A 57,671-nucleotide genomic window follows, 5' to 3' on the forward strand; every position below is an offset into this window, starting at 1 on the left:
ATCATCCAGTGTGATGTACTGACTATCGCCAGAAGTATCCACCGCAACCTGGAAGTCACCACCATGCACATCACCGTCGTTATCCTTAACGTCCACTGCAAAGTCGAGTATCACGTCCTGTGTGCTGAACTGGATTACATCCGTATCCATGGAAACAACCTTGTAGTCTGATCCAGAAATTACAATCCGGTTGAACACCTCGCCATCATCAGGGATATCAAGCGTATACTCACCATCTTCACCAGTCTCCGTTGCGGCTATCCCAACTGGCCCTGCATCAACTGCCAAGTCGCCATTAAAGCGCTGATAGTAGAAGACATCATCTTCACCACTGATTGAGAAATTACCCACCGTAAATGACATGTTCTCGAAGAACTCGCCGTCAGCAACACGATAAGAAATCGCTTCTCCGTCATTGACCAGGTTATTATCGATCCCATAGCCATCACCGGAGGGATTGGTGAGGAAAAGGTCACCACCTACCGGCATCAGGTAGATAGTTACGCCATTGGAGACAACCGGTATCTCACCTTCAATTGGCGATCCGGCATCCAGCAAAGCTGCTCGATCTATTTGCACACCGGTCGTCACCGACGGCCCCTGTAGAACCTGATCCAGCGACAGGGTATAACCACTGCCATCATCATCCGCCTCCAACAGGAAGACTTGAGCGTCATCGGAGTCCACAGCCTGCAGACTGCCGTCACCCAGCTGGTTAAAGGATACATCCTTGCCATCAGTCGTTTTCAGAGATGGCATATCCCCACCAACCGAGAAGATGAGGCTTTCCATACCATCGACACCTTCATCGACTTCCAAATCCCCTGTCACAGCCGCGTTAGCGGAGTTGGCCAGGTATGCATTACCCAAACCAGTGATTTTGATGATATCGTCCTGAAGCATCAAACTAGCTGTACCGGTTACATCGCTTGTCACACCGTCACTTGCCAGCACATCAATGGTCCCCAGGTCCAGCTGTTCTGCACCGGCAATACTTCCCGGGTGGAGCAGGTTAACCCCCGATGCCAGCTCGGCTTCGATGGAGACATTACCGGTTTCACCTGCGGCTATCGCGCTGGCGGTGAGCGTCAGGGTAACAACCAGCGTACTTCCAACCGAGCCACGGATTTCCGTATCGCTTACCCGGTTCCACTCCAGTCCAGCCTCAGACTTCAATGAATCCAGCTCCTCACTGAAGGCAAAGCTGTCAAGCGGCAAACTGCCAGCAGTGAATGAAAGCGTATCCAGATCGCTGTCTTCGTTTACTGCCTCATCGACCAGCAAGGGCACAGAGTCGCCACCAATAGGGATAATGAGATCATTAATCGTTGTGACAACAGCGTCTTCACTGTAATCAACCGTTTCAAATTGAGGCTCAACACTGGCTGGATTGGCGGCATCTTCACTATATGTCCCGGCTACCAGTGCAACATCGAAGGTTTCGCCGCTGTCCTCAAACTGATCTTGAACTGCTGTTGATGAAAAGACCTGACCAACGGTAACACTCGCGCTGGCTGGTGATGTGGTGTAGTCAGCATTTGATGTGGGGTCATTGTTGATAAAAGCGACATCAACCTCACCACCGGGATTCAACACCTGCCCCTCAGCATCCACAGCCAAGACGACATAGTAGGCGCTGGTTGGGCCGTCTTCACTGATGTTATTGGCCATGACATAGTCACCGCCCTCATCTGTAAGAGGCGTACCATTTTCATCTGCGGCAACAACCATCAGAGTGAATGCGCTGTCGTTATCTTCAGTACTGGTGTCATCCTCTGGATCATCATTGTCGGTTTCATCCAGAATCGTTGTCGTGACGTCATCCTCAGCATAATTCACGATATCTGCGTCGACCGGGTTGGACCAATCATCCCCGAGTGACAACGTAAAGAACTCATCATTATCAGCCAGGGCATCATCGACTGCATTAATAACAAACTCGACACCTACGGTCGCCGGTACGCTGCTAACCGGACTGTAATCTTCAACATCGGCCGTATCGCCTTCAGCACCAATATTGACCGTCACCGTTCCGCCCGGCTGCGACGGCAGGGGCAAACCGGCTTCATCAACGGCCAGTACGATATAGGTGCCTGAAGTCGGATATCCCGGCCCTTCCTCATTCTCACCATAGCCCGGTTCATGGATGGTATTCACCGGAACATTTTCACCATCAACTACCGCAAATAGCTGTAGGGTCACAACTACATCAGGTTCGGGCTCAGGCTCAGGCTCAGGTTCTGGTTCTGGTTCTGGTTCTGGTTCTGGTTCTGGTTCTGGTTCTGGTTCTGGTTCTGGCTCAGGCTCAGGCTCAGGCTCAGGCTCAGGCTCAGGCTCAGGCTCAGGCTCAGGCTCAGGCTCAGGCTCAGGCTCAGGCTCAGGCTCAGGCTCAGGTTCCGGCTCAGGTTCTGGCTCTGCAACTGGCGGTGCTGGAGGTGGTGGCTCTGGTGCAGGCTCATCTTCGACAAGCCCTTCTTCCGCGCCAACAGGAGGAGGTGTGTAAGACAACCCGGCTGTGTCGTACCCTGCCTCGGGCGTGGTTTCATCTGCCGTACGGTTGAGCTGAACAAAGTCAGCACCTTCATTTCCACCACCCGGTCCGGCACCACCGGCAGCCGGGGCACCCGCTGCGGTAGGCTCAAGTACTTCGGTCGGGTCCTGGCCCGCCAACAACGCAGCCTGAATCGCTTCAACATCGGCTATGGCATCATTGGCCGGGAATTGATCTGCAGGTGAGAATACATCCGTCGTTGCCAGCCAGCTTTGGCCGCCATTGAGCAAGATGGGTTCGGAGGCGTTATCCAACGAGATTTCAATTTGAGCATCCATGCCGGGACGAATTAGGTCTTGGTCCATGATGGCATCGCCAAGCGCCAGGGTGCGCTCAATGCCGTCTGCATCAATGGCCACAACCTGGCCAGTGATCGCAGTAACACTGCCTATTACGGTGCTCATGATTCTACCCTCAAACTTTTAAAGGGGGCCTATTTCAAGCTAGCTGGTCAAATATCATCCAACCATTGGCCTGTGGTACAGGTAGAGACAGGGCTACTGACAGACCTGATGGACGCACACGCCTCTGGCCATCATCACTGATTGCCTTATACTGATTTGAAGAGACGGAACCAGCCTCTCTCTGCGTTAAGGAACACACCATGACAATAACCGCACGCCGAATTGCAGTCCTGGCCTGCCTGTTGCCAACCCCATTATTGGCCGAAGAACCTTCCGATCTTCCTGCCTGGGCGGCGGAACCTCTGGACCGTGCAGAGACAGTAATGAGTGGCTGGGTGGATTCTTCAGCACGCCGGCTGGACAGCCTCTTTGGTACGTCGGAAAGTCTGGATATCGACAACGAGTCTTACCTGCGCATTAGCCAGGAGTCCTTGTGGCAGGAATCGGAAGGTTTCGATACCGATCTTAACCTGCGTTTTCGTCTGGACCTGCCCACCAGCAAGGATCGCCTGCGCATTTTGATCGAAAGTGATCCCGAGGAGTCCCTGGGCACACTGGATGAGCAAGGTACGGATGCCCGTCTCAGTCAGCGTGTGGAAAATGACAACTCTATTCTGGGGCTTGCCAAACTGGATCCGGCGGATAAGCGTGAGCGCTGGAGTTATCGCTACGGTGCTGGTATCAAACTGCGCTTGCCCATTGATCCTTACGTCCGTGTCAGCGGTGAGCGCCAATGGCAGTTTGCCGACAGCCCCTGGCAACTGAACAGCAACAACCGCGCATCCTGGTTCAATAGTGACGGTTACTCGGCACGCAGCAGCTGGTCACTGACACGCCCGCTGGATGAGCGGCGCACACTGCGTTCCTACACCAAGTTCCAGTGGCAGGAGGAAGAGGATACGCTGGAGTTTTCCCAGCGCTTCGATATCTCGCGCAAACTGGACGACCGTAGCAGCCTGCGCAACGGCTTGATCATGGTCGGGGAAAGCCTGTCGGACCCGCATTTCAACAATTACTACCTGCAGAGCTGGTACCGCCGTGATATCCACAGGGGCATTTTGTTCATGGACCTTATCCCGGAGCTGCACTTCCCACGCGATTCCGATTTTGACCCGCGCTGGGCGGTGACGCTGAGGTTTGAGCTATATCTGAGCAAATCCATCGACAGCTTCTAAAAGCTATCTACGTTGGCGGCACATCGTTAAAAACATGATCAAAATGCTCATTTAATCGACTAAACTGCGCTTTCTCTCATGTTTTTGCCTTGTTCCGCCTGCCTCGATAACGCTTTTAGCATCATTTTTCAGACACAAAAAAACCGGATGCCATCACAGCATCCGGTTTTTTGTTAGGCCTTTTTGTTAGCCCTTTGGCTGGCTGATATCAGACGTCCAGGAAGTCCAGGATGCCTTCAGCGGCCTTACGGCCTTCATCGATAGCAGTCACTACCAGGTCGGAACCGCGCACCATATCACCACCGGCAAAGACTTTGTCGTTGCTGGTCTGGAAGGCAAAACGATTCGCATCCTGCGGCTGTGCCTGAGTCTTGATACGACCATCTTCGTGCAGGTCGATACCGAAATCGGCAAACCAGGGCGCAGGGCTCGGACGGAAGCCGAAGGCCACCAGAACGGCATCAGCGTCCAGCACTTCTTCAGAACCCGGTACCACTTCGGCGCGGCGGCGGCCATTTTCGTCCGGCTCACCCATGCGGGTTGCCACAACCTTAACACCGGTTACCTTGCCGTTTTCGCCGACCACTTCAACCGGCTGACGGTTGAACAGGAACTGGACACCCTCTTCGCGCGCGTTTTCCACTTCGCGCTTGGAGCCCGGCATGTTCTCTTCGTCACGACGGTAAGCACAGGTCACTGACTCGGCGCCCTGACGGATAGAAGTACGGTTACAGTCCATGGCGGTGTCACCACCACCCAAGACGACAACCTTCTGACCTTTGACGCTAATGTACTCGGAGGCGTCTTTCTCGAAGCCCAGGCAGTGGTTCACGTTGGAGATCAGGAACGGCAGTGCATCGTAAACGCCGTCCAGATCTTCACCCGGGAAGCCACCTTTCATGTAGGTGTAGGTACCCATGCCCATAAAGACGGCGTCGTACTCGTCCATCAACTGCTGCATGGTCACATCGGTGCCCACGTCAGTGTTGAGGCGGAACTCGATACCCATCTCGGTGAACACTTCACGGCGACGGCTCATCACGCTCTTTTCGAGCTTGAATTCCGGGATACCGAAGGTCAGCAGGCCACCGATTTCAGGATTGCGGTCAAAGACCACCGGCTTGACGCCGTTGCGCACCAGAATATCGGCGCAACCCAGACCTGCCGGGCCGGAACCAATGATCGCGACCTTTTTGTCGGTCCACTGCACCTTGGACATATCCGGCTTCCAGCCCATGGCGAAAGCGGTGTCCGTAATGTATTTCTCGACAGAACCGATGGTGACAGCACCAAAGCCGTCATTCAGCGTACAGGCACCTTCACACAGACGGTCCTGCGGGCACACGCGGCCACACACTTCCGGCAGGGTGTTGGTCTGATGGCTCAGTTCCACCGCTTCCATGATGTTGCCTTCGGTGACAAGCTTCAGCCAGTTGGGGATGAAGTTGTGTACCGGGCACTTCCATTCGCAGTACGGGTTACCGCACTCCAGGCAACGGTGTGACTGGTTGGCAACGTCCTTTTCCTTGAACGGCTCGTAGATCTCGGCAAACTGCTGTTTGCGCACGCCCGCCGGGATTTTATCCGGTCCCTGACGGCCAACATCGATAAACTGAAAATCGTTATTCAGACGGTTAGTCATTTTACCACCTCGTCCGGCACCCGCCCGCAGGCAGGTGCAGCTGTTAGTCGTTCTCTGTGCTTACTCGGGACGTACACGCACAGTGTTCAGAAGTTCATTCAGGCTTGCTGCCTTGGGCTTAACCAGCCAGAACTTGCCGCAGAAGTCATAGAAGTTGTCGAGGATCTCCTGACCCCAGGCACTTCCGGTTTCTGCCGTGAACTCCTCGATCACCAGGCGCAGGTGGTGCTTGTACGCTTCCATCTGCTCGGTACCGATGCGGTGGATATCCACCAGCTCGTGGTTGTATTTGTCCACGAAGCTGTTGTCCATATCCAGCACATAGGCGAAGCCGCCCGTCATACCAGCACCGAAGTTGTAGCCGGTTTCACCCAGAACTGTGACAAGACCACCGGTCATGTATTCACAGCAGTGGTCGCCGGCGCCTTCAATCACGGCGTGACAGCCGGAGTTACGCACACCGAAACGCTCACCGGCACGGCCCGCTGCGAACAGCTTGCCGTTGGTTGCACCGTACAGACAGGTGTTACCGATGATGGCGGTTTCGTTGGACTTGAACGTTACGGCATCAAACGGACGCACAACGATTTTGCCGCCAGCCATGCCTTTGCCGACATAGTCGTTGGCATCGCCTTCCAGCAGCAGGTTCTGACCACCGGCGTTCCAGACACCGAAGGACTGACCGGCGTGACCCTGGAAGCGGAAAGTGATCGGCGCATCATTCATGCCCTGGTTGCTGTGCAGACGTGCAATTTCACCGGAGGTACGTGCACCGACAGAACGGTCGCAGTTGGTGATCTTCAGCGTCCACTCACCGCCCTGCTTGCCGGCAATGGCATCGCGTGCCAGCTCCAGCATTTCGGTGTTCAGCGTACCGGCATCATAAGGCTCATTGCGCGGCTGCTGGCAGGTGTGCGGATACTCTTGCGGTACACCGGCGTTACCGATGATCGGCTCCAGATCCAGGTTGGCATGCTTGGCAGTGGTGCCTTCCAGGATTTCCAGCAGATCAACACGGCCAATCAGCTCGTCAAAGCTGCGCACGCCCAGCTGAGCCATCAGCTGGCGGGTTTCTTCAGCGATGAAGCGGAAGAAGTTCTTCACCATTTCCACGGTACCGCGGAAGTGGTCGTTACGCAGGTCTTCACGCTGGGTTGCAACACCGGTCGCACAGTTGTTCAGGTGGCAAATACGCAGGTATTTACAGCCAAGTGCAACCATCGGCATGGTACCGAAACCAAAGCTCTCGGCGCCCAGGATCGCGGCCTTGACCACATCCAGACCAGTCTTCAGACCACCGTCTGTCTGCAGGCGGATCTTGCCACGCAACTGGTTGGCACGCAGTGCCTGCTGCGCATCGGCCAGACCCAGCTCCCAGGGAGAACCGGCATGGTGGATGGAGGTCAGCGGAGATGCAGCTGTACCGCCGTCGTAACCGGAAATGGTGATCAGGTCCGCATAGGCCTTGGCCACACCACAGGCGATGGTGCCAACACCCGGGCGCGATACCAGTTTCACGGATACCAGACCTTCAGGGTTGATCTGCTTGAGGTCAAAGATCAGCTGCGCCAGGTCCTCGATGGAATAGATATCGTGGTGCGGCGGCGGCGAAATCAGTGTCACGCCCGGTACGGAATAACGCAGACGCGCGATCAGGTCGTTGACCTTGCCGCCCGGCAGCTGGCCGCCTTCACCGGGCTTGGCACCCTGAGCGACCTTGATCTGCATGACATCGGCGCTCATCAGGTATTCCGGTGTCACACCGAAACGGCCAGACGCCACCTGCTTGATCTTGGAGCGCTTCATGGTGCCGTGACGGGCCGGGTCTTCACCGCCCTCACCGGAGTTGGAGCGACCGCCCAGCTCGTTCATGGCAACCGCCAGTGCTTCATGCGCTTCCGGAGACAGAGCCCCCAGAGACATGGCCGCACTGTCGAAACGCGGGAAGATGTTTTCAACCGGCTCGACTTCGTCCAGCGGTACCGGCTTCAGCCCCTTCTTCAGGCCCAGCAGATCACGCAGGGTAGCAACGCCACGGTTGTTCACCAGCTCGGCGTAGCGCTCGTAGGCACGCTGATCACCGGAAGTTACGGCTTCATGGATGGTGCGAACAACATCCGGGTTGTAGGCGTGGTATTCGCCATCGTGGACGTACTTCAGCAGGCCACCCTGCTGGATCGGCTTGCGCGCGCTCCAGGCCAGCTTGGCCAGCTCGGCCTGCTCGCCCTGGAAGTCGGCAAAACGCGCACCTTCGATGCGGCTGCAGACACCACGGAAGCAGAGGTCGACCACTTCACTGGACAGGCCCACTGCTTCGAACAGCTGTGCGGCACGGTAAGAGGCAATGGTGGAGATACCCATTTTGGACAGGATCTTCAGCAGGCCCTTGTTGATGCCCTTACGGTAGTTCTCGTGCGCCTGCATCGGCTCCAGACCCAGTTCGCCGGTACGGCAGAGGTCGTTGAGCACGCGGTAGGCCAGATACGGGTAAACAGCCGTGGCACCGAAGCCGAACAGAACCGCCATATGATGCGGGTCACGTGCAGTCGCGGTTTCAACGATCAGGTTGGTTTCACAACGCAGACCTTTTTCCACCAGGTGATGGTGCACAGCACCGGTCGCCATGGCCGCGTGGATCGGCAGTTTGCCGCGCGACAGGTAGGCATCGGTCAGGATCAGCAGTACCTTGCCGCTGCGAGCCGCTTCTTCGGCCTGGTCGCACAGATTACGGATTGCCTGTTCCAGACCGGTTTCCGGATCGTAGTGCAGGTCCAGTTTCTGTGACTCGAAGCCTTCATGCGGGCAGTCACACAGGTAGCGGAACTTGTTGGCAGACAGCACAGGCGTAGTCAGGATAATACGGCGGGCGTGCCCCGGCGTTTCCTCGAATACGTTCTGCTCGGCACCGATGCAGGTTTCCAGTGACATGACGATCGCTTCACGCAGCGGATCGATCGGCGGGTTGGTGACCTGCGCAAACTGCTGACGGAAGTAGTCGTACGGTGAACGTACCTTGTTGGACAGAACCGCCATCGGCTTGTCATCACCCATGGAGCCAACGGCTTCCATACCGGACTCGCCCAGCGGACGCAGTACCTGGTCACGCTCTTCGAACGTTACCTGGAACATCTTCATGTACTGCTTGGTCTCTTCCGGAGACATCTCACGGAAGGACTGGGACTCCATCTCGAAGTTCATGTGCTGTTCGAGACGAATGGCGTTGTCTTTCAGCCACTGCTTGTACGGATGACCGGACTTGAGCTTGTTGTCCACATCCGCAGTGTGCAGCACTTCACCGGTCTGGGTGTCGATAGACAGCATCTGGCCCGGACCCACACGGCCCTGAGACACGATATCTTCCGGCGCATAATCGAATACACCGATCTCGGAAGCAGTACAGATGTAGCCGTCACGGGTCATCACCCAGCGAGACGGGCGCAGACCGTTACGGTCCAGCATGCACACGGCGAAACGACCATCGGTCATGACCATGCCCGCGGGGCCATCCCAGGGCTCCATGTGCATGGAGTGGTAGTCATAGAAGGCACGCAGATCGGAGTCCATGGTCTCAACGTTCTGCCATGCCGGCGGTACGATCATGCGTACAGCCTTATAGATGTCCATGCCGCCTACCAGCAGGAACTCAAGCATGTTATCCATGCTGGAGGAGTCCGAGCCGGTGGTGTTCACGATCGGCTGCAGCTCGTCCAGGTTCGGCAGCTGTTCGGTAACGAACTTGGTGCGACGAGAACGTGCCCAGTTACGGTTACCTTCGATGGTGTTGATTTCACCGTTGTGCGCCAGGAAGCGGAACGGCTGGGCCAGCGGCCAGCGCGGTGCCGTGTTGGTCGAGAAACGCTGGTGATAGGTACAGATGGCCGTTTCCAGACGCGGATCGTTCAGGTCCTGATAGAACACCGGCAGATCTACCGGCATCATCAGGCCCTTGTAGGACAGAACCTTGTCAGACAGGCTGCAAATGTAAAAATCGGGATCTTGATTGAGAGCGTTTTCGGTGAGGCGGCGGGCGGTAAAGAGGCTAACGGCAAATTCACGATCGTCTTTGCCATTTGAATTGATGAATACCTGCTCGATTTGCGGCAGTGTATCCTTCGCGATCGGCCCCAGACATCCTTCATCGGTGGGAACCTCACGCCAACCGGCGACTTGAAGTCCCTGTGCCTCCACAGCGGCATTCAGCTCCTGGCGAGCAGCCTCCGCCAATGCAGGTTCACGGGACAGGAACACCATGCCCACGGCATAGTTTTCACCCAGTTCAACGCCTTGCTCGTCTTTCATGACTGCACGCAGGAAGCTGTCAGGTTTCTGCATCAGCAGACCACAGCCATCCCCCGTCTTGCCGTCCGCAGCGATACCCCCGCGGTGAGTCATGCAAGCAAGTGCTTCAATCGCCTTCTCCAACAAGTCATGACTGGCCTGGCCCTGCATGTGAGCCATCAGGCCGAAGCCACAGTTGTCTTTGAACTCTCCGAGGCGATAAAGACCTTTGTTCATAAGCCGACCTCACTAAAAACATCTTTTTAATCAAATAGTTATATGTATTCCTTTCTCCCGGGGTTCGCTTGACGGGCAAAAAGGGGATGCAATTTTACATGCGCCGACCCGAAAGAACAAATTTTATCCAACCGGTCAAGCGCTTGACAGGGCCAAAAAAAATGGCGCCTGCTGGCGCCATTTTTTATGTAACTTATTGATTTTTCTTCTTTATATCGGCTTTAACACCGGCAATAGAACGTGCCCAGGGACGCAATTTTTGCAACGCTGCCGGTAGCCCCGAAACGGCATTCAAGGCCGAATTTCGGTCTGCATACTGCCCATACACCACAACATGCCAGGGCTTGCCCTTGAAGATCGTACTGAAGTAATAGAAACGCTCGGGCTGTGCCTGCGCATCCAGAAACGCCTTCACGCTCTTCTCTTCGCGTGCTCCCAGCATCTGCAGGGTATAGCCTCGATCCGGCCAGTTCAGCAACTCGGGTTCACGCTGGTACGCCTGGGCCACACCTGAAGACGGCTGAGCCTGCGGTTCCGGTTTAGGTTCCGGTTTAGGTTCCGGTTTAGGTTCCGGTTTAGGTTCCGGTTTAGGCTCTGGTTTAGGCTCTGGCTTGGGCTCCGGTTTGGGCTCCGGTTTGGGCTCCGGTTTAGGCTCCGGTTTAGGCTCCGGTTTAGGCTCCGGTTTAGGCTCCGGTTTAGGCTCCGGTTTGGGCTCCGGTTTGGGCTCCGGTTTGGGCTCCGGTTTGGGCTCTGGCTTGGGCTCTACCGGCGTTGTTGGTGTCGCATCTTCGGCCGCATCAAGGTTGTCAGAGTCCTGCGATGGCTCCCCCTGATTTACAGTAGCGTTCTGCTCGGCATCCGCGTTCAACACCGGCTCAACAGGTGTCGCGACTTGCACTTCAGCCAACTCCAGTGTTTTAACCGGGGCTTCCGTATCTGCAGCTGACACCATCGGCAGCGGCAGGCTGACACGTTCAGTAACGACCGGTACTTCCTCATCTTCAGGCAGGTATTGCCAGATGGCAACAGAGAACACCAGCAGCAGAATCAGTGCCGAAGCCGTGATATGCAGGGGCGGCAAAACCATGGGCATTTTTGCCGAACGACCGCCATCCTTGCGCAGGTGCTCGGCTGCCAATGTACGCAGACGGCCCGGGCGGCCTTCAGCCTTTTCCACCAGGGTGCGTAACTGGCGCGCACCCAGCTCCACCCCATGCGGCAACAGAGATTCAAGATACTCCGAGGATTCCGCCGCAGTAAATGCTTCCAGACGCTCGATATGAAGGTGCCCATCCATTGACTGGGCCAGCCCCAGGTCCTGAAAACGCTCCTCAAATGCAGGTGAGCCGGTCATCAGCAGGCGCGGTGCAGCGCCTCGTTCTGCCGTCACAAAATTGATCAGCAGTTCCAGCGCGTTGTTGGTAAGGTAGTCTGCATCGTCGATCAGGAGAATCAGGGGCACGTCATCATCAGCCAATTGACGCGCCTTGGCGTGTAGTGCAGAGAGACGCAGACGATTATCATCCTGTACCTGCAGATCCAGCGCCGAGACCAACTGAGTGAGCACGGCTGTCACATCAGTGCTGTCATCCAGCTGCAAGTGCGCAACCACATCCGCACTCTGGTGAGGGTCCGGCGCCAGTTGCTGCAACAATGCTGACTTGCCACTTCCGGTTTCCCCTGTAATAAGCAGAAGGAAATCCGAGAAGCGCATCAGGTGCTTCAGCTTCTCCCGCTGCTGCAGGCGAGATTCCGGTTCAAAGTAGTCCAGCGCATCAGCCATGATGACCTGCTATTCCTGTTAAAGTTGACCCAGTTGTGCCCCGGCAGACAGTGTTTCGTCCAGTTTTTCCACGGGGAACTCTGCTGTGACAACACCCTGACCCAAAGATTTCAACAACACAAGGCGCAACTGACCATCCAACACCTTTTTATCCACAGCCATCAGCTCTTTGAAACGCTCAGGTGTCATCGCTTCAGGCGCGACAACCGGCAGCCCTGCCGACTGCAGCAGGGTTTTGACGCGGTCGAGATCCGCCTGAGACAACCAGCCAAGACGAGCCGACAGATCAGCCGACATCAAGGTGCCCGCCCCAACAGCTTCCCCATGCAGCCATTGACCATAGCCCTGGTCGGTTTCGATCGCATGACCAAAGGTATGCCCCAGGTTGAGCAACGCACGGATGCCTGACTCACGCTCGTCCTGAGCGACGATTTCTGCCTTGATTTCACATGAACGATAGATCGCATAGGCAAGCGCCTCGGGATCACGTGCACGCAGGCCAGCCATATTGGCTTCCAGCCAGCTCAGGAAGGCTTCATCGTAGATCAGACCATACTTGATCACTTCGGCCAGACCCGCCGACAGCTCCCGCTCAGGCAGAGAGTTCAACACATCAGTGTCGGCAAGCACCTGCTGCGGCTGATGAAAAGCCCCGATCATGTTTTTACCCAGAGGGTGGTTTACACCGGTTTTCCCCCCCACTGAGGAATCAACCTGAGACAACAAGGTTGTCGGCACCTGGATGAAATCCACACCACGCTGATAGCTGGCGGCGGCAAAACCGGTCATATCACCCACAACACCACCACCCAGCGCAATCAGGGTTGTAGTGCGGTTATGACGTTTTTCCAGCAGCGCATCGAAAATTCGGTTGACGTGCTCCAGATCCTTAAACTGTTCGCCATCGGGCAAAATCACCGTATCAACCTGATAGCCGTCCAGCTGCTGCAAGAGTGTTTGCAGATACAAGGGCGCCACGGTCTCGTTACTGACCACCATCACCTGACGTCCCTTGATATGAGCCGGTAGCAGCTGCTTGGACAACAGGCCCTGCCCGATCTGAATGGGATAACTGCGTGCGCCAAGATCAACGCTCAGTGTTTGCATCGTGGAGAGTCTCCGAGGAAGGATTTATTCAACTGATTTTAGCGGCTGCTGACGTCGAGAAAAGCGAACGATGTCATTCACCACCCCTCTGGGACGTCGTCGATCGGTTTTAATGATCAAATCACAGCAGGAACGGTATAGCGGATCACGCTCGGCAATCAGCTTTTCCAGAACAGCGCGGGGGTTCTCGGTCTGCAGCAAGGGCCGGTTACGATCCTTTGCCGTTCGTTCCAACTGCTGCTCGATCGAGGTATGCAGATAGACCACCAGGCCTCGGCTTTGCAGGTGCTTACGGTTAGCTTCGCGTAATACCGCTCCGCCACCCGTTGCCAGGATAATATTATCCCGCTGTGTCAGTTCATCGATGGCCTGCTCTTCACGCTGCCGAAAGCCTTTTTCGCCTTCAACATCGAAAATCCAGGGGATATTGGTACCAGCCCGGGCCTCAATCTCACGATCCGAATCGAAGAATTCAAGCCCAAGCTCTTGAGAAAGCAAACGCCCTATGGTGCTTTTACCAGCACCCATAGGGCCAATTAGAAACACATTCAAGTTGTTACTGCTCTTGTACTTATCGTCCGGGTTTATTTACCGTCTAAGTGACTCTCGGATCATCTGCGGAGTGATGAAGATCAGGAGTTCATTCTTGGTCTTCTCACTGGTCTTGTTACGGAAAGCAGCACCAACGACCGGAAGATCACCAAAGAACGGGACTTTACTCACACCGTCTCGACGAGACTCCTGGAACACGCCACCTAGTACAACAGTTTCGCCATCATTAACGACAACTGAAGTTGAAAGCTCAGTGGTATCAATAGCGATTTCACCGGTATCAAGGATTTCGCCGATACTATCTTCAGTTACAACCAATTCCATTGCAACTTTGCCACCCGGAATGATCTGAGGTGTCACTTCCAGCTGAAGAACAACATCTTTCCATTCAATTTCAACATCACCATCTTCAATCACTTGATAACCAACTTCCTGGCCTGATTTAATCATGGCGGGTTTACCATTGGTGGTGATGACCTTTGGCTGGGAAATGAGCTCACCCGATCCATCGCTTTCCAATGCAGCAAGTTCCGCGCTCAAGGCAAAGTCACTGCTCAGGAAACCCAAAGCGAATGAGCTGGTAGCATCTGGTATACCCAGGTCAACCTGAAGGGCCTTCGAAACAGTACCAGGCACAACCGCATTACTTCCCACCGTCCAATTGTCCTCGGAGCCGCTCATCCCCCAGCGAACACCGATGTTTTTGGCAAAATCGGAGCTAGCGGTTACCAAACGTGCCTGCACCAGAATTTGAGGGACTTCCACATCAAAAATTTGAATGGTTTTTCGAATTTCCTGCAGTTGTTTGGCAGTTTCTCGAACCATGAGCGTATTGGTTTCATCATCCGCCATGGCGAAACCTTTCTCGGATATCAACTTGGCTTCGATAATACGTTCTTTGATATCAGATGCTTTCCGGAAGTCAATTTGAACAAAATCCGTCACCAGCGGCGCTATCTGCTGCTCACTTTTTTGACTTTCCAGTTCGGCTTTCTCACGCTTTGCTATTTCTTCAGCAGTACCAATGAGAAGGACATTACCTGCTTCTCGTTTATCAAGCCCCTGCGTTTTCAACACGATATCAAGTGCCTGATCCCAAGGAACATTTTTTAGTCGCAGGGTGAGATCGCCTTGGACATTATCACTGACGACAAGGTTCTTCTCGGCCACTTCAGCAATGATCTGCAGAACAGTTCGCACTTCAATATTCTGGAAGTTCAGATCAATCCGCTCACCGTTGTAAGGGAACAAATTGTTCTGTTCTTCCTGCTCGGCAGCAGTGATTGGTTTGAAGTCGACCACAAGCTTACTGCCAACCTGATACACCATATAGTCGTAAGGTTCGGCAGTGGGCTCGACCAGTATCGTTGCCTTGTTGTCCTTTGCCAAAGCATCGATAAAATTGACAGGTGTCGAGAAATCCTGAACATCCAGTCTTTGTGATCCGGTTGAAAGGTCAAGCCCGTCAAGATTGATGACGACTTTGCCACTTTCTTCAACCACATCAAGACCTACGTCTGAGGAGCCAAGATTTACAGTAATTCGTCCTACATCACCCTCAAGACGATGAAAATCAACACCTGTGATAAAGCCGGAGCCATCAACCGTTTCATCCGCTTTATGAGTCGCAGGGTTCGATACTCTTGCTGATGTATTTCCAGAAGCCGACGCCGTACCACCCACATCCAACAGCAGCAAATTCCCATCAACACGCGTGTCATATCCGACAACGTTATTCAGGTTAGCTACGACTCGGGTACGGTCACTTGCCTCGGCAAAATGCAGGCTATCAATACTACCAGACCTGACTGATAGCATTTTTTGGCGTAAAGAGCTGCTTACCCCAGGCAGGTCAAGAACCAAACGCGGGGGCTGTTCAATCATGTAAGCTTTAGGCTGTGGAGGCGGAGAATCGAACTGCATCCGAACCTCTACCGACTGGCCGGGGCGTGTGGTGAATGAAACGTCTTCCAGAATGCTTTCAGCACTCACTGCTCCAGGCAGAATGGAAAGCCCACCCAACATTAAACACAGAGGGGCAAACTGTCGCACACTCTTCTGCTTATTATGGTTCCGTCGGTTAGTATTCACGGTCTGCATCCTTATCAATCCTGCTTATCCAGCGACAGTGTACGGGGGCGCTGCATCCATCCACCTCGCCCATTTGAAATGATTTCAACCAATTCCAAACTGCGCTCGCTAATTTCTACAACTTCACCGTAATCATTTCCAAGATAGTTGCCTTGATGCACACGGTGGACTTCATTGTTGGGATCACGAATCAATGCCCAAAGCTGACTTTGACCGGGTTCAGTGATGACTCCAACCATAGTCAGCTCATCAACTGAAAATTCTTCCAGGTATTCTTTGAGGCGCTCGGTATCAGGCTTCACACTATCATCGGTAAGCGCCGCTCTATTATTTTCGCTTTTTACCAGCGAACGGAAGGGGTCCCTCAGGCTGGAGCCTTCATACACAAAACTTTCATACGGCTTAAACTGAGGCAAAGGCTCAATTCGCCCACTGGGACGGGCCTGCTGCTCCCTGGTAAAGGCCTTCAAGTCTTCCGTGTCATCGACCCAAACACACCCTGCAGCCGACAGGGCCACTAAAAGTGCGAAGCCAAATCTCGGTAAAGTTTTGCCAATATTAGTTGGTATCATCATATCGGTATGTCTTCGCACTAATTTCCATCGAGAGAGTGTTTTCGTCTGCAGGATTAAGTGAGAAATCATGCAAAGTAACGATACGGCGAATTGCCGCAACACCACTTACAAACTCACCCATCTGATGATAAGTACCTCTCACTTGAATGCGGATCGGCAATTCAACGTAAAACTGCTGCTTCCTCTCAGGTTGCAAGGCAATGAGGTTGAATACCAAACCTGCGTCCTGACCAATTTCCGTAATATCTTCCAAAAGGCCGGGCACTTCCTTGTCAGTTGGTAACTGTTTGAGAAGCTCTGCAAATCGCTCTTCAACATCAGCCATCTGCTTACGAAGCGCATCAAGACTGGCAACCTGGAAAGCCTTTCGCTGGTACTCGCTTTTCAAGTCCTGTTCTTTAGCAATTTCTTTCTGCAAGGCTTCATGTTTGTCTTTAACAAGAAACTGCAGCCCTGCCCCAAGAACAATACCAAACACCAAAACATAGACGATCACCTTAACGCCTATGGGCCAACTGCCAGCTTGATTGAAGTCCAGGTTGTTGGGATCAAATCCTTGAAAAGCCTGTTCGAAGGCATTTTTTTTCATACTATTTAGCCTCCTCAGCATCTGGCTTAGTCATCCTGACCTGCAGATTAAATCTCTTCAGGTCATCCGACCTATTGACCTCACTCAAATCAGGCTCATCAAACCAGATAGATCCACCCAGCCGCCTCATGAAAGCAGAAATTTCATCGTTGTTTTCTGCAAGACCATTTACGCTGATAGTTTCGTTGTTTCTTGTAAGCGTCTGATAATGAACACCGTCCGGAAGAACACGGACCAATTCATCAAAACTCCTCACGATAACCGGGCGGTTACCCTGCAGCTGCTGAATTGCGTTCAACCTTGCTAGCAAGCGCTCACGTTTGGATCGAAGCTCGTTGATTTCCTCAATCTTGCGGTCAAGTTTTACAATTTCTGCATTCAGATATTTTTGCCTTTCATCCTGACGATCCATCTGAATATCGTAGTAGTAACTGGCACCCAGCAAGCAAAGAGCACCCAGTAAGCCCGCAGCAACCAAGTTACCGATGAAGCGTTTTTGCAAACGTTCATCGCGTTCTTGTCGCCAGGGCCTGAGATTAATACGAGCCATACATAGTCCCTATGTCGCTAAATATCAAAACTTCTTAATGCCAAACCACAAGCTTTCAGAAGGCTTGGGGAGTCGTGCTCAAGGCGTGTGGGGTTGATTTTGGCGTCTACTTCCACATTCTTGAAAGGGTTGGCAAGCTCAGTCGCGACGCCAATTTCCTCTTGGACCATAGCAGGCAAATCAGCCAAACGGGATGTTCCACCACCAAGGATCAGCTTGCTTAATTGTCCCTGAGGCCCTGAAGAATAGTAAAACTGCAGTGCCCGTGACACTTGCTGAACAACTGTTTGCCTGAAAGGCATGACAAAATTTTCGACAATTTCGTCGGGTAGTTCACCGCTGTTAAGCTGCTTCTCAACTTCAGCAACATCCAAGCCACTATGTTGGTGAATCATGTTACTGAGGTCGTTACCACCGAAAGCCTGCTCACGGTTGTATATTATTTTAGAGCCTTTGAATACATTAAGGGTTAGCGTCGCAGCACCGATATCTACGATCCCGGTCACTTTGCTTTCATCCAAATCATCCACAAGGAGGGTCAGCGCTCGCTCAGTCGCATAGGTGTCGATGTCAATAATCTCACACTTCAAGCCAGAGCCATTAATGGCATCTTCTCGTGCATCCGTATCATCGCGGCGACAAGCGACTAACAACACCTCATTCAAGTCAGGAGCTTTCTGGACAGGCCCCAACACTTCAAAATCGAGGGCAACCTCGTCAAGGGGATAGGGTATAAATTGATCTGCCTCAATCTGGACTTGTTCTTCTAGCTCCAGACCTTCAAAGGCATTACTGATTTCCAGATATTTTGTAATAACAGCAGACGAAGGCACAGCTGTTACAGCTGAGCTAAGCTTACCCCCGCAAATCTTTAGGCCTCTTTCAATGGCACTGGAGACTTCACCAGGGATTTCAACATTTCCGTCAACAACAGCAGCTGGAGGCAGTGCCACCGAAGCATACCCCTGAATTCGATATGCTCTTCCATGTTGACTTAGAGCAACAAGCTTGACAGAAGAGGAGCCTATATCCACTCCTACCCAGCCGGCAGACTTTGGCTTGAGAAAGCTGAGCACGACATTTTCCTTATATCAGTCAGGTGAAGTCCCGCAAACGCTCACAATGTAGCTTGTATTGGGCACAATTTAAACTGTCGGTTCATTCTGGACCCGCCAGCACACACCTATATAATGATCCAGCTCTATATTTTTTTCGCTAATCTTGAAGGGCAGCATGCGAATTCTCAAACGTTTATTTAAATGGCTCGCAACCCTGTCGCTAATCGGCGTCTTTCTGGGAGTTGTCGCTTTATCGGGGGCATATCTCTATTTCAGCCCAGAAATGCCGGATGTGCAAACATTGCGACAGGTTAAGTTCCAAACGCCACTGCGTATATATTCCAGCGATGACAAACTGATCGCAGAATTTGGCGAAAAGAAACGCGCCCCGGTGAGTTTCGAACAGATTCCTGACGATTTCATTAAAGCGTTACAGGCAGCAGAAGATGCCCGCTTTTTTGATCATTTCGGTATCGATATTCGTGGCTTGACCCGAGCAGCTTTTCAGCTGGCTTCAACCGGGCGTATTCAGAGCGGCGGCTCGACAATCACCATGCAGGTGGCCAAAAACTTCTTCCTTACTCGCGAGCAAACCTTCAAGCGCAAGTTTGTTGAAATTCTGCTGTCCCTGCAGATCGAGCGTGAGCTGGATAAACAGGAGATCATGGAGCTCTATGTCAACAAGATCTACTTAGGTCACCGCTCCTATGGCATCCAGGCTGCTGCCAATACCTACTACGGCAAAAACATCAATGAACTGAGCCTGGCGGAGCTGGCCATGATCGCAGGCTTGCCCAAGGCACCTTCCGCCTTTAACCCGATCACCAACCCTGAGCGTGCCAAAGAACGTCGCGACTGGATTCTTGGTCGCATGCTCAAGCTGGGCTATATCGACACTGCTGCCCATGATGTCGCAATCGAGACACCGGTCCACGCCCGCTACCACCGCAGCGATATCGAGCTGAATGCGCCTTACATTGCCGAGGTGGTGCGGCAGCAGCTGTTCGACCTTTACGGTGAAGACCTGTATACCGACGGCTACCGCGTGTGGACAACCGTCAACAGCCGTATGCAGGCAGAAGCCACTGCAGCCGTTCGTCGCGGCCTGCTTGATTACACCGAGCGCCACGGTTACCGCGGCGCCGAGGCCAGCATCGACATTGAAGCTCTCAGCCCGGCCGATCAGCTCAACGCCCTGCAGAACCACACGGCCTATGCAGGCCTGGAACCGGCACTGGTTCTGGCCGTGGACGCAGAGGGCGCAGACCTGCTGTTACGTGACGAAACCGAGGTACGTTTGGACTGGGCCGGCATCAAATGGGCGCGTCCTTTCCGCAGCATCCACTGGACAGGCCCTGCACCCAAAACACCTGCCGATGTCGTCAGCGCCGGCGACGTCATTCGCGTTATGAATGATGCCGAAGGTAACCTTAAGCTGACCCAGCTGCCCGAAGTACAGGGTGCACTGGCAGCCCTGGCCCCTCAGGATGGTGCCGTTCGCGCACTGGTGGGTGGTTTCAGCTTCTATCACAACAAGTTCAATCGTGCGACTCAGGCCTACCGCCAGCCGGGCTCCAACATCAAGCCGTTCCTGTACACCGCAGCGCTTGAAAACGGCTTCACCCCTGCCTCCATCATAAACGATGCACCGGTGGTGTTTCATGACGTCAGCCTTGAAGGTGCCTGGCGTCCTGAGAACGACAATGGCGAATTCAACGGCCCCACCCGCCTGCGTGAAGCACTGTATCGCTCCCGTAACCTGGTTTCCATCCGCTTGATGCGTGCACTGGGAATCGAGCAGGCGCGCCAGTTCATGCTGCGTTTTGGCTTCGAGCCTGACCGCTTCCCAGCTAACCTGTCACTATCGCTGGGCAGCGCCTCGGCCACACCACTTCAGGTAGTGACGGGCTATGCCGCGCTGGCAAACGGTGGTTTTCGCGTTGAACCCTACCTGATCAGCCACATTACCGATGCCGAAGGCAAGATGCTGCTGAAGGCCAACCCGCTGCAAGCCTGCTCGGAATGCGAGGGCGATACCGGCGAGCAGGGTACAACCACAGCAGCTGTACCAATAGCTGCTGAGCCAACACCTGCTGAGCCCCAGGCAGCCGAGGGCGAGATCGCGGTGACTTCAATTCTGCAGCCCGCCGATGCCCCCCAACATCCGCGATATGCCGAGCGGATCATCAGTCCGCGCAACGCCTTCCTGATGTATGACATCATGAACGATGTTATCAACCGCGGCACCGGACGCCGCGCGCTGGCACTGAAACGCTCTGACTTGGCCGGCAAAACCGGTACCACCAACGAGCAGAAGGATGTCTGGTTCAGCGGCTTCAACACGGAGTTGGTCGCCACCACCTGGGTCGGCTTTGACCAGCCAAGCCCGCTGGGACGCGGCGAGTATGGCAGCAGCCGAGCCCTGCCGATCTGGATCGACTTTATGGAAGATGCGCTCGAAGGCGTACCCGAGAACCGGCCTTCGGCACCGGCGGGGGTGGTGCGTATTCGTATCGATCCGGCCAGCGGCAAACGCGCCTATTCCGGTCAGGAGAATGCCATCTATGAGTACTTCCGTACCGAGGACGTGCCCACTGAAACGGCTCGCAGCCCGGAGCAGCAAATGCAGGCACCGGCCACTGAAGCCATCTTCAGTTACTAGCTAACCGAGTGCCGCGTTCGGACATAAAAAAACCGCTGCCGAAGCAGCGGTTTTTTGTATCTTCCCGCACCATCATCCGATGCTGCGGTTTACCCACCAACTTACAGAGGGTAGTGCTCAGGCATCGGCAGACGTGCCACGCCAGTATCGATCGCAGCCTTGGCAACGGCGTGAGAAATCGCGCCCAGCAGACGGGAGTCTGTTGCCTTCGGCAGAATGTAATCGCGACCGAATTCAAGCTCCTGAAGGCCGTAGGCATTCAGTACTTCCGGCGTTACCGGCTCTTTGGCCAGATCTGCCAGCGCACGTACGGCTGCCGCTTTCATATCTTCGTTGATGGCGGTTGCACGAACGTCCAGCGCGCCACGGAAGATGAACGGGAAGCCCAGTACGTTGTTAACCTGGTTCGGGTAATCAGAACGACCGGTAGCCATGATCACATCAGAGCGGGTCGCACGCGCCAGATCCGGTTTAATTTCGGGATCCGGGTTCGCGCAAGCGAAGACGATCGGGTTGTCCGCCATCTTCAGCAGATCTTCTGGAGACAGCAGATCAGGACCAGACAGACCTACAAATACGTCTGCGCCTTCAATTGCGTCTTCCAGAGTACGTTTATCGGTTTCAGTGGCAAATGCCGCTTTTTCCGGAGTCAGATCTTCGCGACCGGAGTGGATCACACCCTTACGGTCCAGCATGAAGATGTTTTCGACCTTGGCACCCATATTGATCAGCAGCTTCATGCATGCGCTGGCAGCAGCGCCCGCACCCAAGCATACGATCTGTGCTTCTTCCAGCTTCTTGCCGGCCAGTTCCAGTGCGTTGATCATGCCGGCCGCCGTTACAATCGCGGTGCCGTGCTGGTCATCGTGGAATACAGGGATGTTGCAGCGTTCGATCAGGACGCGCTCGATCTCGAAGCATTCAGGTGCCTTGATGTCTTCCAGATTGATTCCACCAAAGGTTTCAGCAATACGGGCAACCGTATCGATGAAGGCCTGCGGGCTCTCGGCGTCTACTTCGATATCGATGGAATCGATATTGGCGAAACGCTTGAACAGCAGGGACTTACCTTCCATTACCGGCTTGGAAGCCAACGGACCCAGGTCGCCCAGACCCAGGATAGCGGAACCGTTGGAGATCACGGCAACCAGGTTACCCTTGGCAGTGTAGCGGTACGCTGCTTCAGGGTCCTTGGCGATCTCACGGACCGGCTCGGCCACACCCGGCGAATACGCCAGGGAAAGATCGCGAGAAGTCTCAGCAGAGGTAGACAGCTCTACACTGATTTTGCCCGGACGAGGAAACTCGTGATAATCGAGGGCAGCTTGTTTAAAGTCTTGAGACATGGTTGCTGTTTCCAACTAAGGTTGTAAAAAGACGGACTTGCATCATATATAAAAGCAATATCCACAACAACCGCCCTTCAGACGATGCTGATTACGACTTCAGAGCCTCTGCAGATGGCGTAAATGGGTGATTTTCAGCAACCAGCGCTGACGTCCTGATGACTGCGTCTGACCGCGTCTCTGGCGATCGATGATCCAGCCTCGCGCCTGTAACAGCTGACCTCTGCGCCAGCCGGATGCCCCTTGAGCCTTCAGCTCGACAGGCAGAAACAGGGCCAGGTGATTGTCCAGATCCATATAAGTACCGGACGATGTCCGGGTTACTCGCGTAATACGGCCTTTTACCAGCGCAAAGCCACCCTGACGAATATCGCTTGCCTGGCGAGCGCCTTGCTGCCATACGCCCTTGCCGGCCCGCTTGGCGCGTGCCTCGGCCTTAAAAAGGCAGCTTTCCAGATTCCGGCCCACACCTCTGGCCAGCACGTGCCCAAGACCTGCCTCAGCCAGCCCCTCGGCGACCAGTCGGCCGTCCGGCAAATAAACGTGAGCAAGCATGCGACCATATCGATCCTGCTTGCCACTGCCTTGCACCCAATACACTTCGCGGCCCTGCGTGTGCACCTCAAGCCACTGGGCTGCACTGCGAGCAAACGGCTGATCCTGACGCCCGTCTCGACCCAGTTCGGGTGTATTGATACCCAGCAAACGAATACGGCTCCCATCGGCCAGCTTCAGCGTATCGCCATCATACACATGCGCCACTCTGGCATAGTCACCACCGAGCAGCCGGGGACAGGTGCCCTCCTGGGCAGACACCTGCTCAAACGGGAGCAGTGTCAGCAAGGCACAAACAAAAAAGGCACCCCAGTGGGGTGCCTTCTTCGTGTGCTCTCTTGGCAAGAACTGCTTAGTTCTTGAAGCCACGAGAACCGAAACGTTTCTTGAAGCGGTCAACACGGCCACCAGAAGTCGCTTCCTTCTGCTTGCCTGTGTAGAACGGGTGACACTGGCTGCATACGTCGACCAGCATGTCTTTACCCATAGTAGAGCGGGTGTTCATTACGTTACCGCAAGAGCAGGTAACGGTGATTTCGGTGTATTCCGGATGGATACCAGCTTTCATCTTAAACCTCGATAAAATTGGCGTGCCGCCACCCGGTCGAATTCATTGCCGCCAGGCACCGCACGATTCTGGATCGGCTTGTCATTCCCCGAGCAATATGTCTGAAACACTTTGCCCGCCAAAAGACAGCCGTCGTTCGTTACAACTAAGGCGCAAAATTATACGCATGCAAGTCGCCACTCACAAGCAAAAAAGGGCTTTACCGCCACCTTAATAAGCACCTTGCCAAGCTGCCGGGCCGGCATAGGTTGTCAGGCTCTCGCCTGTTAGACTATCGCCATGATCAAAGCCAACCCATATGTGCCGCGCCGATGCTGATTTTTCGTCTGGCAATACCCTCTCCCTTGCACCGACTATTTGACTATCGACCGCCCGTGTACGGCGCAGTTGATGCAGCGCCCGGTTGCCGGGTACGCGTCCCCTTCGGTAACCGTGAGGTGATCGGTATTCTGGTCGACCGGGTTGCAGAAACCGAGAGCGACTGTCCACCCGACAAGCTCAAAGCTGCGCTGGAAGTGCTGGATGAAATACCGGTGCTCTGCGATGAGCTTTATCAGCTGACCTGCTGGGCTGCGCGCTACTACCAGCACCCTCTGGGGGATGCACTTCAGCAAGCCCTGCCCGTACTCTTGCGCCAGGGGCAGTCGGACCGTTTTCAGCATCAAACCCTCTGGCGCGCCAGTCAGGATGCATCGCTGTCCCAGTTGGCCAGCAATGCCCATCGCCAGCGCGAACTGCTGCAACTGCTACTGGAGCACCCTCAGGGTATCAGTACCGATGCTCTGAAAGCAGAGGGGGGCGACCCCAAATTGCTGCGAACGCTGGAGAGTAAAGGACTGGCGGCCAGCATGGAAAAGCGCCCGCAACTGCCACACGCCGACGAGCAGGAACAGGTGCTGCGCGAAGCCCCCCTGACTCTGAATAACGAACAGGGCGCCGTGGTTTCACGTCTGCAGCAGGCCAACGGATTCCTGCCACTACTGCTGGAAGGTGTTACCGGCTCGGGCAAGACCGAAGTGTATCTGCAGGCGATCCAACATGTGCTGGAACAGGGCAAACAGGCTCTGGTACTGGTACCCGAAATCGGCCTCACACCGCAGACAACCGCCCGCTTCAAGGCGCGCTTCAACGTCCCGGTTCTGGCCCTGCATTCAGGCATGACCGACCGCCAGCGCCTGGATGCCTGGCTCTGGGCCCGCGAAGGCAGCGCCCGAATTCTGATCGGCACGCGCTCGGCCATTTTCACCCCGCTCAAGCATCCCGGCATCATTATTGTTGACGAAGAACACGACGGCTCCTTTAAACAGCAGGACGGCTTTCGCTACCACGCCCGCGACCTGGCCGTGTACCGTGCCCGTCAGCTCAACGTACCCGTCCTTCTGGGCAGCGCTACCCCTTCGCTGGAGTCACTGCAGAATGCACTCAGTGGCCGCTTTGAGCACCTGCGCCTGACCCAACGCGCAGGTAATGCGCGCCCCCCAAAATTTGAGCTGATGGATATCAAGCAGCAAACGCTGGATGCCGGCCTGTCCTCCGGCTTGCTTGCCCGTATCCACCAGCATCTGCGCCAGGGGACCCAGGTACTGATTTTCCTAAACCGGCGCGGTTTTTCGCCGGCGCTGGTATGCCATGATTGCGGCACCCCCGTGGATTGCACCCGCTGCGATGCCCGCATGACGCTGCACCGCCAGCCACCGCACCTGCACTGCCACCACTGCGACCGCCAGACACCAATCCCGCGCCGCTGCAGCCAATGTGGCAGTGACCAGCTGCGCCCCGCTGGTAGCGGCACCGAACGCATTGAAGATCGCTTGCAGGTCCATTTCCCGGATGTACCCATCCACCGCGTGGACCGTGACAGCACCCAGCGCAAAAACGCACTGGAAAGAATCATGACCGAGGTTCACAAGGGCGAGCCCTGCATTCTGGTAGGCACACAGATGCTGGCCAAGGGCCACCATTTCCCCAAAGTAACACTGGTCGCCATACTCGATGCCGATGCTGGCCTGTTCAGCGCCGATTTCCGCGGCATGGAGAAAACTGCTCAGCTCACTCTGCAAGTAGCCGGTCGAGCCGGTCGTGCGGATCATCCCGGCGAGGTAGTGCTGCAGACCATGCAAGCCGATCACCCCATGCTCAACACTCTGGTACACGCCGGCTACGAGCCTTTTGCCCGTGAAGAACTGCGCCTGCGTCAGGGCGGTCATCTGCCCCCCTTCTCCCACCATGCCCTGATCCGGGCTGAAGCCAACCGTCAGGGGTTGGCGGAAAACTTCCTGCTCAGCCTGCGTGAGTGGGGGCAGCAATATCTGCCCGAACATGTGCACTGCATCGGCCCCTTCCCGGCCTTGATGGAGAAACGTGCCGGCCTGTTCCGTGCCCAGATGCTGATTCAGGCCGGGCAACGCAAACCCTTACACCAAGCCCTGGCGCTGCTGGTCAGCATGATGCAGGAACACCCGGAAGCACGGCGGGTACGCTGGACACTGGATGTGGACCCGATCGACAGTTACTAGCTTGAAAAGCCCATTCCGGCAGGTGTGGGTGCCGTGTGAAGGCGACCGTCTGCCGCCAGGGAAGGCGGCAGCCCGAGCGGTCAGGGATGACGCAAAGCGTGTCGCATTCACATGGCGCCCTCACCAGACACGACCAAAGCAAAACAAAGGCGCCTCTCCTTTATCGAACCGGATCCGACTGATTGGCAATTGACCACCTGCAGGGCGTATAATGTCCGGTTTATTGCATCATTCTGATCGTCAATTCCAGCCAGAGTACCCCGATGAAAGAACAGATTGCCCAGTTGATCGAGACGGCTCTCGATTCCCTGATCGCAGACGGCACCCTGCCGGCCGACATCACGCCCAACATCCAGGTGGAAAACACCCGCGACAAGGCGCACGGCGACTTCGCCAGCAACATTGCCCTGACTCTGGCCAAGCCGGCACGACGAAACCCGCGCGAACTGGCACAGCAAATCTGTGATGCCCTGCCCCAATCCGGCAGCGTCGACAAAACCGAGATTGCAGGCCCCGGCTTCATCAACTTCTTTGCCAACCAGGCCTCTACCTTTGCCGTTGTCGGCGAGATCCTGGAGCAGGGTGACAGCTTTGGCCGCGCCCAGCCCAACTCGGGCCCGCGCATGCAGGTCGAATTCGTATCCGCCAACCCGACCGGCCCGCTGCACGTGGGCCATGGCCGAGGTGCCGCCTACGGCGCGACCGTTTCTGACCTGCTGGAAGCCGCCGGCGTGGAAGTGGAACGTGAATATTACGTCAACGATGCCGGCCGTCAGATGAACATTCTGGCCGTCAGTGTCTGGCTGCGTTACCTGGAACTGAACGACCAGGAACTGACCTTCCCCAGCAATGGTTACCAGGGTTACTACATTCGCGATATCGCCAACGACCTGATCAAGGACCATGGCGACCGCTTCAACTTCCCGGCTGCCGACGTTTTCTTTGAGATCCCTGCTGACGAACCGGCTGGTGGTGACAAGGAAATCCACATCGATGCACTGATCGAGCGTGCCCGCCAGCTGCTGGGTGATGACTACGAAACCGTGTTCGATGCCGGCCTGACCGCCATTCTGGGCGACATTCGTGAAGACCTGTCCGAGTTTGGTGTTGATTACCAGGAATGGTTCTCCGAACGCTCCCTGACCAGCAGCGGTGATGTCAGCCGCGCGCTGGAACAGCTGGAAGCCAAGGGCTACCTGTACGAAGAGGAAGGCAACCTCTGGTTCCGTTCTACCGACTTCGGTGATGACAAGGACCGCGTGGTCAAACGTGCCAACGGCCAGACCACCTACTTCGCGTCCGACATCGCCTACCACATGAACAAGTTCGAGCGTGGCTTCGACAAGGTGGTGAATATCTGGGGTGCTGACCACCACGGTTATATCGCCCGTGTTAAAGCCGCCATCCAGGCGATGGGCTACGACCCGGAGAAACTGGAAGTGCGTCTGGTGCAGTTTGCCATCCTGTATCGCGGCAGCGAACGCGTACAGATGTCCACCCGCTCTGGCTCCTTCGTGACCCTGCGTGAACTGCGCAACGAAGTGGGTAACGACGCCTGCCGCTTCTTCTATGTGACCCGTAAAGCGGATCAGCACATGGACTTCGACCTGGAGCTGGCCAAGTCCGAATCCAAGGACAACCCGGTGTACTACATCCAGTACGCCCACGCCCGTGTCTGCTCGGTACTGCGCAAGCTGGACAGCGAAGGCATGGCCTGGGATCAGGCTGCCGGCCTGGCGTCTCTGGAGCGTCTGGAAAGCGAAACCGAGAAGGACCTGGTCAAGCAGCTGGCCAAGTATCCGGAAACCCTGCAGCACGCGGCACTCAACTTCGAACCGCACATGCTGGCCAACTATCTGCGCGATCTGGCCGGTGACTTCCACACCTGGTACAACGGCCACAAGCTGATCATTGACGATGCCGAACTGCGTAATGCCCGCCTGACCCTGAGCGTCTCTGTACGCCAGGTACTGGCCAACGGCCTCAAACTGCTGGGCGTGTCCGCACCGGAGCAGATGTAACCCATGGCGAAGCAGGATTACGCTCGCAAGCGGCGTGGCGGCAACAGTGCCAGCCGCGCCCAGCCGCGCAAGGCAGCGCCGAAAAAAGCAGCCCCGCCACCACCAAGGCGCAAGCCCTGGGGGTTAATACTGTTCACGCCCCTGGTATTGGGCGGGCTGGGCTTTCTGCTGTATACCCTGCTGCAGACACCGCCGCAGCCAAGCACGGCCACTACGCCCAAGGTAGAAAAGGTCGCGCCCAAGCCGGCCCCCAAACCGGCGGCGAAACCCGTGGCAAAAGCGGAGCCCGAGCCGGCACCGGCAGCGGAAGAACCCAAGCAGAGCAAGTTTGAGTTCTACGAAATGTTGCCCAAAACGGAAGTGGTGGCCCCCAAGGTGGATGTGTACAAGTCCACGCCCAAGGACGCAAAGATGGAGCACCGATACCTGTTGCAGGCCGGTTCCTTCCGTAACAAGTCCGATGCCGAGAGCATGCGCGCCAAGCTGATCCTGCAGGGACTGCCCGGCGTCAAGGTGGATCAGTCCTCCGGCAGCAGTGGCATCTGGTACCGTGTTCGCCTGGGCCCGTTCGACAACAAGACGGCCATGAACAAGGCGCGTAACAAGCTGGGCAAGCTCAGTATCCTGCCAATGCAGATCCGGATCGACTGATCCGGGTCTCCCCCCTTGAAATCCTGTCACCTGCATCCATATCTGTAGGCATTAGAGATACCGATAGGATTTTTCTGTTATGACAACAATTGTTTCCGTGCGCCGTGGCGACCAGGTAGTGGTTGGCGGTGATGGCCAGGTTTCACTTGGCAATACCGTAATGAAAGGCACCGCCAAAAAGGTTAATACCCTGCCCAAGCACCAGGTGATCACGGGGTTTGCCGGCAGTACCGCAGACGCCATCACCCTGCGTGACCTGTTCGAGCAGCAGCTGGACAAGCACCAGGGCAATATCGTGAATGCGGTCATCCATCTCGCCCGTGAGTGGCGCTCCGACCGCGCCCTGCGACGCCTTGAAGCGCTAATGCTGGTGGCCAACCAGGAAAAAACCTATCTGATTTCAGGTAACGGTGACGTGATCGAACCGGAAGACGGTGTCATCGCCATCGGCTCTGGCGGCAACTACGCCCTGGCATCTGCCCGCGCACTGGTGGAAAACACCGAACTGAGTGCCCGCGATATCGTGGAGAAGAGCCTGCACATTGCCGCCGGCATCTGCGTCTTCACCAACGACAACCTGACCATTGAAACCCTGGCCAACAGCCGCGAGGAGAACTGAGCATGTCCAACATGACCCCGCGCGAGATCGTGCATGAACTCAACCGTCACATCATCGGTCAGGACGACGCCAAGCGCTCCGTCTCCATCGCTCTGCGAAACCGCTGGCGTCGCATGCAGCTGGATGAAGAGCTGCGCCCGGAAGTTACCCCGAAAAACATTCTGATGATTGGCCCCACCGGCGTTGGTAAAACCGAAATTGCCCGCCGTCTGGCCAAACTGGCCAACGCGCCGTTCATCAAGGTCGAAGCGACCAAGTTCACCGAAGTCGGCTATGTCGGCCGCGATGTGGAAACCATCGTCCGCGACCTGGTCGAGATGGCCGTCAAAATGGTACGCGAACAGGCAATGGAAGGGGTTCGCTTCCGCGCCGAAGAAGCTGCCGAAGAGCGCATCCTCGACGCCCTGCTGCCGCCGGCTCGCCCGACCAGCTATGGCAATGAGGAAGAGCCGAGCAAAACCGACAGCGCCACTCGCCAGATCTTCCGCAAGAAGCTGCGTGAAGGCCAGCTGGATGACAAGGAGATCGATATCGAGGTCTCCCAGCAGCCCATGGGCGTCGAAATCATGGCCCCTCCGGGCATGGAAGAGATGACCAGCCAGCTGCAGAACATGTTCTCCAACATGGGTCAGGACCGCAAGAAGAGCCAGCGCCTCAAGGTGAAGGATGCCTTCAAACTGCTGACCGATGAAGAAGCAGCCGGCCTGATCAAGGAAGAAGAGACCAAGCAGAAAGCCGTTGAGATGGTAGAGCAGAACGGTATCGTCTTCCTCGACGAGATCGACAAGGTCTGCAAGCGCGGTGAAAGCAACAGCGGCGGTGATGTCTCCCGTGAAGGCGTACAGCGTGACCTGCTGCCGCTGATCGAAGGCTGCACCGTGAGCACCAAGTACGGTATGGTCAAAACCGACCATATCCTGTTTATCGCCTCCGGTGCCTTCCACCTGGCGCGTCCGTCCGATCTGATTCCGGAGCTGCAGGGCCGTCTGCCGATCCGCGTCGAGCTGAACGCGCTGACGCCGGAAGATTTCCGTCGCATCCTGACCGAGCCCAAAGCCTCACTGACCGAGCAGTACAAGGCACTGCTGGCGACCGAAGGCGTCACTGTCGAGTTCACCGATGACGGCATCGCCCGCATCGCTGAACTGGCCTACGAAGTGAACGAGCAGACCGAAAACATCGGCGCCCGTCGCCTGCACACGATGATGGAACGTCTGCTGGACGACCTGTCATTCGTGGCCTCCGACAAGCACGGTGAAACCGTTGTCGTTGATGCTGCGTATGTGGATGCACAGTTGAATGAACTGAGCCATGATGAAGACCTGAGTCACTACATTTTGTAAGACTCTCGATCTTTTTGACTGCCGGGGCAGCCATGCTGCTCCGGTTCCTTACGGAGCCCCACCATGAATACCTCGGTTCCCCTGCCTTCCGATATCAAGTTACACCTGAAGTCCAAAACCCTGGAGCTGATCTACGCTGATGGCGGCTATGAATTGACCGCTGAATTCCTGCGCGTACATTCACCCTCGGCCGAAGTGCGTGGACACGGTATCGGCAACGGCGTGCTGCAAACAGGCAAGAAACATGTCGGCTTCAAGGGTGTTGAGCCCGCCGGCAACTACGCCCTCAAGATCAGCTTTGATGATGGTCACGACTCAGGCCTCTATACCTGGGAATACCTGCATGACCTGACGCATAATCAGGACGAATACTGGCAGCGTTACCTGCAACAGCTGGAAGCAGCCGGTGCTTCGCGTGACAATGGCTTGATCGCCCGGGGCTAAGCCTCACACCAGTGCGACAAACTATTCTCTGCGGAGTAGAATGCGGGCATCTTTTGAGTAACAGTCGGACAGAGAATCATGTCAGAGCAGAACGAAAAGAAAACCACTCACTTCGGCTATCAGGACGTCCCGGTCGAAGAGAAGGTAAAGCGTGTCGCCGATGTCTTCCACTCGGTGGCCGGCAAGTATGATCTGATGAATGACCTTATGTCCGGCGGCATCCACCGCCTGTGGAAGCGCCTCACCATCGACCAGTCCGGTGTGCGTCGCGGTCACAAGGTACTGGATATTGCCGGCGGTACCGGCGACCTGACGCGCAAATTTGCCCGTATGGTGGGTCAGGAAGGCAAAGTGGTGCTGGCCGATATCAACGACTCCATGCTCAAGGTGGGCCGCGACAAGCTGCTCAACTCCGGCGTTACCGGTAACGTGGAGTACGTTCAGGCCAACGCCGAGTGCCTGCCGTTCGATGACAACACCTTCGATGTCATCACCATCGCCTTCGGCCTGCGCAATGTCACCGACCAGAATGCCGCTCTGGCTTCCATGCTGCGCGTGCTCAAGCCCGGTGGCAAGCTGATGATTCTGGAGTTCTCCAAGACCGATAACCCGGCCTTGACCAAGATGTACGATTTCTATTCGTTCAACATCCTGCCGCAGATGGGCAAGGTGATCGCCGGTGACGCCGAAAGCTACCGTTACCTGGCTGAATCCATCCGCAAACACCCGGACCAGGAAACCCTGAAAGGGATGATGGATAACGCAGGCTTCGTGAACACGCGCTACCAGAACATGACCGGCGGTGTCGTGGCCCTGCATACCGGCATCAAGCCCTGAGCACGCCCCTGAACCCAGCCCTCTGAAGCGAGCACATTCATGGCCACAGGAATGATCAATGCAACCCTGCTGACACTGGCGGAAGAAAGCCTCAATCGTGTACTGGCGCGCGATCCGGTGACGCTGAAACAGCTGGAGTCACTGTCCGGACGCGAAATCCGCATCGAGTGCAGCCGTCCCGAGTGCCATCTTTACCTGCTGCCGCATGCACAGGGCATCGACCTGTTGGCAGAAAGCGCTACCGAGCCGGACGCCTGCATTCGCGGTTCTGCCTTCAACCTGATGCGCCTGCCTCAGGCCGGCAATCAGGTGTTGTTCGGCCGCGGCGTGAGCATCGAAGGTAACAGCGGCCTGGTACACCGCCTGCAGCAGATTCTGGCCGATAGTCAGATCGACTGGGAAGCCTGGCTGGCCGACCTGATCGGCGATACTGCAGCACACCCGCTGGCTAACCTGCTTCGCTCGGCCACTCAACAACTACGCTACAGCGGCAACAGCCTGATGCTCAGTCTGGAAGAATACCTGCATGAGGAAGCGCGTCTGCTGCCAACGCGGGTTGAGATCGAAATCTGGCAGGATGAAGTGGATGAGCTACGCGATGCCAGTGACCGCCTGGAGGCACGCATCGCACAGCTGGAGCAGCAGCGTTCAGGCCACTCAAGCACTGAGCAGCCTGACTGACCCTGATGTCTTAAAAGGGTTTCACCACCACAAAAATTAGAATCGGGATAAAAATCAGCAGCGGCAATTCGTTGTACAAGCGGAAGTAGCGACCGCTGCGATTCAACTCACCGCGCTGAAGCTGTTTCAGGTAGGCACGGCACCAAACATGGTAGCCAATCAAAAAGACTACAAACATCAGCTTTGCGTGCAGCCAGCCCCCGCTGAAGCCATATCCCAGCCAGAGCCAAAGCCCCAACCCCAGCGTGAACACGGCCATAATGGTCATGAAGCCATAGAGCTTGCGCGCCATGATCTCCAGACGGGCCACATCCTGCCCTGCCTCACGGCCTTCCACATAATGCACAAATATTCTCGGCAGATAGAAAATTCCCGCCATCCAGCTGGTCATGGCCAGAATATGGAGCATTTTAAACCAGAGCATAGAGTCCCCTCAGCCGCTCGTTACGAGCGTCAGTCCTTGTCGATGAATGGCGCTGGCCAACCCGGAAGTTAACCGAGCGCTTTAACCGAGGTTTCGACCCGCAGCAGGTCTACCAGTTCCACACGCAGCTGATCGCCCGGTTTAACCGGCCCGACTCCCGCCGGTGTACCGGTCAGCACCACATCGCCAGGCTCCAGGGTGAACCACTGGCTGGCATAGCTCAGCAGCTTCAGCACCGGCGTCAGCATCTGTGCCGAATTACCGTCCTGACGTACCTCACCGTTAACCGTCAAACGGATCTGAACGTCGGCCAGGTCATTTACAGACGCAGGTGAAAGGAACGCCGACAGCGGGCAGGCGCCATCGAAGCACTTGGATTTTTCCCAGGGCTGTCCCTTCTGCTTCAGACTGTCCTGCACTTCACGCAGGGTCATATCCAGGCCCAGACCTATACCGGCAATGCCATGCATCGCCTGCTGTTCATTCGCATCCTTCAGGGTTTCGCCAATCAGAATTGCCATCTCGGTTTCAAAGTGCACCGCACCCTTACCTTCGGGAACCGTGAAAGCTTCTTCCATCGGCACCACGGAAGTCGCGGGCTTGATAAACAGGATGGGCTCGGTGGGAACGGGGTTGTTCAGTTCGCGGGCGTGGTCGGCGTAGTTGCGGCCAATGCAGACCACCTTACCCAGCGGCAGGTCCAGCTCATGCTCACCCGCCGCACGATGTTGATAACTCATTTTGCAGATCTCCTGACAACCGGTTTTGTCCACAGTTTAACAGATCAGGCCGGGGCAGCCGCCAGGCGCGTCTGCTGTAAACGATAGAGCACCAGGCTCAATGTCAGCGTACCGGCCAGCACAATCAATGACCCCAGCACCACGCCCTGCCAACCCAGGCGCTCCCAGAAGGGGTGCAGATAAAAACCGCCACAGCTGGCGCCGGTGTAGTAGAACAGCAGATACAGGGAAGACGCACTCGCGCGTGCATGCCGGGCGTTCTGACTGACCCAGCTGCTGGCACTGGAGTGGGCAAAGAAGAAGCCGAAGCTGTTCACCAGAAAACCGACAATGATCAACCAAAGCGTATCGGACAGCGTCAACAGCGTGCCGGTCATCAGGATCAGAACCCCCAGCGCCATACATAATGGCTGCGCCAGCTTCTGCCCCACCTTGCCGGAGATGGCAGAACCAAAGGTGCCCGACAGATAGGTCAGGAACAGCATACCCAGCACACTGGCCGGCAGGCTGTAGGGAGCCTCGGACAGGACGAAGGTGATGTAGCTGTACTGGTTGATGAAAATGAAGAAGTTAAAGCCACCGATCAGATAGGCCAGCAGCAGCACGGGATTCCGCAGATGACTGCCCAAGTCCGCCAGCATGCGCCCCGGCTTCAGTGGCTGAGGTCGGAAATGACGTGACTCCGGCAGCAGGAGTGCAAAGACCACTAGGCAGAACAGGCTCACCAGCGTCATCACCAGGAAGGCGTTGGACCAGCCCAGCCAGTCACCGACAAACCCGCCGATCAAACGTCCGCTGATACCCCCCAGGCTGTTGCCGCCGATATACAGGCCCACAGCCACCAGCATGGCCTCCCGTTCAAACTCATCGCCCATCCAGGCAATCGCCACCGCCGGCAGCCCCGCCAGCAGCACGCCCTGTACCGCCCTCAACGCCAGCATGGCGGTGTAATGCTCGATGAAGGAAAGCATCAGCGTTACCAGCGTGGCACCGCCCATGGTCAGCAACATGATCCAGCGTCGGCCCAGCGCATCAGACAGCGGCCCCCAGATCAGCAGCGAAAGCCCCAGCGTCAGCGTGGTGACGGTGAAGGTCCAGCCTGCTTCCAGCGCCGACACCTCAAACGCCTGCGCCAGCATCGGCAGCAGTGGCTGAGTGATATAGACGTTGGCAAAAATCATGAAGGACCCCAGGCATAACGCCAGAGTCGCACGCCAGAAGGCGCTGCTGCCGGAAACGATCATTGAGCTGTCCTGTAGCGAAGTGGACGAAGGATATGGCGGCACAATAGCAGGCGGACTAAAATCATTTAAATATATAGATTTTATGTATTCCATAACGGAAATTGATATGGACCTACGCAGCCTGAAATACTTCCTGACCGTTGCCGAAACCGGCGGTTTTACCGCCGCTGCCGAGCAGCTGCATATCGCCCAGCCGGCCATCAGCATGTCGATCCGCAAGCTGGAACAGCAACTGGACCTGCCCCTGTTTGATCGTCAGGGGAAGCAGGTACGCCTGACCGACGAAGGCGAAGTATTGCTGCGCCATGCCCGCACCATTGTTCAGGCGGTGTCGGATGCCGAGCGCGACATGCGTGAACTGCACACACTGGAAGGGGGCGAAGTACGCGTCGGCATTCCCAGTATGCTGGGCTCCTATTACTTTCCGCCCATTCTCATGGCTTTTCGCCACCGCTACCCCGGCATTCGCCTGGAAGTGGTGGAAGCCGGCACCCGCAAACTGCAGCAGATGATCCATTCCGGTGAGATCGATATGGGCGTCATCGTCACCGATGATCCGCCCGACGACCTGGAAACCCACCGCTTCCTCGGCGCCCAGATGGTCGCAATTCTGCCCGCCGACCATGCCCTGGCGGAGGCAGACAGCATCAGTTATGACGCCTTTTTTGCCGAAGAACTGGTGCTGTTCAAGGAAGGCTACTTCCATCGTGAAGTGATTGACCAGATCAGCCAGAAAGCCGGCGTGACACCCCGAATCGGCTTTGAAACCAACCTGATTCCCTTGATCAAACAGATCGTGGCCCACGGCTTCGGTATCACCACCCTGCTGGAGATGGTGGTTGCCGATGATCCGGCGCTGGTCGCCGTCCCCTTCGCGCCCACGGTCTGGCTTGATCTGTCACTGGCCTGGCGCAAGGGCCATCGACTGTCACGAGCCAACCAGACCTTTGCCGACCTGGTACTGGAGCAGGCCGGAAACGGAAACAGATGACGCCGAGGAGCGAGCGGATTATGCTTGCCGTCCCCATAGCGGCCGAGCAGGCTGCCAATAGCGACAGATTGATAAGGAGAGCCCATGCTCAGCACCAACACCTATTTCGACGGCAAGGTCGTATCCATAGCATTTGAAACACCGGAAGGTCCGGCCACCTCTGGCGTCATGATGCCGGGCGAATTCACCTTCGGCACCAGCCAGAACGAGCGCATGATCGTGACCGCCGGCCAGCTGACCGTGCGCCTGCCGGGCAGCGACGAGTGGACCGAATTCCCCGCCGGCACCGAGTTCAACATCACCGCCGGTGACTCCTTCGACGCCCGAATCGAAACACCGACCGCTTACCTCTGCTACTACAGCTGATCGCGGTACCGCTGCCGGGCTGACTGGTCCCGGCAGCGTTTCCCTTCAGTCCGGCTCAAGTTGAGCTGAATAATTTTCCGCACCGCATCTTGCCCTGCCACAAAAAAACCTTCGACCTTGTGCTATACTTGCGCCTCAATTTTTCCCTTGGCTGGACGAATTTCCACCGCCCAGCTGCAGCATGAGTCGCAGAAGATGAGCAAAACTACTTCTCTGGATAAGAGCAAGATCAAGATTCTGTTGCTGGAAGGCGTGCACCAGTCCGCGATCGACACGCTGAACGCGCAGGGCTACACCAACATCGAATTCCACACCGGTTCCCTGCCGGAAGAGGAACTGATCGAAAAAGTTCGTGACGTCCACTTCATCGGCATCCGTTCCCGCACCCAGCTGACCCGTCAGGTGTTTGAAGCAGCAGAGAAGCTGGTCGCTGTCGGCTGTTTCTGCATCGGCACCAACCAGGTGGACCTGCGAGCGGCAACCGAAAGCGGTATCGCGGTATTCAATGCGCCCTACTCCAACACCCGTTCCGTAGCCGAACTGGTACTGGCAGAAGCGATTATCCTGCTGCGCGGCGTCGCGGAAAAGAATGCCAAGGCTCATCGTGGTGAGTGGCAGAAGAGCGCCAAGAACTCCTACGAGATCCGCGGCAAGAAGCTGGGTATCGTCGGCTACGGCAGCATCGGCTCCCAGCTGAGCGTACTGGCCGAAGGTCTGGGCATGGATGTCTACTTCTACGACGTCATCACCAAACTGCCGCTGGGCAACGCCAAGCAGGTCAGCTCCCTGCCGGAACTGCTGGGCATGTGTGACATCATCACCCTGCACGTACCGGAAACGGCTGCGACCAAGGATATGATGGCCAAGACCCAGTTCGAACAGATCAAGCAGGACGCCATCTTCATCAACGCCGCCCGTGGTACCGTTGTCGACATCGACGCCCTGTGCGACGCGCTGAAAGCCGGCAAACTGCTGGGCGCTGCCATCGACGTATTCCCGGTCGAGCCGCGCAGCAACAACGACGAATTCATCAGCCCGCTGCGTGAATTCGACAATGTCATCCTGACCCCGCATGTGGGCGGCTCCACCATGGAAGCCCAGGAAAACATTGGCTACGAAGTGGCCGAGAAGCTGGTCAAGTACAGCGACAACGGTTCTTCCATCACCTCCGTGAACTTCCCGGAAGTGGCGCTGCCGGAACACCCGAACAAGCACCGTCTGCTGCACGTACACGAGAACATCCCGGGTATCCTTACCCAGATCAACACCGTGTTCTCCGAAAACGGCATCAACGTTTCCGGTCAGTACCTGCAGACCAACGATACCGTTGGCTACGTGGTGGTCGATGTCGACGCCGACTGCTCCAAGCTGGCACTGGACAAACTGCAGCAGATCACCGGCACCATCCGCTGCCGCCGTCTGTTCTGATCGCTTTTTGCCAGATTGATTGACCCGAAAAGGGGCAGCCGCAAGGTTGCCCCTTTTCTGTTTCAGCGGCCTGTCTTAACTGCCAACCGCCATGGGAAACCCTGCATTGCAGCGGCGCAGGCGCGCGCTGATGCGATCAAACACCTCCTGACGCCAGGGCTCAGCTTCATTCACCAGATGGTGGCGTGCGGCCGTCAGCCGCTCGATGCTGGCATTGGGCAGCAGGCCAGCCAGCACATCCAGGTTATGTTCCCAGTCCAGTGTGCGATCATCAGTCCCCTGAATAATCAGGGCCGAATGGTCCAGGGGAGCAGCGGTTTCAGCCTGTTCAACCCAGTCCAGCATGGCACCGACCCAGCCCACATCGACAAAATGTTCCTGCAAGGGGTCCTGATGACGCACAAACTCGGTGAAGCTCGCATCATTGGAGCTTTCCGTTGGCTCGCGATGCACCCGACGAATACACCAGTGCAGCCAGCGATAGGTGCGCTCGACACGCTGATACTGATAAGGACGAATCAGGGGCGACAGCAGAATCTGGTCCACCATGGGCAGGCCACCTAAGCATTGCTGCAGTTGCGCCTTGAGCAGAATGGCACTGCCGGTACTCTGACCGATACCGACCCAGGGCGCCTGAAGGCGATGCTGGTGCCGTTTGAGCAGCCCCGCCAGCTGCCGGGCATAGGTGTTGAAGCTGTCGATCTGCAGCCGCTGGCCTCCAGACAGGCCATGACCGGACAGATCAAAAATGAGTACATCCCAGTGCTGCTGCAACAGATGAGTAATCAGGTGTCGAAACAAACCGGCATGATCGGTATAGCCATGTACCAGAATCGCGGTACCACGGCTGTGGGCACGGCTGAAGTGCTGCACCACCAGCTGGGTATCGCCCAGCAGCTCAACGCCCATGTTGTAGGTCGACATCGCAATCGCTGGCTGCAGGCCATAAAAATCCAGGTACGTCTGAAGTTCAGTATTGCAGAGTGTCTGAACTCCCGGCATAAAGGAATCCAGTGACTCACGCAGCCGGCAGGGATGAAAATTGGCTGCGGCATGATTATCCGACGCTATTATTCTTGTTCTGTTCACGGTCATGCTCCTATGCTCTGTTTACGCTATCCCTATAGTGCCTCCACTCCATGAGCTGATCTTGACAGGATGATGACAAAACGATTAATCCACCACTGGCTATTGATGCTGAGCATGCTGCTGGCCTGTTCTTTAACTGTAGCCGCTTCCCCGCAGGAAGACATTGCGCAACTCGAACAGTTGATCGAGCAGCAGGCTGATGCCGAGGGTGAACAGGCGGCACTGCGGGAGCTGTATCAGAAAACACTGAGCGCCCTGAAGAACCGTCAGCAATATCAGGAAAGAGCCGACACCCTGCAAAAACAGCTGGAGCGGCAGCCGGATGAGCTGAAGCGCCAGCAGCAATTACTGGAACAGGCACGTAACAGCGAGCAGGACAGAAATTACCGGGATCTAGGCCGTTCCGATCTGGAGCAGGCGATTATCCTCAAGCGCGCCTCGGTACTGGAGCTGGAACAACAGCAACAGGAAAAGGCACAGCAGATTGAGCTCAACAAACAGAAACAGCTGAGTCTGCGCGAGCAACTGGCGGAGCTGAAACAGTCTTCGCCCAGTTTGCCCCCTGTGCCGCCCGAGCAAAGCGGCCGCGCTTTCAACGATGCCCGCCTGCAATTGCAGAACGCCCTGCAGGAAAGCAAAAGCAGCCACGTTCGTGCTCTGGAACTGGAATTGCTGGCACTGCCGGGCCAGACCGAACTGGCCGAGCTGCAACTGGAGCAGCTGCAACTCCAGCTGAAGCAAGCCAGCCTTGATCTGGAGGCGATGCTCAACCAGCGCAAACAGATGCTGCGCGAGGAGCTGGAAACGACACTGAGCAACCTGAAAGAACCGGTCAATGCGGCCCTTCAGCACCCTCAACTGTCGGCGTTGCTGCAGGATAATCGCCGCATGAGCAAGGAGGTCAGCGACCTGCTCGAACGCGCCAGCAAAACCCAGCAGCAGCGAACCGCACTGGAGCACAAGCTGGATCTGCTCAGCAAGGGCTACAAGGTCATTCAGCAGCAACTGGAACTGAAAAGTTACAGCGCCAGCTATGATCTGCGCCGTTTCACCCTTGAGCTTTCACGCCCGGCCGATCTCAACGCCACCCACCGCGCCCTGAATGAGTTGCGCCTCAGCAGTCTGGAGTTCAGCCGCCTGGGTCAGGCAGGTGCCGATACCCTTGCCGACAGTGATTTGAGCGAGGTGCAACGGGATTACCATGCCCAGCTGACTCAAAACCAACAGGCACTGCGCAACCAGCTACAGGATGGCCGCCAACAGCTGCTTAGCGAACTGTCGCAACTGTTGGCCGTGAAGGAGCAGTTCAACGAGCGCCTGCAACAGGCCCGCCACCTGATCAACCGTCAGTTGCTCTGGTTACCGGTATCGCCACCGGTCTCCTGGCAGTGGCCGGGCGAAATTGCCGCCGGACTGGATCTGTTCAAAACCCAGGTTCAGCAGCTTCGGGCCACACCGATGCTGGCCGAGGATGCCAACCTTGGTTCCCTGCTCGGTTTCACGATCCTGCTGCTGATTCTGGCGTTCTTCATTCACCGCTATCAGAAAAACAACCGTCAGCGCTGGCAACAACAGATTGGCAATGTGGTGCATGACCGCTTTGGCCGCACCCTGAGGCTGTTGCTGTCAGGCGTACTGGTAGCCGCGCCGGTGCCGGCACTACTGCTGCTGTTGCGCAGCTATAGCCTCAACACCGGGCATCCCAGCCATATGCTGTTCAGCCAGTTGCTGCTGCTCTGGGCCCTGAGCCTGCAATGCTACCTGATGGCACTGCTCTGGCTGAAAGTGCCCGATGGGCTTTTGTGCGGCCACTTTTCCGTCCCCGCCGTACTGGCAAAGGTGATGCGCCGACAGCTGCACCTGCTGTTCTGGGTATCACTGCCTCTGCTGTCCCTGTTGCTGATCACCGATAACTACAACGCCATCGAGCTGCAGAGCGGGCTTGGCCGTTTGCTGTTCCTGGCGCTGGTCGCCAGCCTGATGCTGTTCTGGCGGGGCTTCTGGAAGGTGAGCCACACCTTTGAGCAACTGACCCAGCAGCGCCACTGGTGGCTCAATGCCCACCTGTGGATCGGCCTGATCCTGGCGTTCAACCTGGTCATGTTTGGTCTGGGGCTCTGGGGATACACCCTCACCGCGCTCTTCTTCATGCTGATCCTGCTGGTGGTGATTCTGCAGGGTGCCGGAACCTTCCTGCTGTTCAAACTGGGGCTGCGCTGGCTGTTGATCGAGGAGCGCCGGCTGGCCTTCAGCCGTGCCCGTACGCGCCGTGCCGAAATTCTGGCGGCCCGTGAGAACAAGGAGGAAACCCCACCCTTGAGCGAGGACTACCTGGATCTTCAGGCGATCTCGGACCAGTCCCGTGTGCTGCTTAAAACCGCCATTGTCGTGTTGCTGGGTACCTCGTTGTGGCTGACACTGGGTGATTTCCTGCCCACCCTGCAGGTACTGGAAAGCGTTCAGCTATGGAGCAGTTTTGAGGTCAATGGTGACCAGGAAGTCCTCACCCATGTCACCCTGCGTGACCTGGTGGTGGGCGCCCTGATCATTCTGGTCAGCCTGCTGGCGGCCAAGAACCTGCCCGGCCTGCTGGAACTGCTGGCCCTGCGCCATCTGGACCTGTCACCCGGAACCGGCTATGCCATCACCAGCCTGCTGAAATACTCCCTGATCATGGTCGGTGTGCTGGTGGCCATCAGCCAGTTTGGTGTGCAGTGGAGCAAGCTGCAGTGGCTGGTAGCGGCCTTGGGTGTGGGGCTGGGCTTTGGCTTGCAGGAGATTGTGGCCAACTTCGTGTCCGGCCTGATTATCCTGTTTGAGAAGCCGGTCCGTATCGGCGATACGGTGACGCTGGGCAACGTGACCGGCACCGTGTCGCGCATTCAGATCCGCGCCACCACCATCACCGACTGGGATCGCAAGGAGGTGATCATTCCCAACAAGACCTTCATCACCGAGCAGCTGATCAACTGGTCGCTCAGCGATGCCACCACCCGCGTGGTGATTACCATCGGTGTGGCCTATGGTAGCGATGTCGCCTTGGCCGAGAAGCTGCTGCTACAGGCGGCACAGGCCAACGAGCGGGTGCTGGATGATCCGGAGCCGGACGCCTACTTCCGCCAGTTTGCCGACAGCACACTGAATATCGATCTGCGCGTCTTTGTCAGCAGTATGGCCGACAGAGTGCCGGTTACCGGCGAGTTGAACAAGGCGATCAACGAACTGTTCAACGAACAGGGTATCGAGATCGCCTTCCCGCAGCTGGATGTCCATCTGCATCGCGCCAAATAGACAATTGCGAGGGATCTATCCAAGCGCATAGAATCGAGCTCCCCTTCCTTACTCGGAGCTGTTGTATGCGCCTGGACCCCACCTCTTTGCGCCTCTTTGTTCGTGTTCTGGAAACCGGCACCATTGCCGCAGCCGCCGATCAGGAGCACATTGCTGCCTCGGCTGTCAGCAAGCGTATCAGCGAACTGGAGGCCAACCTCAATGCGCAATTGCTGACCCGCACCAACCGCGGTGTCGAAGGCACCCAGGCCGGCAAGGCACTGGCCCAGCTGTCACGCAGTGTGCTGCATCAGCTCGATGAAGTGCATGCCCGCATGCATGAATACTCTCAGGGGGTACGCGGTGAGGTGCGAATCGTCGCCAATATCTCGGCCATCACCCAGTTCCTGCCCAGCCAGTTGAAAGCCTTCCTGGACCAGCATCCGCTGATTCAAATCCAGCTGGAAGAGAAGATCAGCTCCGAGATCATCGAGACGGTCAGCCAGAACCAGGCCGACATTGGTATCTTTACCGAAGTGCTGGGCAACACCGAGAACCTGCAGATACATCCCTACCTGTCCGACCGGCTGGTCGTCATCACGGCCAACCAGCATCCTCTGGCGGACTTCGAGCAACTCTCGTTCGTGGATACGTTGCAGTATGACTATGTGGGCCTGCACACCGGCAGTGCCATCAACAACAAACTGCTGCACGCGGCCTCCGCTGCGGAAAAGCCGTTCCGCATGCGTATTCAGGTCACCAGCTATGAAGCCTTGTTGCGCATGGTGGAACAGGATCTGGGTATCGGCATCATGCCTCAGGATATTGCCCGTCCCTATGTAAACACCCAACGCATCAAGGCCATCGCACTGGATGACCTCTGGGCCAGCCGTAACCTCAAGTTATGCACCAGCAACCAGCATCCCATGTCACAGGCCACGCGGCGCCTGCTGGAACACCTGACTTTGAGCGAGTGAAGCCAGCCATCGCGAACGGAGATGGCAGCCTCACATTTAACCATTTTGTCATTCCCGGGATACAGACCATCATTTTCACACAACTGTGTTGTAGCCATGTGATGTGAAGGTGAAATAACAATGACCGAGGAAACCTCCTCCGCCAAGGAACAGGCAGACCAGCCGCTGCCGCTTGAAGGCGTACGTGTGCTTGAACTGGGCTCGCTGATTGCCGGCCCCTATGCCGCCAGTATTCTGGCCCAATTCGGTGCTGAAGTGATCAAGGTTGAGCCGCCGGGCACCGGTGACCCCCTGCGCCGCTGGCGCAAGATGCACAAGGACACCTCCCTCTGGTGGTACTCCCAGAGCCGCAACAAGAAGTCCCTGACGCTGAACCTCAAGGACCCCGATGCCCAGGATGTCATCCACAAGCTGGTGGAAGACTGTGACATCGTTATCGAGAACTTCCGCCCCGGCACACTGGAAAAATGGAATCTGGGCTGGGAGCAGCTGTCGGCCATCAATCCTTCGCTGATAATGATTCGCGTCTCCGGCTACGGCCAGGACGGCCCCTATGCATCCCGCCCCGGTTTCGCCGCCATCGCTGAGTCCATCGGTGGCCTGCGCTATCTGGCCGGTTACCCGGATCGCCCGCCGGTCCGCGCCGGTGTCAGCATCGGCGATACCCTTGCTTCCCTGTACGGTGTAATCGGCGCCATGATGGCGATGCACCACCTCAAGGTGAACGGCGGCAAGGGCCAGTACGTCGACGTGGCTCTGTACGAAGCCGTGTTTGGCGTAATGGAGAGCCTGATTCCGGAATACGGCATGTTCGGTTTTGTGCGTGAGCGTACCGGCGCCAGCATGCCCGGCATCGCCCCCTCCAGTACCTACCGCAGCGCCGATGATCGCTACATCGTCATCGCCGCCAACAGCGACAGCATCTTCAAACGTCTGATGAACGCCATCGATCGTCCCGATCTGGCTGAAGACCCTGAACTGGCGCATAACGATGGCCGCGCCCGTCGCAGCGATGAACTGGACGAAGCCATCGAAGCCTGGACCTCCAATCGCAGCCTGAAAGATGCGCTGCAGGTACTGGAAGACGCGGCCGTGCCTTCCAGTGGCATCAACACCGCCGCCGAAATTTTTGAAGATCCGCATTTCCGTGCCCGTGGCATGATCAGCGAACAGCCACTGCCCGATGGTGAAGAGATCTCCCTGCCGGGCATCGTACCCAAGTTGAGCGCCACGCCGGGCACTACGCGCTGGCTGGGCCCGCAGCTGGGCGAGCACAACGACGAGATTCTGTCCGGTCTTGGCTATGACGCCGCTGCCATTCAGGGGCTGAAGGACAAGGGAGCGCTTTGATGTTTGCCAACCTTCCGCAACCGATTCTGGTCAATGAGGTGGTGACACGCGACGGTTTCCAGAGTGAACCGGCGTTTGTGCCTACCGAAACCAAGATCGAACTGGTTAACGCTCTGGCACAGCTGGGCCTGAACAAGATCGAAGTCACGTCCTTCGTGTCGCCACGCGCGGTCCCCAACCTGCGTGATGCCGAAGACGTGATGCGCGCCATTACCCGCGATACCGACACCACCTACGTGGCGCTGGTGCCCAACGAGAAGGGCTGTGCCCGCGCGCTGGAGCTGGCCGTCGACGAGATCAATCTGGTGATGTCGGTCAGCGAAAGCCATAACCTGGCCAACATGCGCATGACCTGTGAGCAGTCGCTGGACCAGTTTGCCCGTATCGCCGACATGAGCGCAGGCACGCCCATGCGCCTGAACGGCTCCCTGGCTACCGCTTTTGGCTGCCCGTTCGAGGGTAATCAGGAACAGGACCGGGTGCTGCGCTTCGTCGATGCCTACCTGGAGCGCAGCCTGCACAGCATCACCCTGGCCGACACCACCGGTATGGCGGTGCCCAACCAGGTATTCGAGCTGTGCCAGGCCGTGCGTCAACGCTGGCCCGAGCTGGAAGTCACCCTGCATTTCCATAACACCCGTGGCCTCGGCCTGAGCAACGTGCTGGCATCATTGGCCGCCGGCATGAATCAGTTCGATGCTTCTCTGGGTGGTCTGGGCGGCTGCCCCTTCGCCCCCGGCGCCACCGGCAATATCTGCACCGAAGACCTGGTCCACATGCTGGACGAGATGGGCCTGGAAACCGGTGCCGATCTGAATGGACTGCTCCACCAATCCCAACAGCTGGGTGTCATTGTTGATCACGACCTGCCCGGTCAGATCAGCAAGGCAGGCCCTCGCAGCCTGACCCGCCCGCTCCCTGAATCGGTACAACAGCTGATGCAAAACGGCCGCACCTGATCAGGCCAAAACCTATGAAAACTATAAACAAGGAATGATCATGAAACTGAAGAATATCCTCTGTTCCGGCATGCTGATGACCGCCCTGACCGCAATGCCTGCGCTGGCGGAAACCACTCTGAAAGTCACCCTGCAGTTGCCGCTGAAACACCATCTGGGCCAGAACCTGGTGGACTTCAAGAAGGAAGTTGAAAGCGCCAGCAACGGTGACATCAAGATCCAGATTTTCCCGGCCGCTCAGCTGTACAAGGACAAGGAAGTGCACCACGCGGTGACTTCTGGCGCCATTGAAATGGGCGTTATGAGCGTAACCCAGCTGGCCGGTACCATCCCGGCAGTGGATGTTTTCTACGTTCCCTTCATGTTCCCCACCTATGACAAGGTGGTCAAAGCGACTGCACCCGGCAGCGAGCTGCGTACCCTGCTGGATAACGAAATCATCGAAACCGGCGCTCGCCCGCTGTGGTGGCAGGCATACGGTGGTGTCGCCCTGCTCTCCAAGAACAAACCAATCCAGCTGCCGGAAGATATGGACGGCATGAAAGTCCGCGTCTTCGGCAAGACCCTGGGTGAATTCGCCAAGTCCGTGAATGCAGCGCCGACCGTAATGGCCGGTTCCGAGCAGTTCCTGGCGTACCAGCGCGGTACCGTAGATGCGGGCATGACCGGTGTAACCGCCGTAGGTCCGCGTAAGCTGTACCAGGTTATGGACCACCTGACCCTGACCAACCACGCCAACATCGAGTTCATGACCATCATCAACGAGAAGGTATGGCAGGGGCTGACCGACGGCGAACGCGAGATTCTGCAGAACGCCGCCGTGAAAGTGGAAAAGCAGCTGCGTGACAAGATCCAGACGCTGGAAGCCGACGCAATTGCCAACGCCAAGAAAGAAATGAACGTGGTCGAGCTGAGCGCCGACGACGTGAACAAGTGGCAGCAGGCAACCCAGCCGGTACTGGAAAGCTTCCTGCAGAACGCCGGACCGCTGGGCAAGCAGGTCGTTGACGCCGCTCGCGCGCTCTAACGGCTACCCGGCCTCTCGCTTTTCCTAACGGACCCCCTGTTTCAGGGGCGTCCGTTTTGTACGTTATCAGCCGTCGGAAATACCCATGTCAGATGTGAACGCCTCTTCAAATGACAAGCAGGCCTGGCGTGCCTCTCACCCCTCGCGCTGGGTGAGGTTCAATCACGCCCTGGTTACCCTGTGCGGACGCCTTGCCTCGGCACTGTTCGTCACCATTACGGTGATGATCACCTACGAGGTCATCGCCCGTTATGTTTTTCTCTCCCCCACCATTTGGGTGGAAGACCTGTCGCTGCTGTGCCAGATCTGGGCATCCTGCTTGGGCGCCAGCTGGCTGCTACAGCATCAGGCCCTGATCCGCATCGATATGCTGATCAACCACTTTGGCCCGCGCCTGAGGGTTGCAGCCGAGATCTGGTCACTGCTGGTGATTGCGCTGTTCTCGGCCTGGGTCACCTGGTATGGCAGTGAGCTGGTGATTGAGTCCATCGCCATGAACTCGGCCTCGGCCACCATGCTGGGGCTGCCGATGTGGATCACCAAAAGTGCCATTCCGGTCGGATTTGGTCTGTTGTTCATTCAGTGTCTGACGGAAGCGGCACTGGTTCTGACCGGTCACCTGCAGGCAGCAGAAGAGGTGAATATCTGATGACGGTTGCACTGATTATTTTTGCCCTGCTGATGCTGTTGCTGTCCGGCGTTCCGGTCGGCTTCGTATTGGGTGGCATGGGCCTGGCCATGTTGCTGCTGGCGGATATCTCTCCGCTGATGGTGCCCATGGCGCTGTACTCGTCGTTCGACAGTTTCATTCTGCTGTCGGTACCGCTGTTCCTGTTGATGTCCAACATCCTGCTCAAGGGCGGTGTTGGCAAGGATCTGTTCAATGCGGTGCAAACCTGGGTGGGCCACTGGCCCGGCGGCCTGGGCATTGCCACCATCTCCTCCTGCACCATCTTCTCGGCCATCTCCGGCTCTTCCGTCGCCACGGCAGCCACCATCGGCAGCGTGGCCATCAAGGAGATGACCGACCGCGGCTATCACCGCCCCTTTGTACTGGGCCTGATTGCGGCCGGTGGTACCCTGGGTATTCTGATTCCGCCGTCAATTCCGATGATCGTCTACGGTGTTATCACCGAAGAGTCGATTGTGGACCTGTTCCTGGCCGGTGTAGTACCGGGCCTGATCATGGCCGGCAGCTTTATCGGCTTCAGCTTCCTTTATGCCATCTTTGGCAAGGCCTGCACGCCGGTGCCCAAGGCATCCTGGAGTGAGCGCCGCACGGCCACTCTGCGCGCCCTGCCTACATTGCTGCTGGCCACGGTCATTATCGGTGGTATCTATGCGGGTATCTTCACGCCGACCGAATCGGCGGCCATTGGTGTGGCGGTGTCGCTGGTCATTGTGTTGGCGCTGAAGACCTTCACCTGGGATGGCTTCAAGGTCGCTTGCATGGACACCATGAAGACGTCGATCACCATCTTCCTGATCATGGCCGGTGCCAAGGTGTTCGGTAAGGCAATCACGCTGTACCAGATCCCGCAGGAGATCTCGATGTTCGTCAGCATGCACATCGGTGAAGCCGGTCTGTTCATTCTGGCGGTCTGCCTGGTATTGCTGGTGATGGGCTTCTTCCTGGAATCGATCTCCATGTTGCTGATCATGATGCCGGTGCTCTACCCGTCACTGGCACCGCTGGGAATCGACCCGATCTGGTTCGGCATCATCTTCGTGATCATGATCGAGTGCGCCTTGATTACACCACCGGTGGGGCTCAATCTATTCGTGATACAAGCCGTGGCCGGGGGGCAGGTAATGGATGTGGTACGCGGCGTCTGGCCGTTTATTCTGCTGATGTTTGCCTGCTTGCTGCTGGTGTTCTTCTTCCCCAAAATCGCGCTCTATCTACCCTTTTACATGTAAACACCACGGGGCCATCTGGCCCCGTTTTTGTATCCACACGCACTGGGCTACGCAGGCCATCGATCCGACTCAGGAACTCGTTTGACCTTCAGCAGCCAAAGTATGAAGATCGATTACCCCCACCCCAAGGTTCAAGGAGTACCTCATGAGCGAGACACCCGCCGTTCAGCAGCCCGAAAGCGGCGCCAACAATGCCAAGATTGTCTACATCCTCTATCTGGTCGCATTGGTATCCGGTATTACCGGCATCATCGGTGTTGTCATGGCTTACATATACAAAAACGACGCCGCGGACTGGGTACAGGACCATTATCGCTGGCAGATCCGTACCTTCTGGATCGGACTGGGGGTGAGTTTAATCGGCTCCATCCTGGCCTTTATCGGTATAGGTTTCATTATTCTGTTCCTGTTGGCTATCTGGATGATCATCCGCTGTGTCAAAGGCTTGCAGGCGCTGGATAAGGGACAACCCTTGGCTGACTCGGGCAGCTGGTTGTTTTAAAATTACTCCAGCCCCCGCTTTCTGTTTACTGCATGTGCAAAGGGCTGCCCAAGGCAGCCTTAGCTTGTAAAAAAACAACCTAAAATTCGCGAAAAACTGTCAACAACACGCCATTTGACGCGAAAACAACACTAACGCACCATTTCTTCATACTTTAGCCGCATAGGCGGGACAGGCGCATAAAAATGCGCTATTTTCGCAATGCACAACTCCTTGATGGATAGAATTCCTGTTCTGTTCCTGGTTGTTTGGAGCAGAAAGAGCATAAAAAATTGAGGCAAGAAGATGAGCCAACGGGTACAGGTCGGTGGCCTGCAGGTCGCCAAAGAGCTTTACGATTTCATTAACAACGAAGCACTGCCGGGCACCGGCGTCGATGTGGAGCAGTTCTGGAACCGCTTCGACAGCATCGTGCACGACCTCGCACCGCGTAACCGTGAACTGCTGGCCAAACGTGATGACATTCAGGCGCAGATCGATGCCTGGCACCGCGATAATCGCGACAGCTTCAACTTCGACAACTACAAGTCGTTCCTGCAGGAGATCGGTTACCTGCTGCCGGAAGGCGAAGATTTCACCGCCACTACCGAAAACGTAGACCCTGAAATGGCCACCATGGCCGGTCCGCAGCTGGTAGTACCGGTGATGAACGCCCGTTACGCGCTGAACGCCGCCAACGCCCGCTGGGGCAGCCTGTACGACGCGCTTTACGGCACCGACGCCATCTCCGAAGAGAACGGCGCCGAAAAAGGCAAGGGCTATAACCCGGCCCGTGGCGCCAAGGTCATCGCCTTTGGCCGCGACTTCCTCGACGAAAGTGCTCCCCTGGCTGGCGCATCCCACAAGGACTCTGCCGGTTACAGCATCCAGAACGGTCAGCTGTGCGTCGCCCTGCGTGACGGTGGCGAAACCGGCCTGGCCGACGCCGCCCAGCTCGCGGGCTACACCGGTAGTGCCAGCAACCCCACCGCCATTCTGCTGAAGCACAACGGTCTGCATTTCGAGATCCAGATCGACCGTGACAGCCAGATCGGCAAGTCCGATGCCGCCGGCGTCAAAGACATCCTGATGGAAGCGGCGCTGACCACCATCATGGACTGCGAAGACTCCGTTGCCGCCGTGGATGCCGAAGACAAGGTACTGGCCTACAGCAACTGGCTGGGCCTGATGAAAGGCACCCTGACCGAAGAGATCGCCAAGGGCGACCAGACCTTCACCCGCAGCATGAACCCGGACCGCGAATACACCGCACCGAACGGCGACAGCCTGACCCTGAAGGGCCGCAGCCTGATGTTCGTGCGTAACGTGGGTCACCTGATGACCAACCCGGCCATCATCGACAGCGAAGGTAACGAAATCCCGGAAGGCATCATGGATGGTGTCGTCACCACCCTGATCTCGCTGCATGATCTTCAGGGCAACGGCAAATTCCGTAACGCCACCACCGGCTCCATCTACATTGTGAAGCCGAAGATGCACGGCCCGGAAGAAGTCGCCTTCGCCGACCAGCTGTTCGCACGTGTCGAAGATGCACTGGGCCTGCCGCGCCACACCATGAAAATGGGCATCATGGATGAAGAGCGTCGCACCACCGTTAACCTGAAGGAATGTATCCGTGCCGCCAAGGAGCGCGTGGTTTTCATCAACACCGGCTTCCTCGACCGTACCGGTGACGAGATCCACTCCTCCATGGAAGCGGGCCCGATGATCCGCAAGGGCGAGATGAAAGGCGCCGCCTGGATCAAGGCCTACGAAGACTGGAACGTGGATATCGGCCTGGCCTGTGGCCTGAGCGGCCGTGCCCAGATCGGTAAGGGCATGTGGGCCATGCCGGACCTGATGGCCAATATGCTGGAACAGAAGATCGGTCACCCGCTGTCCGGCGCCAACACTGCCTGGGTTCCGTCACCGACCGCTGCTGCCCTGCACGCGCTGCACTACCACAAGGTGGATGTATTCGCCCGTCAGCAGGAGCTGAAGAGCCGTGGTCGCGCCAGCCTGGACGACATCCTGACCGTTCCGGTTGCACAGAACCCGAACTGGAGCGCTGAAGAGATCCAGCAGGAACTCGATAACAACGCCCAGGGTATCCTTGGCTACGTGGTACGCTGGGTCGACCAGGGCGTAGGCTGCTCCAAGGTACCGGACATCAACGATGTAGGCCTGATGGAAGACCGCGCGACCCTGCGTATCTCCAGCCAGCACATCGCCAACTGGCTGCACCACGGCATCTGCTCTGAAGAGCAGGTGATGGAAACTCTGCAGCGCATGGCTGCGGTCGTGGACCGTCAGAACGCTGACGACCCGACCTACCAGCCGATGGCACCCAACTTCGATGACAGCATCGCCTTCCAGGCGGCCTGCGAACTGGTCATCAAGGGCTGCGAGCAGCCGAGCGGCTACACCGAGCCGGTCCTGCACCGTCGCCGTCTGGAGCTGAAGGCTAAACAGGCCGGTTAAGACTCCACCCCCCTGTCCCTGACAGGACATACGGTGGCAGGCTCACAAGGCCTGCTGCCGGCTTCCCTTCTCCCCGCTGTTCACCCTCACGCCCGCTCTGCTAGAGTGGCTGGCAGACATTTTTCCATTATTCGGGTCTTGCTGGAGTGATACATGAACCTTCTTCTCTCGGCACAGGGACAGGATGCTCAGGCCTGGCTGCAATGCCTGCAGGCCAGACTGCCCGATGCCAATATCCGTTTGTGGCAAGCCGACCTGCCGCAACAGTTTCAGGCAGACTATGCCCTGGTGTGGAAACCACCGGCCGAGCTGTTTGATCAACAGACGCAGCTCAAGGGGATTATCAACCTGGGCGCGGGCGTTGATGCCCTGCTACCGCTGCCCAACCTGCCTGAGAATGTACCCCTGCTTAAACTGCGTGATGCCGGTATGGCCCGGTGGATGAACGACTACATCCGTTACGGGGTACTTCACTTCACGCGGGATTTTGACCGCTACCGTCAGCAGCAGCCCAGGGCGCAGTGGCAGCCCTATGACATCGATCCCGCCAGCGCCTGGCCCATTGCGATTCTGGGTGCCGGCGCTCTGGGTCAGCAGGCCGCTTCTGAGCTGGCCACGCAAGGCTTCCCCGTGCGTTGCTGGAGTCGCACCCGCAAACAGATCGACGGCGTCGAAAGTTACAGTGGTGAGGCTGGACTGGAGGCTTGCCTGAGTGGTGCCCGCATTCTGATCAACCTGTTGCCGCATACACCTGCGACACGCCGGCTGATCAACAGCGAGACGCTGTCCCGGCTGGACAAGAGTGCGGCGTTGATCAGCTGTGGCCGTGGCGAAATCCTGGATGCCGATGCGGTGCTGGCCGCGCTGGATGAGGGGCAGCTAAGGGGTGCCCTGCTGGACGTGTTTGAGACCGAGCCCCTGCCGGCAAACTCACCCTTATGGCAGCACCCGGGCGCTATCATCACCCCGCATATAGCAGCGCCGACTCCGGTGGAGGAAGCGGCCACACAGATCCAGAGCTATATCGAGCAACTGGAAGCAGGCCGGGTCCCGCAGACCGTGGACCCGACGCTGGGATATTAAAAAGTGGACTAAACCGGAATACCGGGATCAGTCCCGGTATTTGTCGTGACAGGCCTTGCAGCTTTGCGCCAGGCGCCCGACCAGCGGGCGCAGGTCATCGTCGGCTTCACCGCTGGCAGCAGCCTGCTGCAACGCTTGGGTCCGCGTTTGCATCTCGCTCATCAGCTCGCCGAAGCGATCCTGTTGTTGCCAGATACGATAGGAGGCACGCGTTTCCACCGCCTCGCCACGGGCGCTCTGCTCATCGGCAAAGCCTTCCGAGACCATCCCGCTGAGCAATACCAGACGCTCTGAACGGCGGCGAAACTCATCGGCTGAAAACTCGGCACGGCCCTGCACCATGGCGGCCATGCGTGTCAGGTTCCATTCCATCGCCTTGTACACACCCTGACGGTACTGGATGGCATCATCGCTGCCGGACTGGGCAAAGACAGCGGGTACGGCCAGCACGCTGCTCATCAGAAGGGTTAACGCTGTTTTTTTCATCACTTAAATCGCCCGATCAAAATAGAGTTCAACACCACCCAGCTCAGACACTTCCTGCATCCATTGCTTGAGGTGTGGCGGGAAAGTGAGCCCCTTCACCGACGACATGTACTGCAGTGGCGGGAAGTTCATCACATCGTTCCAGCTCAGCGTATTACCCTGCTCCGACGGCAACGTCAGCTCCGGCAACTGTGCCAGCACCCGCTCAACTTCTGCCTGGTGCTCGGCGGTATTCTCAAGCGCCTGCTCAAAGGTGCAGCCCAGCATCCGCTCCTTGTTGGCACGATAGTAGGCACGGGCAGATTCAGTGGCGAAGGTCTCCATCCCCATTTCAATCACCCTGGGGAAGGACAGTGCCTGGCAGTGCTTCATCACCGGCTGCAACAGGGGCTGAATCGCTTCACCCAACTGCAGCGAACGAATCTTGCGCTCAGGATTACCCAGGTCAGCCAGAAGCTTGGCAATATCCATGCTTTCACCGATGGCCACACCCTGATGCTCGAAGATGGGAACCATTTTCTTGCCGATCAAACGGTTACAGGTTTCTTCATCATCATTGAGCAGAACAATCTGCTCCAGATCGCTGACCTGCTTGTAGTTGGCCACTAGCAATGTCCGAATACAGAAGGGACAGTGGTCGTAAATATAGAGTCGGGACACCGCGCATCTCCCCGCAAGGCAAAAGCGTTATCCTGACAGCATCACCGCCTGAAGCCAATGGCCGATGCCAGAGTGCCAATACGAAAAAGCGGCTACCACAGCCAGGCCGTGACAACCGCTTTACCCCCTTCAAACACCTCAATCAGTGATTGAGAATCTGGCTCAGGAACAGCTTGGTACGTTCGTTCTGCGGATTATTGAAGAACTCGTTGGGCTCGTTTTCTTCCACAATCTGCCCCGCATCCATGAAGATCACGCGGTCTGCCACTTTCTTGGCAAAACCCATCTCGTGCGTCACACAGAGCATGGTCATCCCCTCTTCGGCCAGCTCCACCATTACGTCCAGTACCTCCTTGATCATCTCCGGGTCCAGCGCTGAGGTGGGCTCGTCGAACAGCATGATATTGGGGTTCATGCACAGCGAACGGGCGATGGCCACACGCTGCTGCTGACCACCGGACAGCTGGCCCGGGTACTTGTCAGCCTGATCCGGAATCTTGACGCGCTCCAGGTACTTCATGGCCGTGGCTTCAGCTTCCGCCTTGGGCTTTTTCTGCACCCAGATGGGACCCAGCGTCAGGTTTTCCAGAATGGTCAGATGCGGGAAAAGATTGAAGTGCTGGAACACCATGCCCACATCCTTGCGGATGGTTTCGATGTTTTTCACGTCATCGATCATCTCCACACCGTCCACCACCAGCGAACCTTCCTGGAACTCTTCCAGCCGGTTGATACAGCGGATAGTGGTCGACTTGCCCGAGCCCGAAGGCCCGCAGATCACGATACGTTCGCCCTTTTTCACGCGCAGATTGATGTCGCGCAGAACATGAAAGTTACCGTACCACTTGTTCAGGTTTTCAATAACAATAACGTCTTCAGCATCCGCTGTGGGTTTTGCTGCGCTCATAATCAATCTCTCTTATCGGTATTCATCTGACGCTCGATACGACGCGCCAGCAGGGACATGCTGAAACAGCTGCTCCAGAACACAAGGAATACAAACAGGTAACCCTCAAGCGCGTGCCCGCCCAGCCAGTAGGAGTTGGACAGCGCGGTTTGCAGGGTCTGCACCACTTCGGGGATGCCGATGATCAACAGGAAGGTGGTGTTTTTGAACAGCATGACAAAGGTGGCCAGAATGTTCGGCAGCGACACCTTGATCACTTGCGGCAGGATAATCAGCATGATTTTCTGCCAGTAGCTCAGGCCAATGGAGTCAGCCGCTTCATACTGCCCTGACGGCACCGCCGCAAAGCCGCCGCGGAACACCTCGGCCATATAGCCGGACATGAAGAAGATCAGCACAATCCAGACACGAATCAGCTTATCCACATTGGTGCCTTCCGCGAAGAACAGCGGCAGCATCACCGAGCCCATGAAGAACAGGGACAACACCGGCACACCACGGAAGAACTCGATGAAGATCACCGACACCGAGCGGATAAAGGGCATATTGGAGCGACGCCCCAGTGCCCACAGGAAGCTGAACGGAAAGGCCACAATGATACTGGCCGCCGCCATGAACACATTCAGGGTAAAGCCGCCCCACAGATCGGTGCTCACCACCGGCAGGCCCAGCAGACGCCCATCCAGCAGGGCAATCCCGACCAGCGGCAACACCAGCCAGGCGATGACCGATGCTTTCAGGCGGATATGCTTGGGCAGTGTAAAGGATGCCAGAATCACCAGCGCCAGCAGCACCAGCATCAGGTTGATCCGCCAGATCTCCTCGACCGGATAGGTACCGTAGAAGAACTGATAGGACCAGGCGTTCACAAATACCCAGCAGGCCCCTTCACGCACACAGGCATCTTCAGAAGTGCCCTGCCAGTTGGCCGAGAAGAAGGCCCAGTCCAGAACCGGCGGAATGTAATAGACCAGCAACGCCATGACAGCCAGAGTCACCAGGCTGTTCAGCAGCGATGAAAACAGGTTTTCTTTCATCCAGGCCAGCGGGCCAACCGTTTTATCCGGCGCCGGACGAGCAGGAACAGGTTCAAACTCTTTCATCGCAGTATCCTATCGACTCACCAGCGCTACCGCGTTGTTGAACCGGTTCATCAGGAAGGAGATGACCATGTTCACCACGAAGTACACAACAATTGTCATAAAGATGGTTTCGATCGCCTGACCGGTCTGGTTCAGCGCCGTACCCACGAAGACGTTGAACAGGTCCGGATAGCCGATGGCGGCTGCCAGAGTGGAGTTCTTCACCAGGCTCTGATATTCCGAGTTCAGCAGGGGCACGATCACGCGCATCGCCTGAGGCACGATAATCAGCGACATGATCTTCTTCTCTTTCAGGCCCAGGCTGCGTGCGGCTTCTGTCTGGCCATGGGGAATCGACTGCACCCCGGCACGCACCGCTTCCGCGATGAAGGAACCGGTATAGACCGACAGCGCAATGGCCAATGCCATCAACTCGGGAATGACCGTGATACCACCGAAATAGTTGAAGCCCTTGAGTGCAGGGTACTCAACCGTGAACGGCATGCCAGTCACAATCAGCGCCAGCAGCGGCAGACCAATCACCATGGCGATGGACGCGTACAGCACCGGGAAGGGCTGACCGGTCAATTCCTGACGCTTCTTCGCCCAGCGACGCAGTACGAAAATACCCGCGATAGCCACGCCCAACGCAACTTCAGCGACCCAGAACAGGTCGCTGCCCACCATTTTGGGCAGGTACAGACCACGCACGTTGAGGAAGATCGCCTCGCCCAGACTCAGACTCTGGCGTGCCCCCGGCAGTGTCGAGAGCACCGCGAAGTACCAGAAGAACACCTGCAGCAGCAGCGGAATGTTACGGAAGGTTTCCACATAGACCGTGGCCGCCTTGCGTACCAGCCAGTTATGGGAAAAGTATGCGACCCCGAACACAAACCCCAGCAGGGTGGCAAAGAAAATACCGATGCCGGACACCAGCAGGGTATTCAGAAAGCCGACAATAAAGATGCGGCCATAGGTATCTGTCGCTTCAAAGGGAATCAGCGACATCAGCACATCGTAGCCGGCCGAGGCGGTCAGAAAGCTGAAACCGGTTTTGATACCGGTGGCTTCCATATTGGCCAGAACATTGCTGATGACGGAATAGAAAAAGTAACCAAGGCCCAAGACCAGCAGGATCTGATAAAACAGGGCGCGGATATTGGGGTTATTGTAGAAAGCCGCTGAGCCGTTCCCGCCGGATTTGCGCGCAGCCGACTTGGTTTGTTCAATGGTTTTTTGTTTAAACATTGAAGTGACCTGAAGTGGGAGCAAAAGCAACAGGGGAGCTTGAGCTCCCCTGTATCAGTCCAACGATTAGCGCATTGCCTGTGAGTACATGATGCCGCCGTTTTTCCAGCTGGCATTAAGACCACGCTCCAGTTTCAACGGAGAGTCCATACCCACATTGCGGTCGAAGGATTCGGCGTAGTTACCGACCTGCTTCACAATGTTATACGCCCAGTTCGACTCCAGACCCAGGTTGGCACCCAGTTCACCTTCACCACCCAGCAGACGCTTGTTGGCCGGATTACCGTTGGCCAGCTTGTCATCCACATTGGCAGAAGTAACACCCTGCTCTTCCGCTTCGATCATGGCGTTCAGTGACCATTTCACGATGTTGAACCACTGGTCGTCGCCCTGACGGACCACGGGGCCCAGAGGCTCTTTGGAGATCACTTCCGGCAGGATCACGGCATTAGCCGGGTTCGACAGGCCTACGCGCAGCGCTGCCAGCTGAGAACCATCGGAAGTCAGGAAGTCACAGCGGCCGGACTCAAAGCCCTGACGGGTCTGGTCAGACGTGTCGAAGGTAACCGCTTTGTAAGACATGCCGTGCTGACGGAAGAAGTCCGCAATGGCCAGCTCGGTAG

Annotated in this window: 47 protein-coding genes (2 of these 47 running past the window's edge); 23 read left to right on the forward strand and 24 right to left on the reverse strand. The window is 56.7% G+C overall.

The genetic code is table 11. From position 1 onward, the window contains the following. A protein-coding gene (locus BW956_RS22320; RefSeq protein ID WP_076465311.1) for a retention module-containing protein crosses the window boundary here: on the reverse strand, positions 1-2,955 show its 5' portion. It extends 51 nt beyond the left edge of the window; the window shows 2,955 of its 3,006 coding nt (coding positions 1-2,955); its start codon is at positions 2,953-2,955; its stop codon lies off the left edge, out of view. A gap of 200 nt (positions 2,956-3,155) precedes the next feature. On the opposite strand from BW956_RS22320, the gene BW956_RS18850 reads away from it, so the two are divergent. Continuing rightward, entirely contained in the window at positions 3,156-4,130 is a 975-nt protein-coding gene (locus tag BW956_RS18850; protein WP_076465314.1) for a hypothetical protein, read from the forward strand. A gap of 208 nt (positions 4,131-4,338) precedes the next feature. Here the strand turns inward: BW956_RS18850 and BW956_RS18855 are convergent, their stop codons facing one another. The 10 genes from BW956_RS18855 to pilM all read right to left on the reverse strand — a co-directional run bounded on the left by BW956_RS18855 (position 4,339) and on the right by pilM (position 18,610). Beyond that, positions 4,339-5,772 carry an FAD-dependent oxidoreductase gene (locus tag BW956_RS18855; RefSeq protein ID WP_076465317.1) on the reverse strand — a complete coding sequence of 478 codons (1,434 nt, stop codon included), beginning with the start codon at positions 5,770-5,772 and terminating at the stop codon, positions 4,339-4,341. Positions 5,773-5,832: 60 nt separating this feature from the next. Further along, complete coding sequence (gltB, locus tag BW956_RS18860) at positions 5,833-10,287, reverse strand: glutamate synthase large subunit (RefSeq protein ID WP_076465320.1); 4,455 nt, start codon at positions 10,285-10,287, stop codon at positions 5,833-5,835. A gap of 193 nt (positions 10,288-10,480) precedes the next feature. Then, complete coding sequence (locus BW956_RS22120; protein ID WP_083703151.1) at positions 10,481-12,070, reverse strand: SPOR domain-containing protein; 1,590 nt, start codon at positions 12,068-12,070, stop codon at positions 10,481-10,483. An 18-nt stretch (positions 12,071-12,088) separates the two neighbouring features. Beyond that, on the reverse strand, positions 12,089-13,177 hold the full coding sequence (aroB, locus tag BW956_RS18880) for a 3-dehydroquinate synthase (protein ID WP_076465322.1): 1,089 nt from the start codon (positions 13,175-13,177) through the stop codon (positions 12,089-12,091). Positions 13,178-13,201: 24 nt separating this feature from the next. Next, complete coding sequence (gene aroK, locus BW956_RS18885; RefSeq protein ID WP_272941707.1) at positions 13,202-13,729, reverse strand: shikimate kinase AroK; 528 nt, start codon at positions 13,727-13,729, stop codon at positions 13,202-13,204. 36 nt (positions 13,730-13,765) lie between these two features. Next, positions 13,766-15,829, reverse strand: a complete 2,064-nt coding sequence (locus tag BW956_RS18890; RefSeq protein WP_076465324.1) for a type IV pilus secretin PilQ — start codon at positions 15,827-15,829, stop codon at positions 13,766-13,768. A gap of 5 nt (positions 15,830-15,834) precedes the next feature. After that, entirely contained in the window at positions 15,835-16,395 is a 561-nt protein-coding gene (locus tag BW956_RS18895; RefSeq protein ID WP_076465326.1) for a pilus assembly protein PilP, read from the reverse strand. Beyond that, positions 16,379-16,984, reverse strand: coding sequence for a type IV pilus inner membrane component PilO (locus tag BW956_RS18900; protein ID WP_076465329.1), 606 nt, complete (start codon positions 16,982-16,984; stop codon positions 16,379-16,381). The genes BW956_RS18895 and BW956_RS18900 overlap by 17 nt, the downstream gene beginning before the upstream one ends. A 1-nt stretch (position 16,985) precedes the next feature. After that, positions 16,986-17,534 carry a PilN domain-containing protein gene (locus tag BW956_RS18905; protein WP_010324706.1) on the reverse strand — a complete coding sequence of 183 codons (549 nt, stop codon included), beginning with the start codon at positions 17,532-17,534 and terminating at the stop codon, positions 16,986-16,988. Positions 17,535-17,551: 17 nt separating this feature from the next. After that, complete coding sequence (pilM, locus tag BW956_RS18910) at positions 17,552-18,610, reverse strand: type IV pilus assembly protein PilM (RefSeq protein ID WP_010324707.1); 1,059 nt, start codon at positions 18,608-18,610, stop codon at positions 17,552-17,554. A 157-nt stretch (positions 18,611-18,767) separates the two neighbouring features. Between pilM and BW956_RS18915 the strand changes: the two genes are divergently transcribed. Next, on the forward strand, positions 18,768-21,254 hold the full coding sequence (locus BW956_RS18915; RefSeq protein ID WP_076465332.1) for a penicillin-binding protein 1A: 2,487 nt from the start codon (positions 18,768-18,770) through the stop codon (positions 21,252-21,254). Positions 21,255-21,355: 101 nt separating this feature from the next. Here BW956_RS18915 and BW956_RS18920 read toward each other — a convergent pair whose 3' ends face one another. The 3 genes from BW956_RS18920 to rpmE form a co-directional block, all read right to left on the reverse strand. Beyond that, on the reverse strand, positions 21,356-22,600 hold the full coding sequence (locus BW956_RS18920) for a malic enzyme-like NAD(P)-binding protein (protein ID WP_076465335.1): 1,245 nt from the start codon (positions 22,598-22,600) through the stop codon (positions 21,356-21,358). Positions 22,601-22,699: 99 nt separating this feature from the next. After that, the gene (locus BW956_RS18925; RefSeq protein WP_175612045.1) at positions 22,700-23,443 is read right to left on the reverse strand and encodes a thermonuclease family protein; all 744 of its coding nucleotides are present in this window, start codon (positions 23,441-23,443) and stop codon (positions 22,700-22,702) included. A 64-nt stretch (positions 23,444-23,507) separates the two neighbouring features. Next, positions 23,508-23,723: a 50S ribosomal protein L31 gene (gene rpmE, locus BW956_RS18930; protein ID WP_010324711.1), complete on the reverse strand. Its 216-nt coding sequence runs from the start codon at positions 23,721-23,723 to the stop codon at positions 23,508-23,510. Positions 23,724-24,034: 311 nt separating this feature from the next. Between rpmE and BW956_RS18935 the strand changes: the two genes are divergently transcribed. The 8 genes from BW956_RS18935 to BW956_RS18970 all read left to right on the forward strand — a co-directional run bounded on the left by BW956_RS18935 (position 24,035) and on the right by BW956_RS18970 (position 32,835). Beyond that, a complete protein-coding gene (locus BW956_RS18935) occupies positions 24,035-26,239 on the forward strand; it encodes a primosomal protein N' (RefSeq protein WP_076465340.1) in 2,205 nt (734 codons plus the stop codon). A 263-nt stretch (positions 26,240-26,502) separates the two neighbouring features. Further along, entirely contained in the window at positions 26,503-28,260 is a 1,758-nt protein-coding gene (gene argS / locus BW956_RS18940; protein WP_010324713.1) for an arginine--tRNA ligase, read from the forward strand. Positions 28,261-28,263: 3 nt separating this feature from the next. Continuing rightward, positions 28,264-28,911 carry an SPOR domain-containing protein gene (locus BW956_RS18945; protein WP_076465342.1) on the forward strand — a complete coding sequence of 216 codons (648 nt, stop codon included), beginning with the start codon at positions 28,264-28,266 and terminating at the stop codon, positions 28,909-28,911. A 79-nt stretch (positions 28,912-28,990) separates the two neighbouring features. Beyond that, on the forward strand, positions 28,991-29,530 hold the full coding sequence (hslV, locus tag BW956_RS18950; protein WP_010324715.1) for an ATP-dependent protease subunit HslV: 540 nt from the start codon (positions 28,991-28,993) through the stop codon (positions 29,528-29,530). 2 nt (positions 29,531-29,532) lie between these two features. Beyond that, positions 29,533-30,873, forward strand: a complete 1,341-nt coding sequence (gene hslU, locus BW956_RS18955) for an ATP-dependent protease ATPase subunit HslU (RefSeq protein ID WP_076465345.1) — start codon at positions 29,533-29,535, stop codon at positions 30,871-30,873. Positions 30,874-30,936: 63 nt separating this feature from the next. After that, on the forward strand, positions 30,937-31,317 hold the full coding sequence (locus tag BW956_RS18960; RefSeq protein WP_010324717.1) for a gamma-butyrobetaine hydroxylase family protein: 381 nt from the start codon (positions 30,937-30,939) through the stop codon (positions 31,315-31,317). Between the two features lie 78 nt (positions 31,318-31,395). Beyond that, entirely contained in the window at positions 31,396-32,154 is a 759-nt protein-coding gene (gene ubiE / locus BW956_RS18965; RefSeq protein WP_076465348.1) for a bifunctional demethylmenaquinone methyltransferase/2-methoxy-6-polyprenyl-1,4-benzoquinol methylase UbiE, read from the forward strand. A 39-nt stretch (positions 32,155-32,193) separates the two neighbouring features. Continuing rightward, positions 32,194-32,835 carry a ubiquinone biosynthesis accessory factor UbiJ gene (locus tag BW956_RS18970; RefSeq protein WP_083703153.1) on the forward strand — a complete coding sequence of 214 codons (642 nt, stop codon included), beginning with the start codon at positions 32,194-32,196 and terminating at the stop codon, positions 32,833-32,835. Positions 32,836-32,845: 10 nt separating this feature from the next. On the opposite strand, the gene BW956_RS18975 is transcribed toward BW956_RS18970, so the two are convergent. The 3 genes from BW956_RS18975 to BW956_RS18985 all read right to left on the reverse strand — a co-directional run bounded on the left by BW956_RS18975 (position 32,846) and on the right by BW956_RS18985 (position 35,243). Next, complete coding sequence (locus tag BW956_RS18975; RefSeq protein ID WP_010324720.1) at positions 32,846-33,259, reverse strand: CopD family protein; 414 nt, start codon at positions 33,257-33,259, stop codon at positions 32,846-32,848. 68 nt (positions 33,260-33,327) lie between these two features. Beyond that, positions 33,328-33,999: a fumarylacetoacetate hydrolase family protein gene (locus BW956_RS18980; protein ID WP_076465354.1), complete on the reverse strand. Its 672-nt coding sequence runs from the start codon at positions 33,997-33,999 to the stop codon at positions 33,328-33,330. Between the two features lie 44 nt (positions 34,000-34,043). Beyond that, the gene (locus BW956_RS18985) at positions 34,044-35,243 is read right to left on the reverse strand and encodes an MFS transporter (protein ID WP_076465357.1); all 1,200 of its coding nucleotides are present in this window, start codon (positions 35,241-35,243) and stop codon (positions 34,044-34,046) included. A gap of 106 nt (positions 35,244-35,349) precedes the next feature. Here BW956_RS18985 and BW956_RS18990 point away from each other — a divergent pair, with 106 nt between their 5' ends. The 3 genes from BW956_RS18990 (at position 35,350) to serA (ending at position 38,028) form a co-directional block, all read left to right on the forward strand. Further along, positions 35,350-36,234, forward strand: a complete 885-nt coding sequence (locus tag BW956_RS18990) for a LysR family transcriptional regulator (protein ID WP_010324723.1) — start codon at positions 35,350-35,352, stop codon at positions 36,232-36,234. Between the two features lie 84 nt (positions 36,235-36,318). Beyond that, positions 36,319-36,600, forward strand: coding sequence for a pyrimidine/purine nucleoside phosphorylase (gene ppnP / locus BW956_RS18995; RefSeq protein WP_010324724.1), 282 nt, complete (start codon positions 36,319-36,321; stop codon positions 36,598-36,600). Positions 36,601-36,795: 195 nt separating this feature from the next. Then, entirely contained in the window at positions 36,796-38,028 is a 1,233-nt protein-coding gene (gene serA, locus BW956_RS19000; RefSeq protein ID WP_010324725.1) for a phosphoglycerate dehydrogenase, read from the forward strand. Between the two features lie 75 nt (positions 38,029-38,103). On the opposite strand, the gene BW956_RS19005 is transcribed toward serA, so the two are convergent. After that, positions 38,104-39,117, reverse strand: a complete 1,014-nt coding sequence (locus BW956_RS19005; protein ID WP_175612046.1) for an alpha/beta hydrolase — start codon at positions 39,115-39,117, stop codon at positions 38,104-38,106. A gap of 72 nt (positions 39,118-39,189) precedes the next feature. Here BW956_RS19005 and BW956_RS19010 point away from each other — a divergent pair, with 72 nt between their 5' ends. From BW956_RS19010 to BW956_RS19055, 10 genes are all read left to right on the forward strand, one after another. Beyond that, on the forward strand, positions 39,190-42,408 hold the full coding sequence (locus tag BW956_RS19010; protein WP_175612047.1) for a mechanosensitive ion channel domain-containing protein: 3,219 nt from the start codon (positions 39,190-39,192) through the stop codon (positions 42,406-42,408). A gap of 65 nt (positions 42,409-42,473) precedes the next feature. After that, positions 42,474-43,364 (forward strand): LysR substrate-binding domain-containing protein, encoded by an 891-nt coding sequence (locus tag BW956_RS19015; RefSeq protein ID WP_076465366.1) that lies wholly within the window; start codon positions 42,474-42,476, stop codon positions 43,362-43,364. 120 nt (positions 43,365-43,484) lie between these two features. After that, entirely contained in the window at positions 43,485-44,714 is a 1,230-nt protein-coding gene (locus BW956_RS19020) for a CaiB/BaiF CoA transferase family protein (protein ID WP_076465369.1), read from the forward strand. Further along, positions 44,714-45,673, forward strand: a complete 960-nt coding sequence (locus BW956_RS19025) for a hydroxymethylglutaryl-CoA lyase (RefSeq protein WP_076465372.1) — start codon at positions 44,714-44,716, stop codon at positions 45,671-45,673. Before BW956_RS19020 ends, BW956_RS19025 begins: the two co-directional genes overlap by 1 nt. A 40-nt stretch (positions 45,674-45,713) precedes the next feature. Beyond that, positions 45,714-46,700: a TRAP transporter substrate-binding protein gene (locus BW956_RS19030; RefSeq protein WP_076465375.1), complete on the forward strand. Its 987-nt coding sequence runs from the start codon at positions 45,714-45,716 to the stop codon at positions 46,698-46,700. An 85-nt stretch (positions 46,701-46,785) separates the two neighbouring features. Continuing rightward, a complete protein-coding gene (locus tag BW956_RS19035) occupies positions 46,786-47,349 on the forward strand; it encodes a TRAP transporter small permease (RefSeq protein WP_076465378.1) in 564 nt (187 codons plus the stop codon). Next, positions 47,349-48,620: a TRAP transporter large permease gene (locus tag BW956_RS19040; protein WP_076465381.1), complete on the forward strand. Its 1,272-nt coding sequence runs from the start codon at positions 47,349-47,351 to the stop codon at positions 48,618-48,620. Before BW956_RS19035 ends, BW956_RS19040 begins: the two co-directional genes overlap by 1 nt. 145 nt (positions 48,621-48,765) lie before the next feature. Then, positions 48,766-49,122 (forward strand): DUF4870 family protein, encoded by a 357-nt coding sequence (locus BW956_RS19045; RefSeq protein ID WP_076465384.1) that lies wholly within the window; start codon positions 48,766-48,768, stop codon positions 49,120-49,122. Positions 49,123-49,407: 285 nt separating this feature from the next. Then, positions 49,408-51,582, forward strand: coding sequence for a malate synthase G (locus tag BW956_RS19050; RefSeq protein WP_076465387.1), 2,175 nt, complete (start codon positions 49,408-49,410; stop codon positions 51,580-51,582). Positions 51,583-51,735: 153 nt separating this feature from the next. Next, complete coding sequence (locus tag BW956_RS19055) at positions 51,736-52,665, forward strand: 2-hydroxyacid dehydrogenase (protein ID WP_076465390.1); 930 nt, start codon at positions 51,736-51,738, stop codon at positions 52,663-52,665. A 27-nt stretch (positions 52,666-52,692) separates the two neighbouring features. On the opposite strand, the gene BW956_RS19060 is transcribed toward BW956_RS19055, so the two are convergent. From BW956_RS19060 to BW956_RS19085, 6 genes are all read right to left on the reverse strand, one after another. Then, positions 52,693-53,151 carry a c-type cytochrome gene (locus tag BW956_RS19060; protein WP_076465392.1) on the reverse strand — a complete coding sequence of 153 codons (459 nt, stop codon included), beginning with the start codon at positions 53,149-53,151 and terminating at the stop codon, positions 52,693-52,695. A gap of 3 nt (positions 53,152-53,154) precedes the next feature. Next, positions 53,155-53,811: a glutaredoxin 2 gene (grxB, locus tag BW956_RS19065; protein WP_076465395.1), complete on the reverse strand. Its 657-nt coding sequence runs from the start codon at positions 53,809-53,811 to the stop codon at positions 53,155-53,157. 142 nt (positions 53,812-53,953) lie between these two features. Beyond that, a complete protein-coding gene (locus BW956_RS19070; protein WP_076465398.1) occupies positions 53,954-54,718 on the reverse strand; it encodes an amino acid ABC transporter ATP-binding protein in 765 nt (254 codons plus the stop codon). Positions 54,719-54,720: 2 nt separating this feature from the next. Further along, positions 54,721-55,821, reverse strand: a complete 1,101-nt coding sequence (locus BW956_RS19075; protein ID WP_076465401.1) for an amino acid ABC transporter permease — start codon at positions 55,819-55,821, stop codon at positions 54,721-54,723. A gap of 9 nt (positions 55,822-55,830) precedes the next feature. Further along, positions 55,831-57,048 carry an amino acid ABC transporter permease gene (locus BW956_RS19080; protein WP_139327234.1) on the reverse strand — a complete coding sequence of 406 codons (1,218 nt, stop codon included), beginning with the start codon at positions 57,046-57,048 and terminating at the stop codon, positions 55,831-55,833. Positions 57,049-57,114: 66 nt separating this feature from the next. Further along, positions 57,115-57,671, reverse strand: the 3' portion of a protein-coding gene (locus tag BW956_RS19085; protein WP_076465404.1) for an amino acid ABC transporter substrate-binding protein. 466 nt of this gene lie beyond the right edge of the window; only the last 557 of its 1,023 coding nucleotides appear in the window; the start codon falls outside the window, past its right edge; the stop codon is at positions 57,115-57,117.

The sequence above is a fragment of the Marinobacterium stanieri genome (genome assembly GCF_900155945.1).
GTDB classification, from domain to species: Bacteria; Pseudomonadota; Gammaproteobacteria; order Pseudomonadales; family Balneatricaceae; genus Marinobacterium; species Marinobacterium stanieri.

Bases quoted from the DNA above. Each gene is read 5' to 3' on its own strand.
- BW956_RS19010 (WP_175612047.1), top strand. From the start codon at position 39,190: ATGACAAAACGATTAATCCACCACTGGCTATTGATGCTGAGCATGCTG.
- BW956_RS19025 (WP_076465372.1), top strand. From the start codon at position 44,714: ATGTTTGCCAACCTTCCGCAACCGATTCTGGTCAATGAGGTGGTGACA.
- BW956_RS22120 (WP_083703151.1), bottom strand. From the start codon at position 12,070: ATGGCTGATGCGCTGGACTACTTTGAACCGGAATCTCGCCTGCAGCAG.
- BW956_RS18905 (WP_010324706.1), bottom strand. From the start codon at position 17,534: ATGGCTCGTATTAATCTCAGGCCCTGGCGACAAGAACGCGATGAACGT.
- BW956_RS18890 (WP_076465324.1), bottom strand. From the start codon at position 15,829: ATGCAGACCGTGAATACTAACCGACGGAACCATAATAAGCAGAAGAGT.
- BW956_RS18900 (WP_076465329.1), bottom strand. From the start codon at position 16,984: ATGAAAAAAAATGCCTTCGAACAGGCTTTTCAAGGATTTGATCCCAAC.
- BW956_RS19015 (WP_076465366.1), top strand. From the start codon at position 42,474: ATGCGCCTGGACCCCACCTCTTTGCGCCTCTTTGTTCGTGTTCTGGAA.
- BW956_RS18945 (WP_076465342.1), top strand. From the start codon at position 28,264: ATGGCGAAGCAGGATTACGCTCGCAAGCGGCGTGGCGGCAACAGTGCC.
- rpmE (WP_010324711.1), bottom strand. From the start codon at position 23,723: ATGAAAGCTGGTATCCATCCGGAATACACCGAAATCACCGTTACCTGC.
- BW956_RS18985 (WP_076465357.1), bottom strand. From the start codon at position 35,243: ATGATCGTTTCCGGCAGCAGCGCCTTCTGGCGTGCGACTCTGGCGTTA.
- BW956_RS18970 (WP_083703153.1), top strand. From the start codon at position 32,194: ATGGCCACAGGAATGATCAATGCAACCCTGCTGACACTGGCGGAAGAA.
- hslV (WP_010324715.1), top strand. From the start codon at position 28,991: ATGACAACAATTGTTTCCGTGCGCCGTGGCGACCAGGTAGTGGTTGGC.
- BW956_RS19080 (WP_139327234.1), bottom strand. From the start codon at position 57,048: ATGTTTAAACAAAAAACCATTGAACAAACCAAGTCGGCTGCGCGCAAA.
- BW956_RS18855 (WP_076465317.1), bottom strand. From the start codon at position 5,772: ATGACTAACCGTCTGAATAACGATTTTCAGTTTATCGATGTTGGCCGT.
- argS (WP_010324713.1), top strand. From the start codon at position 26,503: ATGAAAGAACAGATTGCCCAGTTGATCGAGACGGCTCTCGATTCCCTG.
- BW956_RS18990 (WP_010324723.1), top strand. From the start codon at position 35,350: ATGGACCTACGCAGCCTGAAATACTTCCTGACCGTTGCCGAAACCGGC.
- serA (WP_010324725.1), top strand. From the start codon at position 36,796: ATGAGCAAAACTACTTCTCTGGATAAGAGCAAGATCAAGATTCTGTTG.
- aroB (WP_076465322.1), bottom strand. From the start codon at position 13,177: ATGCAAACACTGAGCGTTGATCTTGGCGCACGCAGTTATCCCATTCAG.
- gltB (WP_076465320.1), bottom strand. From the start codon at position 10,287: ATGAACAAAGGTCTTTATCGCCTCGGAGAGTTCAAAGACAACTGTGGC.
- BW956_RS18915 (WP_076465332.1), top strand. From the start codon at position 18,768: ATGCGAATTCTCAAACGTTTATTTAAATGGCTCGCAACCCTGTCGCTA.
- ppnP (WP_010324724.1), top strand. From the start codon at position 36,319: ATGCTCAGCACCAACACCTATTTCGACGGCAAGGTCGTATCCATAGCA.
- BW956_RS18850 (WP_076465314.1), top strand. From the start codon at position 3,156: ATGACAATAACCGCACGCCGAATTGCAGTCCTGGCCTGCCTGTTGCCA.
- BW956_RS19045 (WP_076465384.1), top strand. From the start codon at position 48,766: ATGAGCGAGACACCCGCCGTTCAGCAGCCCGAAAGCGGCGCCAACAAT.
- BW956_RS19055 (WP_076465390.1), top strand. From the start codon at position 51,736: ATGAACCTTCTTCTCTCGGCACAGGGACAGGATGCTCAGGCCTGGCTG.
- BW956_RS19035 (WP_076465378.1), top strand. From the start codon at position 46,786: ATGTCAGATGTGAACGCCTCTTCAAATGACAAGCAGGCCTGGCGTGCC.
- BW956_RS18895 (WP_076465326.1), bottom strand. From the start codon at position 16,395: ATGATGATACCAACTAATATTGGCAAAACTTTACCGAGATTTGGCTTC.
- BW956_RS18960 (WP_010324717.1), top strand. From the start codon at position 30,937: ATGAATACCTCGGTTCCCCTGCCTTCCGATATCAAGTTACACCTGAAG.
- BW956_RS19070 (WP_076465398.1), bottom strand. From the start codon at position 54,718: ATGAGCGCAGCAAAACCCACAGCGGATGCTGAAGACGTTATTGTTATT.
- ubiE (WP_076465348.1), top strand. From the start codon at position 31,396: ATGTCAGAGCAGAACGAAAAGAAAACCACTCACTTCGGCTATCAGGAC.
- BW956_RS18935 (WP_076465340.1), top strand. From the start codon at position 24,035: ATGCTGATTTTTCGTCTGGCAATACCCTCTCCCTTGCACCGACTATTT.
- BW956_RS19060 (WP_076465392.1), bottom strand. From the start codon at position 53,151: ATGAAAAAAACAGCGTTAACCCTTCTGATGAGCAGCGTGCTGGCCGTA.
- BW956_RS19040 (WP_076465381.1), top strand. From the start codon at position 47,349: ATGACGGTTGCACTGATTATTTTTGCCCTGCTGATGCTGTTGCTGTCC.
- BW956_RS18980 (WP_076465354.1), bottom strand. From the start codon at position 33,999: ATGAGTTATCAACATCGTGCGGCGGGTGAGCATGAGCTGGACCTGCCG.
- hslU (WP_076465345.1), top strand. From the start codon at position 29,533: ATGTCCAACATGACCCCGCGCGAGATCGTGCATGAACTCAACCGTCAC.
- BW956_RS18920 (WP_076465335.1), bottom strand. From the start codon at position 22,600: ATGTCTCAAGACTTTAAACAAGCTGCCCTCGATTATCACGAGTTTCCT.
- BW956_RS19020 (WP_076465369.1), top strand. From the start codon at position 43,485: ATGACCGAGGAAACCTCCTCCGCCAAGGAACAGGCAGACCAGCCGCTG.
- BW956_RS19030 (WP_076465375.1), top strand. From the start codon at position 45,714: ATGAAACTGAAGAATATCCTCTGTTCCGGCATGCTGATGACCGCCCTG.
- BW956_RS18975 (WP_010324720.1), bottom strand. From the start codon at position 33,259: ATGCTCTGGTTTAAAATGCTCCATATTCTGGCCATGACCAGCTGGATG.
- BW956_RS19050 (WP_076465387.1), top strand. From the start codon at position 49,408: ATGAGCCAACGGGTACAGGTCGGTGGCCTGCAGGTCGCCAAAGAGCTT.
- BW956_RS19075 (WP_076465401.1), bottom strand. From the start codon at position 55,821: ATGAAAGAGTTTGAACCTGTTCCTGCTCGTCCGGCGCCGGATAAAACG.